47 protein-coding genes and 2 pseudogenes (2 of these 49 cut by a window edge) are annotated in these 57,671 nt (G+C 73.6%); 28 read left to right on the top strand and 21 right to left on the bottom strand.

All coding sequences use genetic code 11. The annotated features are described in order from the left end of the window. The 7 genes from QSK45_RS02410 to panB form a co-directional block, all read right to left on the bottom strand. Nucleotides 1-529: the 5' portion of an aminotransferase class III-fold pyridoxal phosphate-dependent enzyme gene (locus tag QSK45_RS02410; RefSeq protein WP_285552701.1), read on the bottom strand. 818 nt of this gene lie to the left of the window's left edge; 529 of the gene's 1,347 nt are visible here — the first part of the coding sequence; it begins with the start codon at nucleotides 527-529; its stop codon lies off the left edge, out of view. Next, entirely contained in the window at nucleotides 522-1,397 is an 876-nt protein-coding gene (panC, locus tag QSK45_RS02405) for a pantoate--beta-alanine ligase (RefSeq protein WP_285552699.1), read from the bottom strand. Before panC ends, QSK45_RS02410 begins: the two co-directional genes overlap by 8 nt. Continuing rightward, a complete protein-coding gene (locus QSK45_RS02400) occupies nucleotides 1,394-2,011 on the bottom strand; it encodes a dTMP kinase (RefSeq protein WP_285552697.1) in 618 nt (205 codons plus the stop codon). The genes panC and QSK45_RS02400 overlap by 4 nt, the downstream gene beginning before the upstream one ends. Next, entirely contained in the window at nucleotides 2,008-3,141 is a 1,134-nt protein-coding gene (locus QSK45_RS02395) for a serine hydrolase domain-containing protein (protein ID WP_285552695.1), read from the bottom strand. The genes QSK45_RS02400 and QSK45_RS02395 overlap by 4 nt, the downstream gene beginning before the upstream one ends. Continuing rightward, nucleotides 3,141-4,208 (bottom strand): alcohol dehydrogenase catalytic domain-containing protein, encoded by a 1,068-nt coding sequence (locus QSK45_RS02390; protein ID WP_285552693.1) that lies wholly within the window; start codon nucleotides 4,206-4,208, stop codon nucleotides 3,141-3,143. Before QSK45_RS02390 ends, QSK45_RS02395 begins: the two co-directional genes overlap by 1 nt. Beyond that, nucleotides 4,205-5,683: an aldehyde dehydrogenase family protein gene (locus tag QSK45_RS02385; RefSeq protein WP_285552691.1), complete on the bottom strand. Its 1,479-nt coding sequence runs from the start codon at nucleotides 5,681-5,683 to the stop codon at nucleotides 4,205-4,207. The genes QSK45_RS02390 and QSK45_RS02385 overlap by 4 nt, the downstream gene beginning before the upstream one ends. 130 nt (nucleotides 5,684-5,813) lie before the next feature. Further along, nucleotides 5,814-6,662, bottom strand: a complete 849-nt coding sequence (gene panB, locus QSK45_RS02380; RefSeq protein WP_285552689.1) for a 3-methyl-2-oxobutanoate hydroxymethyltransferase — start codon at nucleotides 6,660-6,662, stop codon at nucleotides 5,814-5,816. Between the two features lie 192 nt (nucleotides 6,663-6,854). Here panB and QSK45_RS02375 point away from each other — a divergent pair, with 192 nt between their 5' ends. Next, nucleotides 6,855-8,105, top strand: coding sequence for an MFS transporter (locus tag QSK45_RS02375; protein WP_285552686.1), 1,251 nt, complete (start codon nucleotides 6,855-6,857; stop codon nucleotides 8,103-8,105). A 97-nt stretch (nucleotides 8,106-8,202) separates the two neighbouring features. On the opposite strand, the gene QSK45_RS02370 is transcribed toward QSK45_RS02375, so the two are convergent. Beyond that, nucleotides 8,203-9,411 carry a pyridoxal phosphate-dependent aminotransferase gene (locus QSK45_RS02370; RefSeq protein ID WP_285552684.1) on the bottom strand — a complete coding sequence of 403 codons (1,209 nt, stop codon included), beginning with the start codon at nucleotides 9,409-9,411 and terminating at the stop codon, nucleotides 8,203-8,205. An 81-nt stretch (nucleotides 9,412-9,492) separates the two neighbouring features. Here QSK45_RS02370 and QSK45_RS02365 point away from each other — a divergent pair, with 81 nt between their 5' ends. After that, nucleotides 9,493-10,131 carry a winged helix-turn-helix transcriptional regulator gene (locus tag QSK45_RS02365; RefSeq protein WP_285552682.1) on the top strand — a complete coding sequence of 213 codons (639 nt, stop codon included), beginning with the start codon at nucleotides 9,493-9,495 and terminating at the stop codon, nucleotides 10,129-10,131. 70 nt (nucleotides 10,132-10,201) lie between these two features. Here the strand turns inward: QSK45_RS02365 and QSK45_RS02360 are convergent, their stop codons facing one another. The 3 genes from QSK45_RS02360 to QSK45_RS02350 are packed head-to-tail and all read right to left on the bottom strand — an operon-like array spanning nucleotide 10,202 to nucleotide 13,824. Then, complete coding sequence (locus tag QSK45_RS02360; protein WP_285552679.1) at nucleotides 10,202-10,996, bottom strand: hypothetical protein; 795 nt, start codon at nucleotides 10,994-10,996, stop codon at nucleotides 10,202-10,204. Continuing rightward, nucleotides 10,996-12,258 (bottom strand): VWA domain-containing protein, encoded by a 1,263-nt coding sequence (locus tag QSK45_RS02355; protein WP_285552677.1) that lies wholly within the window; start codon nucleotides 12,256-12,258, stop codon nucleotides 10,996-10,998. The genes QSK45_RS02360 and QSK45_RS02355 overlap by 1 nt, the downstream gene beginning before the upstream one ends. A gap of 9 nt (nucleotides 12,259-12,267) precedes the next feature. Then, the gene (locus tag QSK45_RS02350) at nucleotides 12,268-13,824 is read right to left on the bottom strand and encodes an IucA/IucC family siderophore biosynthesis protein (RefSeq protein WP_285552675.1); all 1,557 of its coding nucleotides are present in this window, start codon (nucleotides 13,822-13,824) and stop codon (nucleotides 12,268-12,270) included. A 126-nt stretch (nucleotides 13,825-13,950) separates the two neighbouring features. Here QSK45_RS02350 and QSK45_RS02345 point away from each other — a divergent pair, with 126 nt between their 5' ends. Continuing rightward, nucleotides 13,951-15,453, top strand: a complete 1,503-nt coding sequence (locus QSK45_RS02345) for an IucA/IucC family protein (protein WP_285552673.1) — start codon at nucleotides 13,951-13,953, stop codon at nucleotides 15,451-15,453. Nucleotides 15,454-15,525: 72 nt separating this feature from the next. Here QSK45_RS02345 and QSK45_RS02340 read toward each other — a convergent pair whose 3' ends face one another. Next, the gene (locus QSK45_RS02340) at nucleotides 15,526-16,377 is read right to left on the bottom strand and encodes a CAP domain-containing protein (protein WP_285552671.1); all 852 of its coding nucleotides are present in this window, start codon (nucleotides 16,375-16,377) and stop codon (nucleotides 15,526-15,528) included. A 514-nt stretch (nucleotides 16,378-16,891) separates the two neighbouring features. Between QSK45_RS02340 and QSK45_RS02335 the strand changes: the two genes are divergently transcribed. The 7 genes and pseudogenes from QSK45_RS02335 (at nucleotide 16,892) to QSK45_RS02305 (ending at nucleotide 26,407) form a co-directional block, all read left to right on the top strand. Then, complete coding sequence (locus tag QSK45_RS02335) at nucleotides 16,892-17,602, top strand: LuxR C-terminal-related transcriptional regulator (protein ID WP_285552669.1); 711 nt, start codon at nucleotides 16,892-16,894, stop codon at nucleotides 17,600-17,602. Nucleotides 17,603-17,844: 242 nt separating this feature from the next. Next, nucleotides 17,845-19,971 (top strand): glycosyltransferase, encoded by a 2,127-nt coding sequence (locus QSK45_RS02330; RefSeq protein WP_285552667.1) that lies wholly within the window; start codon nucleotides 17,845-17,847, stop codon nucleotides 19,969-19,971. A gap of 70 nt (nucleotides 19,972-20,041) precedes the next feature. Next, a complete protein-coding gene (gene malQ, locus QSK45_RS02325) occupies nucleotides 20,042-22,138 on the top strand; it encodes a 4-alpha-glucanotransferase (RefSeq protein ID WP_285552666.1) in 2,097 nt (698 codons plus the stop codon). Then, on the top strand, nucleotides 22,135-23,283 hold the full coding sequence (locus tag QSK45_RS02320; RefSeq protein WP_285552665.1) for a glucose-1-phosphate thymidylyltransferase: 1,149 nt from the start codon (nucleotides 22,135-22,137) through the stop codon (nucleotides 23,281-23,283). Before malQ ends, QSK45_RS02320 begins: the two co-directional genes overlap by 4 nt. Further along, nucleotides 23,280-24,254: pseudogene (gene rfbB / locus QSK45_RS02315) on the top strand (dTDP-glucose 4,6-dehydratase); the annotation flags it as partial. The gene QSK45_RS02320 and the pseudogene rfbB, both read left to right, overlap by 4 nt. Nucleotides 24,255-24,317: 63 nt before the next feature. Then, nucleotides 24,318-25,361, top strand: coding sequence for a galactose-1-phosphate uridylyltransferase (gene galT / locus QSK45_RS02310; protein ID WP_285553378.1), 1,044 nt, complete (start codon nucleotides 24,318-24,320; stop codon nucleotides 25,359-25,361). Beyond that, nucleotides 25,358-26,407 carry a GHMP family kinase ATP-binding protein gene (locus QSK45_RS02305; RefSeq protein ID WP_285552663.1) on the top strand — a complete coding sequence of 350 codons (1,050 nt, stop codon included), beginning with the start codon at nucleotides 25,358-25,360 and terminating at the stop codon, nucleotides 26,405-26,407. The genes galT and QSK45_RS02305 overlap by 4 nt, the downstream gene beginning before the upstream one ends. A 31-nt stretch (nucleotides 26,408-26,438) precedes the next feature. Here QSK45_RS02305 and QSK45_RS02300 read toward each other — a convergent pair whose 3' ends face one another. Next, nucleotides 26,439-27,194 (bottom strand): NAD-dependent epimerase/dehydratase family protein, encoded by a 756-nt coding sequence (locus tag QSK45_RS02300; protein ID WP_285552661.1) that lies wholly within the window; start codon nucleotides 27,192-27,194, stop codon nucleotides 26,439-26,441. A gap of 244 nt (nucleotides 27,195-27,438) precedes the next feature. On the opposite strand from QSK45_RS02300, the gene QSK45_RS02295 reads away from it, so the two are divergent. After that, a complete protein-coding gene (locus QSK45_RS02295; protein ID WP_285552659.1) occupies nucleotides 27,439-28,104 on the top strand; it encodes a D-glycero-alpha-D-manno-heptose-1,7-bisphosphate 7-phosphatase in 666 nt (221 codons plus the stop codon). A gap of 89 nt (nucleotides 28,105-28,193) precedes the next feature. Then, a complete protein-coding gene (locus QSK45_RS02290) occupies nucleotides 28,194-29,108 on the top strand; it encodes a HipA family kinase (protein ID WP_285552657.1) in 915 nt (304 codons plus the stop codon). A 60-nt stretch (nucleotides 29,109-29,168) separates the two neighbouring features. Here the strand turns inward: QSK45_RS02290 and aceB are convergent, their stop codons facing one another. Continuing rightward, entirely contained in the window at nucleotides 29,169-30,794 is a 1,626-nt protein-coding gene (aceB, locus tag QSK45_RS02285; RefSeq protein ID WP_285552655.1) for a malate synthase A, read from the bottom strand. A 272-nt stretch (nucleotides 30,795-31,066) separates the two neighbouring features. Then, nucleotides 31,067-31,675 carry a nucleotidyltransferase family protein gene (locus QSK45_RS02280; RefSeq protein WP_285552653.1) on the bottom strand — a complete coding sequence of 203 codons (609 nt, stop codon included), beginning with the start codon at nucleotides 31,673-31,675 and terminating at the stop codon, nucleotides 31,067-31,069. Nucleotides 31,676-31,821: 146 nt separating this feature from the next. Between QSK45_RS02280 and QSK45_RS02275 the strand changes: the two are divergent. Continuing rightward, nucleotides 31,822-32,106, top strand: a pseudogene (locus tag QSK45_RS02275) (DUF5955 family protein); the annotation flags it as partial. A 126-nt stretch (nucleotides 32,107-32,232) separates the two neighbouring features. Here the strand turns inward: QSK45_RS02275 and QSK45_RS02270 are convergent. After that, the gene (locus QSK45_RS02270) at nucleotides 32,233-33,027 is read right to left on the bottom strand and encodes an IclR family transcriptional regulator (RefSeq protein ID WP_285552651.1); all 795 of its coding nucleotides are present in this window, start codon (nucleotides 33,025-33,027) and stop codon (nucleotides 32,233-32,235) included. Between the two features lie 285 nt (nucleotides 33,028-33,312). On the opposite strand from QSK45_RS02270, the gene allB reads away from it, so the two are divergent. From allB to QSK45_RS02240, 6 genes are all read left to right on the top strand, one after another. Next, nucleotides 33,313-34,650: an allantoinase AllB gene (gene allB / locus QSK45_RS02265; RefSeq protein ID WP_285552649.1), complete on the top strand. Its 1,338-nt coding sequence runs from the start codon at nucleotides 33,313-33,315 to the stop codon at nucleotides 34,648-34,650. 70 nt (nucleotides 34,651-34,720) lie between these two features. Next, nucleotides 34,721-35,836, top strand: a complete 1,116-nt coding sequence (alc, locus tag QSK45_RS02260) for an allantoicase (RefSeq protein WP_285552647.1) — start codon at nucleotides 34,721-34,723, stop codon at nucleotides 35,834-35,836. 425 nt (nucleotides 35,837-36,261) lie between these two features. Continuing rightward, entirely contained in the window at nucleotides 36,262-37,590 is a 1,329-nt protein-coding gene (locus QSK45_RS02255; RefSeq protein WP_285552645.1) for a globin domain-containing protein, read from the top strand. A gap of 94 nt (nucleotides 37,591-37,684) precedes the next feature. Next, nucleotides 37,685-38,497 carry an AIM24 family protein gene (locus tag QSK45_RS02250; protein ID WP_285552643.1) on the top strand — a complete coding sequence of 271 codons (813 nt, stop codon included), beginning with the start codon at nucleotides 37,685-37,687 and terminating at the stop codon, nucleotides 38,495-38,497. 162 nt (nucleotides 38,498-38,659) lie between these two features. Then, on the top strand, nucleotides 38,660-39,064 hold the full coding sequence (locus QSK45_RS02245; RefSeq protein WP_285552641.1) for a ribonuclease: 405 nt from the start codon (nucleotides 38,660-38,662) through the stop codon (nucleotides 39,062-39,064). A gap of 206 nt (nucleotides 39,065-39,270) precedes the next feature. After that, nucleotides 39,271-40,476: a cytochrome P450 family protein gene (locus QSK45_RS02240; protein WP_285552639.1), complete on the top strand. Its 1,206-nt coding sequence runs from the start codon at nucleotides 39,271-39,273 to the stop codon at nucleotides 40,474-40,476. A gap of 81 nt (nucleotides 40,477-40,557) precedes the next feature. On the opposite strand, the gene QSK45_RS02235 is transcribed toward QSK45_RS02240, so the two are convergent. Further along, nucleotides 40,558-41,580 (bottom strand): Gfo/Idh/MocA family protein, encoded by a 1,023-nt coding sequence (locus tag QSK45_RS02235; protein ID WP_285552637.1) that lies wholly within the window; start codon nucleotides 41,578-41,580, stop codon nucleotides 40,558-40,560. Nucleotides 41,581-41,698: 118 nt separating this feature from the next. On the opposite strand from QSK45_RS02235, the gene QSK45_RS02230 reads away from it, so the two are divergent. The 8 genes from QSK45_RS02230 to QSK45_RS02195 all read left to right on the top strand — a co-directional run bounded on the left by QSK45_RS02230 (nucleotide 41,699) and on the right by QSK45_RS02195 (nucleotide 52,867). Further along, a complete protein-coding gene (locus tag QSK45_RS02230; RefSeq protein WP_285553376.1) occupies nucleotides 41,699-42,448 on the top strand; it encodes a GntR family transcriptional regulator in 750 nt (249 codons plus the stop codon). Nucleotides 42,449-42,684: 236 nt separating this feature from the next. Further along, complete coding sequence (locus QSK45_RS02225; protein ID WP_285552635.1) at nucleotides 42,685-43,689, top strand: sugar ABC transporter substrate-binding protein; 1,005 nt, start codon at nucleotides 42,685-42,687, stop codon at nucleotides 43,687-43,689. Beyond that, a complete protein-coding gene (locus tag QSK45_RS02220) occupies nucleotides 43,686-44,756 on the top strand; it encodes an ABC transporter permease (RefSeq protein ID WP_285552633.1) in 1,071 nt (356 codons plus the stop codon). Before QSK45_RS02225 ends, QSK45_RS02220 begins: the two co-directional genes overlap by 4 nt. Before the next feature lie 5 nt (nucleotides 44,757-44,761). Beyond that, nucleotides 44,762-45,562: an ATP-binding cassette domain-containing protein gene (locus tag QSK45_RS02215; protein WP_285553374.1), complete on the top strand. Its 801-nt coding sequence runs from the start codon at nucleotides 44,762-44,764 to the stop codon at nucleotides 45,560-45,562. Between the two features lie 105 nt (nucleotides 45,563-45,667). After that, complete coding sequence (locus QSK45_RS02210; protein ID WP_285552632.1) at nucleotides 45,668-46,813, top strand: ROK family glucokinase; 1,146 nt, start codon at nucleotides 45,668-45,670, stop codon at nucleotides 46,811-46,813. Continuing rightward, nucleotides 46,810-47,382, top strand: a complete 573-nt coding sequence (locus QSK45_RS02205) for a sugar kinase (protein WP_285552631.1) — start codon at nucleotides 46,810-46,812, stop codon at nucleotides 47,380-47,382. The genes QSK45_RS02210 and QSK45_RS02205 overlap by 4 nt, the downstream gene beginning before the upstream one ends. An 83-nt stretch (nucleotides 47,383-47,465) precedes the next feature. Then, a complete protein-coding gene (locus QSK45_RS02200) occupies nucleotides 47,466-50,303 on the top strand; it encodes an SCO1167/SCO6262 family helicase (protein WP_285552629.1) in 2,838 nt (945 codons plus the stop codon). 629 nt (nucleotides 50,304-50,932) lie between these two features. Then, nucleotides 50,933-52,867: an SWIM zinc finger family protein gene (locus QSK45_RS02195; RefSeq protein ID WP_285553373.1), complete on the top strand. Its 1,935-nt coding sequence runs from the start codon at nucleotides 50,933-50,935 to the stop codon at nucleotides 52,865-52,867. Nucleotides 52,868-52,959: 92 nt separating this feature from the next. Here the strand turns inward: QSK45_RS02195 and QSK45_RS02190 are convergent, their stop codons facing one another. Then, nucleotides 52,960-53,466: a transglycosylase SLT domain-containing protein gene (locus QSK45_RS02190; RefSeq protein WP_285552627.1), complete on the bottom strand. Its 507-nt coding sequence runs from the start codon at nucleotides 53,464-53,466 to the stop codon at nucleotides 52,960-52,962. Nucleotides 53,467-54,040: 574 nt separating this feature from the next. On the opposite strand from QSK45_RS02190, the gene QSK45_RS02185 reads away from it, so the two are divergent. Beyond that, nucleotides 54,041-54,970, top strand: a complete 930-nt coding sequence (locus QSK45_RS02185) for a ketopantoate reductase family protein (protein WP_285552625.1) — start codon at nucleotides 54,041-54,043, stop codon at nucleotides 54,968-54,970. Between the two features lie 25 nt (nucleotides 54,971-54,995). Here QSK45_RS02185 and QSK45_RS02180 read toward each other — a convergent pair whose 3' ends face one another. From QSK45_RS02180 to QSK45_RS02170, 3 genes are all read right to left on the bottom strand, one after another. After that, the gene (locus tag QSK45_RS02180; protein WP_285552622.1) at nucleotides 54,996-55,889 is read right to left on the bottom strand and encodes a LysR family transcriptional regulator; all 894 of its coding nucleotides are present in this window, start codon (nucleotides 55,887-55,889) and stop codon (nucleotides 54,996-54,998) included. A gap of 256 nt (nucleotides 55,890-56,145) precedes the next feature. Further along, nucleotides 56,146-57,402 carry a glutamate synthase-related protein gene (locus tag QSK45_RS02175; RefSeq protein ID WP_285552620.1) on the bottom strand — a complete coding sequence of 419 codons (1,257 nt, stop codon included), beginning with the start codon at nucleotides 57,400-57,402 and terminating at the stop codon, nucleotides 56,146-56,148. Then, on the bottom strand, nucleotides 57,399-57,671 hold the final stretch of the coding sequence (locus QSK45_RS02170; RefSeq protein ID WP_285552618.1) for an asparagine synthetase A. 723 nt of this gene lie beyond the right edge of the window; the window shows 273 of its 996 coding nt (coding positions 724-996); its start codon lies beyond the right edge, outside the window; the stop codon is at nucleotides 57,399-57,401. The genes QSK45_RS02175 and QSK45_RS02170 overlap by 4 nt, the downstream gene beginning before the upstream one ends.

The raw sequence follows: 57,671 nt of genomic DNA, 5'->3' as shown, positions 1-57,671 counted from the left end.
CCCGGGGCACCCGGACGGTGAAGGGCAGCGGCAGGTCGAACCCGGCGTGCTGGTTCGGGATGCCGGCCAGCGAGGCGGCGCCGAGGGTGGTGCCGTGGAAGCCGGAGTCCCGGGTGACGACCAGCTTCCTGGACGGCGTCCCCCGCGCGTTGCTCGCCAGCCACAGGAACTTGAGCACCGACTCGACCGCCTCGGACCCCGAGGCCGCGAAGTACACCGAGCTGAAGCGCCCTCCGGCGGCGGCGAGCAACTCGTGCGCCAGCGCCTCCGTCTCGACGCTGCCCCGGCCCAACGCGCAGGGGAACGCCGGGAGCCGCCGGTAGGCCGAGGTGGCGGCCTCGATCAGCTCCGCGTCCGAGAAGCCGAGGTTGGCGTGCCACAGCCCGGACAGCGCGTCGATGTACTCCTTCCCGGCGGTGTCCCGGACGCGGATGCCCTCGCCCTCGGCGATCACCAGCGGTGACTCGTCCCGGTACACACGGTGGTCGGTGAAGGAGTAGACGATCGGTTCGGTCGCCAGCTCAGCCATGGTCCGCCCCGGTCAGCGGGATGTTGTCGAGCAGTCGTACGCCACCGAGCCGCGCGGCCGCGAACAGCCGCACGGGAACCGGCCCGCCCACGGACCCCACCTCGGTCAGCGCCTCCTCCTCGCAGGCCACCAGGTACTCGACGGCGAACCCCAGCGAGGCGAGCAGCTCCCGGCCGGCGGCCAGCACGGCGGGCAGCGGCTCGCCCGACCGCACCCGGGCCCGCGTGTCCTCCAGGACGCCGCGGAGCCGGGGAGCCGTCGCACGCGCCTCGGGGTCGAGGTTCTTGTTGCGGGAGGACATCGCGAGGCCGTCGGGCTCACGCCTCGTGGCGCCCCGGACCACGGTCACCGGCAGCCGCATGTCCCGGACCAGCGTCTCGATGATCCGCAGCTGCTGGAAGTCCTTCTCGCCCCAGTACGTGCGATCGGGCCGCACCAGGTTCAGGAAGAGCAGGCTCTCGGTGACCATGCCGTCGAAATGGCCCTCGCGCGAGCGGCCGCACAGCTGGTGGCTCAGCCGGGGCACGGAGACATGGGTGCCGAAGTCGTCCAGCACGCGCTCGCGCCCGGGGAAGATCTCCGTCCAGCTCGGCAGGAACGCGACGTCGGTGCCGCGGTCCCTCAGGAGTTCCAGATCGCGCTCCACGGGCCTCGGGTACGACTCGAAGTCCTCGTCGAGCCCGAACTGGAGCGGGTTGACGAAGATGCTGCAGACGACCAGGTCGCACTCCTCGCGGGCGAGGCCGACCAGGCTCAGGTGCCCCTCGTGCAGCGCTCCCATGGTGGGCACGTAGCCGATGACGGCGCCCGCCCGGCGCGCGGCCTCCCACTCGGCGGCCAGTTCCCCGGCCGTGGTGACCACCTTCACCGCGGATCACCCAGCTTCGCCTCGACCGCCGCGAGCACGCGCCGGTGCACCTCCTCGAACGTCGCGTCGGCGTCGATCCAGGTCCACCGCGACGCCTGCGGAAGGGCGGCGTAGGCGGCCCGCATGCGCGTGAGGAAGCCGTGGTCGATCCACTCCCGCGGGTCCCGGGCCTTCACCCGGGCCACGGACAGCTCCGGGTCGAGGTCCATGAACAGCGTGAGCGTCGGCTCCGGCAGCCCCCGGAACAGGCCCTCGATCAGCCACCGGTTGCTCGCGCCCAGCGCGTCGGCGGCGGCGATCTGGCAGTACGCGTACCGGTCCGCGATGATCAGGTCCGTGCCCTCGGGCGCGGTGCCCAGCGAGGACATGGCCATCCACTTCACGGCGGCCGTCATGACCTTGTGCGTGTCGGGTCCGAGCATCGCGAACCGGTCGTCGTACCCGTTCTCCACGGCGACCTCGTCCAGCCGGGCCGACAGCCCCTGAAGGCTCGGGTTCGGGTGCACGAACACCGAGAGGCCACGGGCCTCGTAGGCGGTCTTCAGCATCTCGATCTGGGTGCTCTTGCCGGCGCCGTCCAGACCGATGAACGCGACGATGGGGGGTGTGGTCATCGGGCGCTCGCCACCTGCGGCAGATGCCGGTCGGCGAGTTCCGCGAAGGTGGCTTGCAGGATTCTCGTCCGCCCGTACGAGGGCGCGGCGAACAGCAGGATCAACTCATTCTCCAGATCGACGAGGAAACTGGTGCCCGCCCGGCCGAGCCAGGCGGCGCGGCGCGCGGTGCCGGGTCCGCAGTACCGGGGCGAGATCTTGAAATTCAGGCCGAATCCCCAGCCGGGTCCGGGAATGTAGTCGGGGCCGGTGTCGTGCAGCCCGGCTATCTGGTCCGAAAGCAGTTCCACCCGCGCGGACTCGCTGAGGAACGCGGAATCCGGCGCGGGGAAGAACACCGCCTGGAGGAAGGCCAGATAGTCCCGCAGGCTCGCGAGCCCTCCGCTGCCCGCGGACCGGAATCCGCTCGTGCGCCGCAGATCGGCCAGCGATTCCCCGGTCGGCGGATCGGCCAACGGCTGGAGCACCACGTCCGCGGTGAGGTCCGGCGGCAGGAAGAACCCGCTCGACGCCATCCCGAGCGGCTCGAAGAGGTACGCGCGGAACAGCGCGTCGAGCGGGGTGCCGAGGTGGTGCTGGATCAGCAGCCCGGCCACGTCGGCCGAGCGCCCGTACTCCCACTGGGCGCCGGGCGCGGCCGACAGCTCGCAGCCGAGGACACGCCGCAGGAAGTCGGTCTCGTCCGTGCCGTACCCGCGTTCGGTGTAGTCGTACGGCAGGACGCCCGCCGCCCGGTACACCCGCTGCATCCGCTCGTGCTCCTTCGACCCGGCGAGGCCGGAGGACATGGTCAGCAGGTGGCGCAGGGTCATCGTGGGCGGGACCCGGACGCCGTCGACGCCCGCGGCGAGCTCGCTCACGCGCATGTCGAGCCCGGGGAGCAGGCCCGCGTCGATCAGGCGCAGGGCCAGCGTCGCGAGCATCGGCTTGGTCATCGAGTACAGGCGCACGACGCTGTCCAGCGACACCGGGGGCCCGTCGGGGGCGTTGCGGCCCATGAACACCGTGTGCTGCTCGCCGGACGCGACATCGCGCAGACAGGCCGCGCCGCCGCCGACCCGGCCGGCCTCGATCTCGGCCGCCAGGGTGGCCTCGCAGTCGCGGGCGAGGTTCCCGAGTGCCGCGCGCATCATCGCGGTCCCCCGTCCGGTACCAGGCTCACGCGGCCGCTGACGCACCGCTCGGCGGCCGTCAGCGCGTCCGCGACCGCGTCGAGGCCGAACTCCGCGAGCGGGAGCCGGCGCAGCGGGGTGTCACCGCAGAGGAGGTCGACGGCGGCGGCGAGGTGGCGCACGGTGTAGCGGATCGCGCTGGAGACCGTGATCCCCTTGCGGGTCAGCACGCCCGGCCGGATGGACACGGCGTCGGTCTCCCGGGTGTTGATGATGCCCATCATCACGATCTGGCCGCCCGGCCGCACCTGCTCCAGCGCCGTCGCGAACGCCTCCGGCGTGCCCGCCGCGACCACGACGAGGTCGTAGTGTCCGTCGAGCGTCCCGCCCGCCGGGGGCAGCTCCCCGAGCGCGCGGGCGCCGGGGAACAGCTCCGCGTTCGCGCGCCGCGCGGGGACCCGGTCGTACACGTCCCAGGACGTGCCCTCCGGAGCGCCCGCGACGGCCGACAGACCGAGCGCGCCGGCCCCGATCACCAGGCACGGCCCCGCGAGCACGTCGGCGCGGATCCGGTCCACGACCGCGAGCCCCTGCGCCAGCGCGCAGTTGGCGAGGGCCGCGAGCGAACTGGGCAGCGCGTCTGGCACCTTGACGGTGAACTGCTCGGGGTGCAGCTGGTAGTGGCTCGCGAACGCGCCCCGGAAATACGGCTGTTCGAGGCTGGAGCGGCCCCAGGAGGCGTAGGCGACCTCGCACAGGTTGGTCCGGCCGAGCCGGCACATCTCGCAGGTTCCGCACACCCGGAAGTACGAGCACACGAGCCGGTCGCCCTCGGTCAGCGGCTCGCCCCGCGCGTCGTGCAGCTTCGTGCCCGCCGTGTCCACGATCCGGCCCGCGAACTCGTGCCCGAGCACACAGTCGTGCAGCGTCGGATGCCCGCCACGCCACAGGTGGACGTCGCTGCCGCACACGTTCGCCCGCTCGATCGCGAGCAGCGCCCCGCCCCGGCGCGGGGGCAGCAGGGGGTGTTCGCGCCGCTCCAGGCCGCCGTCGGCGCGCAGGTTGATGGTGACACCGGTGGTCATCGAGGTCCTTCGGTCGGGGCGGGGAAGACGATCGTCTTGGCGAAGCACATGTTGCGCGCGGACGACAGCACGCTCTCCCGGCCGTGCCCGCTGTGGCCCACCCCGCCGAAGGGGGCCAGCGGATGGTCGTACTGGGGGCCGTCGTCGAGGACGACCGTGCCGACCGGCAGCCGCTGCGCGAGGTTCATGGCACGGTCGAGGTCACGGGTGAAGACGCCGACCTGGAGGCCGCCCGGGTAGCTGTCGGGAAGGTCGTCCAGAGCGCGGTCCGTCAGGGTGACGACGGGGGCCAGCGGGGCGAGGAACTCCTCGGTGACCAACCGGGCGCCCGGGTCGACCCTGCCGATGACGGTGGGCCAGCACTGGGCCCCCCGGTACTCGCCGCCGGCCACGACCTCGGCGCCGTCGCGGACCGCCGCCTCCACCGCCGTCCGCACCCGCTCCACCGCGCCCGGGTCGATGAGCGTGCCGATCCGGGTGGTGCGCTCGGCGGGGTCGCCCACCCGCCAGGCGGCGCTCTCCTCGGCCAGCAGCCGGCCGAACTCCTCGGCCACGTCCTCGGCGACCAGGACGCGCTTGACCCCGCGGCAGGACTGGCCCGCGTTGCCGAAGGCCCCCTGGGCGGCCGCGCGGGCGGCGGCCGGCAGATCGGCGTCGGCGCACACGACCAGCGCGCCCACATCGCCCAACTCGTAGCAGCCGGGCCGCGGCCCGGCCGTCGCGGCCACGGCCCCCGCGCCGCGCGCGCTGCCGGTGAACGCCACGAAGTCCACCGCGGGATCGGCCAGCAGCGCCTGGGCCACCTCCGGCCCGCCGGTCCACAGCGAGAGGTACTCGGGCGGATACCCGCAGTCGAGCAGGATCTCCACCGCCGACACCGCGCTGGCACTGGCCCGTTCGGACGGCTTGAGGGTGATCGGCGCGCCCGCCAGCATCGCCGGGGCCACCTTGACGATCAGCTGGGCCAGCGGACGGTTGTACGGCGTGATCGCCAGGACCCGCCGGTACGGCTGCGGGGTCGTCACCGCGAGCCGGTCGCCGCCGGGTCCGGACAGCCGGGTCGAGGTGCCGTCGAGGTGGTGCACGGCCTCCGCCGCCAGCTGGAGCCAGCGGACCGAGCGGTCGACCTCCTTCTCGGCATCGGTCACCGGCATGCCGATCTCGGCGCAGATGGACGCGGCGACCTCCGCCCTGCGGGTCTCGAACCCCTCGGCGCAGGCACGCAGGACCCGGGCGCGGTCGGCGGCGGCAAGCCTCTTCGCGGACCTAGGTCCGCGCGACACCTCCTTGGCCGAGGCATGGCTGACGACGGCGACCAGCCGGCCGTCGTAGGGGCTGCGCACCTCGTGGGTCAGCTCGCCGTGCCGCCAGGTCCCGTTCTCGAAGACACCGGCGCGGACCGGTGGGGACTCCTGTGCCGGACCGCTCGGGCGGGCCGGGTTCGGCTCGTCGGTGGGATGGGCGACTACGGACATGATGTTCCTCGAATCATCTGTGCGTCGCACGGTCGGCCGAACCCGTCGGTGGACGGGGCCCGGTGGGCGAGTCGGCCGTGCCGTGCCCTCCCTCGGCGGTCGTTCGCTCCTCGTCGGGCGAACCCGCCGGTCAGTCGAACGAGTGCTCCGGTCCCGGGAACGCGCCGCCGTGGACATCGGCGGCGAACTCTCTCACGGCGCGGTCCAGTTCGCCCGCGACATCGGCGTAACGCCGCACGAATCTCAGGGACCGTCCCGTGCGCAGTCCGGCCAAGTCCTGCCAGATCGCCACCTGCGCGTCGCAGGAGGGGCCGGCGCCGATGCCGATGGTGGGGACGGACAGCTCGGCGGTGAGCCGCTCGGCCAGCCGCGCCGGGACCATCTCCAGGACGACCGCGAACGCGCCCGCCTCCACGACGGCTCGTGCGTCCGCGAGCACGGCTTCGCCACCCTCCTCGCGCCCCTGGACCCGGTAACCCCCCAACTGGTGCTCGCTCTGCGGGGTGAACCCGATGTGCGCCATCACCGGGATGCCGGCGCGCACGAGTCGGGCGACCTGCGGCGCCGTGTCGCGTCCGCCCTCCAGCTTCACGGCCTGGCAGCCGCCCTCCTTGAGGAAGCGGACCGCCGTGCGCAGGGCCTGCTTCCCGTCCTCCTCGTAGGAGCCGAACGGCAGGTCGGCGACGACCAGGGAGCGGGGGGCGGAGCGCGTCACCGCCCGTACCAGGGGCAGCATCTCGTCGACGGTGACCGGGATCGTGGTGTCGTGGCCGAGCACGTTGTCGGCCGCGGAGTCGCCCACCAGGAGCACGGGGATGCCCGCGGCGTCGAAGAGGGCGGCGGTGTACTGGTCGTAGCTGGTGAGCATGGCCCAGCGGTGGCCCGCCGCCTTGGCCGCGAGCAGGTGGGCCGTCCGGACCCGGCTGCGGGTCGGCCACGCGAACGCGGCGCGGGATTCGCTTGCCGGCTCTTCAGCCATGACATTCCCCCCTGAGGACGTCGTCCCAGCCCGAACCAAGCAGCGCGCCAGACCAAGATCGATCAGTGGGTGATCGTAACGTCACAATTCTTGGCCTACAACGGTCTGGTGCTCTGCCGGAGAGTGTGACGCCCGTTACTGCGGGGGGAGGGGGGATCTGGTCCACTGCGGGCTTTCGGGGGAGAGGTGGCCATGGCTCGTGCCGAGCTGAGCAGTGAGACGAAAGCCCGCAAGTCCGGTACGGCGGGCCTGTTCTGGCGCTACTGGTCCGCATCGACGGCCAGTGGTGTCGGTGACGCCGTGACCACGGTGGCGCTGCCGCTGGTGGCCATCGAGACGCTGCACGCCGGCGCGTTCGAGGTGAGTCTGCTGCCGGCCGCGCGCTTCGCCGCCTGGCTGGCGATCGGGCTGCCCGCCGGAGTCCTCGTGCAGCGGCTGCCGTTGCGCGGCACGCAGATCGCCATGGACCTGGTCCGCGCGGTGGCGATGGCGTGGATACCGCTCGCCGCGGCGTTCGGGGTCCTGCGGCTGTGGCAGCTCGTGGTGGTCACCCTGGTCACCGGTCTGGCCGGTGTCGTCTTCGACGTCGGGAACTCCAGCTTCCTGCCCAGCATCGTGAGCAAGGAGGAACTCACCGCGCGCAACAGCCTGTTGCAGGGCTCCAGTGCGGCCACCCAGCTCGGCGCGCCCTCGCTCGGCGGCGTGCTGGTGCAGTTCTGCGGCGCCGCGACCAGCCTTCTGGTCGACGCCGTCAGCTACGTCGTCTCGGCGGCCGTCCTGTGCACCGTGCCGCGCCCGGGGAACAAGCGTGCCGCGACGGCGGGCGGCTCGCCCTGGAGCCAGATCTCGGAGGGCTGGCGCTACGTCACCCGGCACCCCGTGATCCGGCCCTGCGTCACCGCCGCGACCCTGGTGAACTTCGTGTGCGGCACGCTGATCGCGCTGACGCCCCTGTACCTGGTGCGCACGCTGGGCACGCCCGTCGGCCTGGTCGGCGTGGTGATGGCGACCGACGGGGTGGGCAGCCTGGTCGGCGCCGCGCTGACGCCGAGGCTGTCCCGCCGGTTCGGCAGCGCGCGGGCGATCTGCTGGGCGACGCTCGTCGCGGCGGTCGCGCTGGTGCTGCTCCCGCTGAGTTCAGGCGGGTGGGGGCTGCTCGTCTTCGGTCTCGGGAACGCCGTCTTCACCGTGGGCGTCGTGGTACTGAGCATCCTGACGCGCACCCACCGCCAGACCGTGACACCGCCGGAGCTGCTGCCCCGGGTGATGGCCACCGTGCGGTTCGTGTCCTGGGGCGCGGTGCCGGTCGGCTCTCTGCTCGCCGGCGCGGCGGCCGCCGGGCTGGGCACGCGCGGTGCCCTGTGGCTGGTCGCCGTGGTCGCCCTGGCGGCGCCGCTGGCGCTGTGGGCGGGACCGGTGCGGCGGATGCGGGTGCTGGCCTAGGAGCGGATGCGGCCGCCGGCTGGGAGCGGGGCGGCGGGGCGCGGTCGCCGGTGCCGCGGCGACGGCCGGTGCCGGCGACCGCGCCCCCCTGCCCGCGTCACTGCCGGTACCCGCCGAGGAACCGCCCGATCCTGCCGATCGCCGCCTCCAGGTCGTCGGCCTGGGGCAGGGTGAGGATGCGGAAGTGGTCGGGGGAGGGCCAGTTGAAGCCGGTGCCCTGGACGACCTGGATCTTCTCGCGCAGCAGCAGGTCCAGGACGAACTTCTCGTCGTCGTGGATGCGGTGCACCTTGGGGTCGAGGCGGGGGAAGGCGTACAGGGCGCCCTTGGGCTTGACGCAGGAGACGCCGGGGATCTCGTTGAGTTTCTCCCAGGCCACGCCGCGCTGCTCGTACAGCCGCCCGCCGGGGCGGGTGAGTTCGTGGATGGACTGGCGGCCGCCCAGCGCGGCCTGGATGGCGTACTGGGCGGGCGCGTTGGCGCACAGCCGCATGGAGGCGAGCATGGTCAGCCCCTCCAGGTAGTCCTTCGCGTGCCCGCGGGGACCGGTGACGACCAGCCAGCCGGAGCGGAAGCCCGCGACGCGGTAGGTCTTGGACAGCCCGCAGAAGGTGAGGACGACCAGGTCGGGGGCGAGCGCGGCGGCCGAGTGGTGCACGGCGTCGTCGTACAGGATCTGGTCGTAGATCTCGTCGGCGAAGACCATCAGGCCGTGGCGGCGGGCGAGGTCCAGGATGCCCTCGACGACCTCCTTCGGGTAGACCGCGCCGGTGGGGTTGTTGGGGTTGATGATGACCAGGGCCTTGGTGCGGTCGGTGATCTTCGAGGCCATGTCCTGGAGGTCCGGGTTCCAGTCGGAGCCCTCGTCGCACAGGTAGTGCACGGCCTTGCCGCCGGCCAGCGTGGTCACCGCGGTCCACAGCGGGAAGTCCGGCGCGGGGATGAGGATCTCGTCGCCGTCCTCGACGAGGGCCTGCACGGCCATGGAGACCAGCTCCGAGACGCCGTTGCCCAGGAAGACGTCGTCCACGTCGACTTCGAGGCCGAGGTTCTGGTAGCGCTGGGCGACGGCGCGGCGGGCGGAGAGGACGCCGCGGGAGTCCGTGTAGCCGTGGGCCCGCGGCAGCATCCGGATCATGTCCTGGAGGATCTCCTCCGGTGCCTCGAACCCGAAGGCCGCCGGGTTGCCGGTGTTCAGGCGCAGCACGCTGTGGCCCGCCTCCTCCAGCGCGTTGGCGTGCTCGATCACCGGGCCGCGGATCTCGTAACAGACCTCGCTGAGCTTGTTCGACTGCCGGAACTCCATGCGTCCCTCCGGGAACTCGTGTTACTTGGTTTTACCAAGCTGGAGCTTGGAAAGTCCAACAACGCGTCTAGACTGAGGCGCATGCCACCTCGCCGAAGCTACGACCAGTACTGCTCCGCAGCCCGCGCGCTCGACCTCGTCGGCGACCGCTGGACCCTGCTGATCGTCCGGGAGCTGCTCGCCGGCCCGCGCCGCTACACGGATCTGCACGCGGACCTGCCCGGCGTGAGCACCGACGTCCTCGCCTCCCGGCTGAAGGACATGGAACGCGACGGCCTCACCACCCGCCGCCGCCTGCCCCCGCCGGGCGCGGCCACGGTCTACGAACTGACCCCCCGCGGAAGCGCGTTGCTCCCCGTGCTCCAGGCCCTGGGCGCGTGGGGCGAACCGGAACTGGCCGTCCGCCGCCCCACGGACGCCGTCCGCGCCCACTGGTTCGCCCTCCCGCTGCTGCGCGCGCTGGCGCCCTTCTCGGTCCCGGGCCTCCTCCAAGTCCACCTGGACGAGGGCGTCTTCCACCTCCGCACGGACCCCGAACCCGCCACCCCGGCCTATGGCGACGGGCCCTCCCCGACCACCCCGGACGCCCACCTCACCCTGGACACCGGGACCTGCGAGGCCATCGCCCAGGGTCGCCTGTCCCTTCCGGACGCGTTGCGCGCGGGCCGCGTGACGGTCGCGGGCGAGGGCCCGGTGGCGAAGGCGCTGCGGGAGGTGTGACAGGGGGCGCGGCAGGGCGAAGAGAAGAAAAGGGCCCGCCACGACGGCGGGCCCTTTCGCTACGGCGGAGTCACACGCCCGGCGGTCGACCGGACCCCCGGGTCAGCGCGTACCCCCCGATCCCGGCCAGTGCCGCGAGCACCGCGCCGATGCCGGTCCACACCCAGCGGTCGGACCACCAGCCGGAGGACCAGCCGTCGCGGGAGCCGAAACTGGAGAGGACGGCGGTCTTGGAGTCGTCGCCCTGGGCGGCGGAGCCGACGGCGATGCCGGGGACGAGCGGCTTGCCCAGGGAACCGTCGACGGCGGCGGGGCCGCCGATGTCCTTGGAGTCCACCCGGACCTCGGCGTTCACCGGCTGACCGAGATCCGCCGCGGCGAGGTCCACGACCGTCAGCCGGACGTAGTACGTGCCGGGCAGCGGATCGTTGGCCCACGGCTCCGCCCACCCGCGGACGGTGCGCATCACGCACGCCAACTCGACCGAGGACGCGCCCTGGTCGGCGGTGCGCGTGGCGGAGCCGTACTGGCAGGACTGCCGGCGCCGCAGGCCGTCGTACACGTCGAGCTGCCAGGTCTGCGTCCCGTGCGTCCGCGGCAGCGTCACCGACGCCTCGACCGTCGGGCGCTGACCCGTGTCCGCCGGGAACGACCAGTACAGGTAGTCACCCGTGGACCCGGACGCCGTCGCCTGCTGCCCCTGCTGGATCTCCGTCGCCGTACGGAAGGACGTGCCCGCCTGCGTGGGCGCCGAGGAGCCGGTGCCGTCGGAGGCACCGGGGGACGGCGAGGAGTCCGCGGCGGCCGGCCCCGCGGCCAGCCCGAGCACGAGCAGCGCCGCGCCCCATACCCGTATCGCCCGCATCAGTTCGTCCTCCAGACCGCGATCCGCCAGCGCGACAGCCAGCCCCACAGCACACCCGCGACGAAGCCGACGAGCACCAGCGTGCCCAGCAGCCACCAGCCGCGCCCGAGCCCGAACGCGGCCACGTCGTGCGCCTGGTCGGGACCCTTCACCACGTCCACGGTCAGCTCCAGCGGCAGACCGGGCGTGCTCTTCACGCCCGCGGGCGCCGAGAAGGAGTGCGCGACCTCCAGGCACACGGTCTCCCCCGGGGCGTTGTCGTCGTCGCTCGGCGGCTTCGGGTAGCGCAGCCCGGTGGAGATCACATCGGTGCGCCCGGTGCCGGCCGCCTCACCGCGGACGATCTCGCGCCCCTTGAAGGTCACCGCCCGCACCAGCAGTCCGTACGAGGGGTTCACCGCCCGGTCGTCCGCCACGCTCACCGAGGCCCGCAGCTCCTGGCCCGGGTCGACGTCGACCTTGTACCAGCGCTGCTGCCCGAACTCCGCCCGGTCGGTGTACAGACCCGACTTCAGCGTCGGCGCCTTCTCGCACTGCGCCGCGCCCGAGACGGCCACCGGCGTCACCACCGGATCGGCCGCCCGGTGCACCAACTGCCCGACGCGGTCGGTCAGCTGCTCCTTGTGCTGCACGGAGGTGTAGGTGCCGCCGGTCGCGTCCGCGATGCAGCTGAGCTGGTCGCGGGTCTTGGCGTCCGGCACCAGGCCGAGCGTGTCGATGGTCAGCCCGATGCCCTTGGCGGCTATCTCGCGGGCCACCTCGCACGGGTCCAGCGGCTGGCAGGTGTCCTCGCCGTCGCTGATCAGCACGATACGGCGGGTGCCGGAGCCACCGTCGAGATCGCCCGCCGCCTTCAGCAGCGCGGGCCCGATCGGCGTCCAGCCGGTCGGCTGGAGCGTCGCCACCGCCGTCTTCGCGTCGGTCCGGTCCAGCGGGCCGACCGGGTACAGCTGCGCGGTGTCCTTGCAGCCCTCCTGCCGGTCGTTCCCGTGGTAGTTGGCGCCGAGCGTGCGGATGCCCAGGTCCACGTCCTGCGGCGTCGCGTCGAGCACGTCGTCGAAGGCCTGCTTCGCCGCCGCCATCCGGGTGCCGCCGTCGATGTCCCGGGTCCGCATGGATCCGCTGACGTCCAGCACCAGTTCGACCTTCGGAGCGGACTGCTCCGTCTCGTCGGCGGCCGCCGCGGTCGGGAACGCGAGCCCGGCCGTCAGTGCGGCGAGCAGAGCGCACACCCCGGCCGCCAGCCGTTGTCTTCTGATCATCGACGGATCCTATTGATCAACCGTGCCGGGCTCCAAAACGAGCGGGTGGGGCAGGTCCGTCCACTGGTCGCCCGGCGTCCCGGGTGACAGCCGCATCAGCGTCAGCGCCTTCGCGGGCACCGGGCCTCGGCGCAGCGCCGGGAGATCGGAGGTGTCCGGCAACTCCGGTACGACCGCTCCCAGCGCCGCCCCGAGCACGGGCCCGGAGCCCGCCGTCGCGGCCAGCGCGCCCGCCACCAGGGAGCCGAACAGCTTGCGGCGCAGGGCGGTTTCGTCGTCCGTGACCAGCCGTCCGGTGAGCGCGGGCGGCGCGATCCCGTGCCGGGCGAGCCGGGTGGGACTGATCCGGATGTCGGCCAGGTCGCGGTAGACCAGCCGTCGCGGGCCGCCGTCGGCCGCGAGCACCACCAGGAGGTTCTGACCGTGCGCCTCCAGGGCCACCCCGAGGTCGAGCAGCCGCAGCCCCACCGTGAGCGCCAGCCGCGTGAACGCGGCGAGCCAGCCGGGGTCCCGGGGCAGCCGGGTGGTGGCGAGCGCGGCCACCGGGAGGACCTGCTCGCCCGGACCCGCGTACGCCTCGGGCGACTCCCGCAGCAGCGCGGCCAGTTCGGGCCCCCGGGCGGTGACCGCTCCCAGGGTGCGGGTGATGTGCAGCAACCCGTCGGTGCGGCCGGCGAGTTCCGCCGCGAAGTCGGACAGGACCGCCGCCGCCTCCACCGAGTACGGCGAGATGTCCCGCACCGAGGACGTCAGCCGTGCGCTCAACGCCGTCTTCACGTGCGGCCCCCCGGGCAGGGCCAGCGTCCGCAGCGACATCAGCGGACGGGCCGCGCGCCAGTCGTCGCAGGACCGCTTCAGCACATGTGCCGCCTGCCACGGGTGCACCGGCACCGACAGCCTCTCCCCGTCGCGCAGTTCCTCCGGCCAGACGCCGGTCACCAGGCACTCCGCGGCCGGTACGGGCAGCGTCCCGAGCCGTACCACGGGCCGGTGCTCGGGCGCGTACGCCAGCTGGTCCGCCACCGAGAACCCCGGCCGGGAACGGCAGTTGGGGTGGAACGGGTGCCCGTCGACCACCCGCTGCTCCCACTCCCAGTCCTCCCCCCGCCCTTCTGCCGGGGGGATCCCCACCGGCCACTCCTTCGGTTGATCAACGGCTGCCCGGGACAGCGCCAGGGACGCCACGCTGTGCCCCAGCTCCGCCGCGAACCCCCCGGCCCCCGGCCCTGGGCCGGCACCGGCCGCGAGGGACGCCATCAGCCGGGCCGGATCGTCGTACCGTTCCCGGCCCAGGCGTACGGCGGTGACGTAAGCGCTCGTGGCGTACGGGTCCGCGTGCGGGCCGTGCAGCGCGCGTCCGTCGGCCAGCCGGAGCGTCAGGCCGTACGACCCCCGCTCCCGGCCCGCGACCCACGGCAGCGGCTCGTGCGCGAGCCCCCGCCACAGCCGGGTCAGCACGGCGGCGCGGGCACCGGGCAGCTCCGCGTGGTAACGGGGCAGCAGAGCGGGTCGTACGGCCTTCAGCTCCGCGGCGACCTCGGCCTCGGCGGTGGGGGAGTGGGACACGGTCGGCTCCTCGGTCGCGGCCGGTACGGGGCACGATGGACGGGTACGGAAGACAGCACCATGGTCGGATACGGCGCCATACTGATCGCTTCCTGGCCCCTTGCGAAGAACGCCACCGAAGAACGAATGGACCGCGTGGACCTCAAGCCTCCCGCAGACCCCGTCGGCCGGCGCGCCGACGCCTATGCGGCCGCCCCCCTGCTCAACTGCCTGCTCCGGGAGGTGGCCGAGCCGGCTCCCGGCGCCCCCGGGGAGAGGCCGGCCCACCGGCTGCCCGGCACCGGGCGGCTGCTGCGCGTGCGCCTCGGCCGCCGCCCCGCCGACCCCGAGGTGTACGCGGCCGGCGCCTGGCACCGGATCGGCCACCCCGAACTGGTCAAACTGGTCGCCGAGGAACTGCGCCGGCACACCGGGCTGCCCGGCGGCGACCTGCCCGCCGAGATGATCGACAGCAGGGACGCCGTCGCCGCGCTGCTCGCCGCCCGCGCCCGCACGACCCCGCCCGCGGACCCCTATCTGCGCTCCGAGCAGTCGTTGATCACCGGCCACCCCCACCACCCGGCGCCCAAGGCCCGCGGCGGCGGACCGGTCGCGTCCTGGCTGCCGTACGCCCCCGAGGCGCACGCCCGCTTCCCGCTCGTGCTGCTCGGCGTGCGCGAGGACCAGGTGGCCGAGGAGGGCGACACCCGTGCCCTGGACGCGCTGGGCAGCGCGCCGCCCGGCTACCGGCTGCTGCCCGCCCATCCCTGGCAGCTCGACCTGGTCGCCGACACCCTCGCCCCCGCCTTCGCCGACGGCCGCCTTCTCCGGCTCGGCCCGACCGGGTTCGACACCTGGCCGACGGCCGCGGTCCGCACGGTGTACGAGCCGCGGCGCGACCTGTTCCTGAAGTTCAGCCTGGACGTGCGCATCACCAACGACATCCGCCGGCTCTGGCGCCACGACCTGCGCCGGCTGCGCCGCACCGACACCGCCACCGGGCGCGCCTTCGCCGCGCTGGGGCCGTCCGCCGCGTGGCTCGCCGACCGGGGCCACCGTACGGCGTCCTTCGCGTACGAGGAACTGGCCGTGGTGGTCCGCGACGGACTGCGCGCGCACCTCGTGCCGGGCGCCGTGCCGCTGCTCGCGGCGGGGCTGGCCGAGGGCTTCGACGGCAGCCCGCTGCCCGCCGCGGCCGACCCGGACGCCTGGTGGGAGGCGTATCTGGGGCAGGTCGTGCCGCCCGCGCTGACCGCGTTCGACGCGCACGGGGTCGTGCTGGAGGCACATCTGCAGAACACCCTGGTCGCCGTGGACGCGGCCGGTACGCCGGTGCAGGCGCTGTTCCGGGACGCCGAGGGCGTCAAGCTGCTCGCGGACGTGCCGCGCGCGGCGGGCTGGGAGCGGCTGGTGTACTGCCTGGTCGTCAACCACCTCATGGAGATCGCCGGCGCCCTGGCCGAACGGCATCCCGGGTACGACCCCTGGCCGGCCGTCCGCCGGTCACTGGCCCGGCACGACCTGCCCGAGATCCCCGCCCTGCTCGCCTCGCCGACCCTGCCGGGCAAGACGAACCTGCTGCTGCGGTGGACGGGCGCGGACGGGGCGGACGCGCGGTACCTGCCGCTGCCCAACCCGCTCGCGGCCTGAACCCTCCCACCGGGCGCCGCGCGGCCGGGCGAACGGCCGGCCGACGGCTCCGCGTACCGTCCGGCGTCGGGCCTACCGGGCCGTGCCGAAGTCCTGTGTCCAGTAGCTGCCGGGCTGCGCGAGCCCGACGCCGATCTGCTGGAAGCCGCAGTCGAGGATGTTCGCCCGGTGACCGGGGCTGGACATCCAGCCCGCCATGACCTCGGCGGCGGTCGAGTAGCCGTACGCGACGTTCTCGCCGTACGCGCTCCAGGTGTACCCCGCCCGCGTGATCCGGGTGCCGGGGTCCGAGCCGTCGGAGCCGGTGTGCGACATGTTCTGGTGCGCCGCCATGTCCGCGCTGTGCTCCTGCGCGGCCGCGGTCAGCTTCGCGTCGAGGGTGAGCGGCCGGCAACCGGCCTTCGCGCGCTCGGCGTTGACGAGCTGCACGATCTGCGCGGTGACGCCGGACGCGGCGGTGGCCGCCGTGGCCGGGGTGCTCGACGCGGTGGGGGCGGGCGCCGGGGCCGCGGTCGTCCCGGGCCGGGCGGCCGCGGTCGGACGCGCGCTGCTCGGGGTGGTGGCCGCCTGGGGCGCGGACGGCGCGGTGCGCGGTGCGCCGGCGGCGTGGGCCTTGTGGAGGTGGCGGGGGTGCGGGTGGTGCGCCCGATGCCGGAGCGTCTCCTGCGGTAGGGCCGGCTGCCGGGGTATCCCCTGCGGTGTGCCCGCCTGCCGGGGTACGGCCGTCCCCAGCGGCGCGCCCGTGGGCGTGGGCGTGCCCGTCCACGCGAGTGTGGCCGCTACGGTGGCGGGGGTGCCCTGGTCCGTCGTGCCGGACGGCCAGTCGGTGCAGGCCAGTGCGACGGACGGCACGCCCACGGCGCCGGCCGCGACCGCGCCGATGACCACGCGCCGGAAGTGCTGCGTCTTGCGGTGCTTGCCCATGTGTGAACCTCGCTCGGTGATCGCCGAGCGCCCAGTCTTCGCACGGGTTCCCGAGGACCGCAAAGGACCCCGCTACTAGGCAGCCTCGTAGCACTGCGGGGCTCTTGCCAGACACGCCCGGAGATGCCGACTTCGCGAACGCGACGTTTGCAATTGTTCGGCGCACCGTCAGGAGGACGGGGGTGCGGGGGAGTAGGGGCGGATGTCGCGCGCGGCGAAGGCGGTCACTCCCGGTGCGATCCGCGCCCTCACCAAGACGGACAAATCCCATATGTCATCGGCGGGCAGCCTACTATCCGGCATCCCTAGTGGCCGATTTCCGTGTGAGGGATATCACGCGAGCGCCCGGATTCGGTCTGACGCCAATGGTTCACGGACTCATTCCCGGTATTTCCGGGGGCCTACTGCAATTTTCTGCAAGGTCTTGCATCTAGATCACCTCGATGCTTGACTCGGGGACCGCCGAAAGCGTGCCGTTCAGGGACGGCGGGACATCGGAACAGGGGGCAGGGACATGGTGGTCGCCGAGACGGGAATCGCCGCGGAGGAAGGACCCGGAGCGACTCTCGATGTGGCCCTTCTTGTCGGGAGCGAAGTCGTCTGCGCGGGACTCGACGCTTTGCTGAGAAGAGTTCCGGCGGTCGGCGCGGTGCGGATCGTCGTACCGGCGGTCGACGACCTGCCGGAGCGGATCGGGCCCGCCGACGTGCTGATCGTGGCCGCGGAGCAGTGGGCGCTGCTGGACGGCTGCAAGGAGGTCCCGGGCCTGCCCCCGACCCTGGTACTGGGTGACGATCTGTACGAATGGTGGAACGGGGATCTCTCCACACTGCCGGTGGACGGATTCCTCTCGCTCAAGGAACTGTCGGCGCAGACGCTCGACGACGCGTTGAAGCGGGTGATCGCGGGAGAAATGCCGATTCCGGCGTCGCTCGCCAAACGCCTGCTGACCGGCGGACGCAGCCGCGGAACAGCCGCCACCCAGGGCGTCATTCCGCTGACTTCCCGTGAGAACCAGGCCTTCGCACTGCTCGCCGACGGCATGAGCAACAAGCAGATCGCCCGATGCCTCGGCATATCCGTGCACGGAGCGAAGCGACTGGTCGGCTCCATTCTGCTCAAACTGGGCGCCTCCAACAGAACGTCGGCCGTGATCACCGGAATCAAATCCGGTCTTCTGGGCCCGCCTTCTCCCACGCCCTCGGACGCCGTGGGTGACCTCTAGGGACGCGCGGGACCGCACCGGGGGCGGGCGCGATGCCCTGCCGGTCATCGTGCCCGCCCCCGCCTGGGGCCGACAAGGCTCGTTGATCGCGCTCCCGGCGCCCTGGTCAGGCATGCTCCAAAGGGGAGGTCTACATCGGCGGCGCCGCGCCCCAGAATGTGAGGGCCCCGCCGGCCGCGGTGCCTGACGGCCCGCGGTCCCGGATCACCAGGACACGTGAGGCTGCGTAGACGATGCATGTGGTGACCTTCGCCTTCGAGTGCGGGGCCTTCGATCCGCGACTGATGCGGAGCGGTACGGCCACCCTGGTGTGGAACACCGCCACCGGACTGGCGGCACGCGGCCACACCGTCTCGATCGTCACCCCGGCCCACGGCCGCGGCGGCTATCTGTGCGAACGCTACGGAGCCAAGAGCACCGGATTCCTGGACGAGTTCCGGATGCCGCTGCTCCTCGACGCGTCCCGCTGGCCCGGATTCCCGGCCCGCGCCGACCTCCCCCTGCGCACCACGGCGCTGCACGTGCGACGCCAGGGGGTGGACCTCTACTTCCTCTCCAACAGCCAACTCGACCTGCTGGAGCGCACGTTCGTGCCGGAGGCCGGAATGGAGGGGCGGGACCTCGCGTACTTCAAGGAGCAGGTGTTCCAGGTCGCGGGAGTCAGGTTCATCCGGCGGGCGCTGGCGAACGCCGACCTCGTCCAGGCGTACGAGCCCCACCAGCACTACCTGCTGCCCGCCGCCCTGCGCGCCGCGCCGGGCATCCCGGTGGTGAGCACGGTCGCCACCAACGTACCGATCAATCTCAAGGTCCACCGCCCCCAGCTGGAGGAGCTGCTGACCTTCCTCGGCGCGCGGACCGACCTCGACGGGTACGCGGACCCGCCCGAGGAACCCGGCGCGCTGCACGAGGTCCTGCGCCGCTACCTGCCCTCCACCCTGCTGGACCCGCCCGAACGCCCCGGCGACGTCGGCTGCCACTCCCTCGCCTTCGCGCACGCGGCGGCCGTCGACTTCCTGTCGCCGGGTCAGCTCGACCACTGCACCACCTTCGCGGACACCCCGTTCGAGGAGCGGTTCGGGCGGCTGACGGTCTCCCGGGTGCTCCGGCGGGACGCGGACAAGCTGTTCGTCGGCGGCTGCGGCATCTCCGACAGCTGGCTGCGCCGCGAGGTTCCGCAGGGACACCGCCGGGAGTTCCTGACGGGCCTCGGGCTCGACCCCGAGCTGCCGACCTTCTACCACGGCGCGCGCTACGCCCCGGACCACAAGGGCCAGTCGGAGCTGTTCCAGGCCCTCGCCCAGGTGCTCGGCGAGGGCCTGGAGGCCAACTTCCTGATCCGCTGCGCCCGCCCCGACGGCATGGAACTCCCGCCCGACCTCGCGGAACTCGCGGACAAGTACCACGACCGGCTGCGCGCGGACACGGAGCTGGTGGACGAGTCCACCCTGTTCGCCTACGCCGCCGCGGCCGACTTCTGTGTCTTCCCGTCCAAGTTCGAGATGGACACCTTCCTGATCGCCCAGGGCGAGGCGATGGCGGTCGGGGCGGTGCCGATCGCCACCGAGCAGGCCGGCACCCGCCACTTCGGGCACGCCTTCGACTGGCGCGAGCGGGCGGACGCCACCGGCTTCGCCCTGCCCCGCTCGTTCCGGCCCGACGACGACCTCCTCCGGGACCGGCTCGCGGGGCGACTCCGCGCGGCCGCCGACCTGTTCCGGCGCGACGCCGGTGCCTACGCGCGGTTGTCCGACCGCGCCCGCCGTACCGCGCGGAGCTTCACCTGGGCGGCCAGCGCCCGGCTGCGCGAGGACCGGTTCCGCCGCGTCCTGTCCGGCACGGTCGTCCCCACCGATGCCGAGACCCTGATCCACCGGGGCTGGTACGACGGCCTCGACGACGCGGCATGGGCGGAGCATCGCGAACCGATCGCCCTCACCGCCGCGGCGCGGGGCCGGCCGCGCGAGTGCGTGCGTGCCTGCGCCGGCCGCCCGGACCTCGCGGCGGCCGCCTTCGACACGGCGTACCGCGCCGCGCGGTTCCGGGTCTGCGAGGCACTGGACGGCGAACTCGCGCCGGGTGCCCCGGACTTCCGGCGCAGGCTCCGCGTCCGGAACCTGCGGGACCGGACCGAGGTCACCTACCACTTCCCGCACGCCGAGCGGGTCGAACTGTTCGTCCCCGGGGCCGACGGCCCCGCGGACGGCTTCGGACGACCGCTGCGCCGCTCCGGCGACACGTTCCGGGGCAGCGTTCCCGGCCCGCTCCGCGGCGAGCGTCCCGCCCGCCCGCTGGTGCTGCTGATCACCCTGCCCCGCGGACGCTTCGTCTGGGACGAGGTCCGCCCCTTCCCGGAGCACCGAGCCTGAGCCCCCTGCGCGCGTGGCTCCCCACGAGTGAGCCCGCCGCGCCGCGCGGGACCGAGAGGAGAAGACTCCCGTGACAGCAACCGACCGGCCGGAGCCCGCACCGGAAGCGCTCGCCGAACTCGCCCGAGCCAAAGGGGTGGACACCTGGTACCGCGCCGCGGACGGCACGGTCACACCCGTCTCCCGGACCACGCTCATCCGAGTGCTGGCCGCCCTCGACGTCGACGCCTCGACCCCCGGACAGGCCCGGACCGCGCTCGAAGAGCACCGGCGGGACCAGGCCGCGCGCCCGCTGCCGCCCTGTGTGGTCACCCGCGCGGGCCGCCCGGTCAGGCTGGACGCGGCGGCGGGCACCCGGCTCGTCGTGGACCTGGAGGACGGCGGCACCCGCGACATCCCCGCGGGTCAGGAGCTGCCCGCCGACCTCCCCCTCGGCTACCACACCCTGCGCGCCGCCACGGCCGACGGCTGGGCGAGCGCCCCGCTGATCGTCGCCCCGGACCGCGTCCCCGCACCGGAGCGCCGGGGCTGGGGCTTCGCCGCCCAGCTGTACTCGGTCCTCTCCGACGACTCCTGGGGCATGGGCGACCTGGGCGACCTGACCACCCTCGTCCGGTGGTCCGGCCGGACACTCGGCGCCGACTTCGCCCTGATCAACCCCCTGCACGCGATGCTCCCGGCCGCCCACGCCGACCACTCCCCGTACTGGCCCTCCAGCCGGCACTTCCCCGACCCGGTGCACCTGAGGGTCGACGCCCTGCCCGAGTACGCGGCGCTGGCGGACACGGACCGGGCCACCGTCCGCGGACTGCGCGAACGGGCCGACCGGTTGCGCGCCCGGGTCCTGGACGGCGAGGCGCTGATCGACCGCGACACCGTATGGGCACTCAAACGCGTGGCCCTCGAACTCCTCCACCGGGTACCGCCGTCCCCCGAACGCCTGCGCTCCTACCGGGACTTCACCGCCCGAGAGGGCCAGGAACTGACCGACTTCGCGACCGCGCGCGCCCTCGCCGAGGCCCATGGCCCCGACTGGCGCACCTGGCCCGCCGGACTGCGCCACCCCGCGTCGCCCGCCGTCCGCGAGGAGCGCGAACGGCTGGCCGCGGACGTCGAGTTCCACCGCTGGCTCGCCTGGCTGGTCGACGGCCAGCTCGCGGACGCCCAGGCGGCGGCCGAGGAGGCCGGGATGGCGATCGGCGTCGTACACGATCTCGCGGTCGGGGTGCACCCGGGCGGCGCGGAGGCGTGGGCCCTCCAGGACTGCCTGGCGACCGGGGTCGCCGCGGGCGCCCCGCCGGACGCGTTCAGCGCCCAGGGGCAGAACTGGCGGATACCCCCGTGGCGGCCGGACGCGCTGGCCCGGACCGGGTACGCGCCGTACGCCGCACTCCTGCGCCGCCTCTTCCGGCACGCGGGCGCCGTACGCCTCGACCACGTCATGGGCCTCTTCCGGCTGTGGTGGATCCCCGAGGGCTCGGGCATCGGGGAGGGGACCTACGTCCGTTACGACCGTGAGGCGATGCTCGGCGTGCTCGCCCTGGAGGCCCTGCGGGCCGGCGTGTACGTGATCGGCGAGGATCTCGGCACCGTCGAGTCCGGCGTGCGCGACGAACTCGCCGGCCGGGGCGTCCTCGGCACCTCCGTCCTCTGGCTCACCCGGGAGACCACGCCCTTCGGCGAGGAGGACCCGGGCGGCGCGATCGTGCCCGCCCACCGCTGGCGGCGCCCGTGCCTGGCCACCCTCACCACCCACGACCTGCCCAGCACCGCCTCCTGGCTCACCGGCGACCACGTCGAGACGCGCCACCGGCACGGCCTGTTGCCCGGGTCCCTCGCCGAGGAGCGGAAGGGGGCGGACGAGCTGCGCGCCGCCTGGCTGGCCGAGGTCGCCCGCGCCGGGTGCGCCACCGGCGACGACCTGTCCGCCCGACTGGTCGGCCTGCACCGCTACTTGGCGCGCACCCCGGCCCTGCTGCTCGCGGCCTGGCTGCCGGACCTCGTCGGCGACCTGCGCTCCCCGAACCTGCCCGGCACCTCGGACGCCCAGCCGAACTGGCAGCTCCCCGTCGCGGACGCCGACGGCAGGCCCGTCACCCTCGCCCGGTTGAGCACGGCACCTCTGGCCCGCGAAGTGGCCACCGCCCTCACCGGCGGTCCCCGGTGAAGGCGCTCGTCCTGGCGGGCGGCACCGGCAGCCGGCTGCGCCCCCTCACCCACACCCTCCCCAAGCAGCTGATCCCGCTGGCGAACAAGCCCGTGGTCCGCTACGGCATCGAGGCGATCGCCGCCGCCGGCATCGGCGAGATCGGCGTGGTGGTCGGGGGAGCGGCCCGCGAACTCAGGGACGCCCTCGGCGACGGCTCGGGGCTCGGCGCCCGGCTCACCTACCTCGTCCAGGAACAGCCGCTGGGCCTCGCGCACGCCGTACGGGTGGCGCGCGACTGGCTCGCAGACGAGGACTTCCTGATGTACCTCGGGGACAACTACCTGTCGAACGGCGTCACGGACCTCATGGCCCGCTACCGCGCCGAGCGCCCCGACCGGCTCGCCGACGCCTGGCTGCTGCTGGCCAAGGTCGCCGACCCCACGGCGTTCGGCATCGCCGAAGTCGCCCCGGACGGCACGGTCCTACGGCTGGCGGAGAAACCGGCGAGGCCCCGCAGCGACCTGGCCGTGGCCGGCGCCTACCTGTTCACGCCCGCCGTGCACGAGGCCGTCGCGGCCATCGGGGCGTCCGCGCGCGGCGAACTGGAGATCACCGACGCCGTGCAGCATCTGATCGACTCCGGCCGGACGGTGCGCGGCTCGCTCCTCACCGGCTACTGGAAGGACACCGGCACCCCCGACGACCTCCTGGAGGCCAACAACGCCGTCCTGGAGGACATCGGGCGCTCGGTGCGCGGCGAGGTGGACGCGGACAGCGAGGTCATCGGGTCCGTGCGGATCGCCGAGGGCGCCTCGGTCGTACGGTCACGGCTCGTGGGCCCCGCCGTCATCGGCGCCGGCGCCCTCGTACAGGACTCGGTCGTCGGCCCGTTCGCCTCGGTGGCCGACGGCTGCCGGATCACCGGCAGCACCGTACGCTCCTCCATCCTGCTGGACGGGGTACGACTCGACGGCGCGGGCCCGGTGGAGGGCTCGCTGCTCGGGCGGCACGCGAGCGTGACGGGGCCGGGCCCCGACGCGCGGGCGCGGCGGCTGGTGCTGGGCGACCACAGCAGTGTCACCGAGGCGCCCCGCCCGCCGGTCGACCGCACCCCTCCCTCCCCCAAGGACCGACCTCAGGAAGGCCCGGTGGGCACCTCATGAGAATCCTCGTCACGGGCGGAGCCGGTTTCATCGGCTCGCACTTCGTCCGTTCCCTGCTGGCCCCGGACGACGACACGCACATACCGCCGGACAAGGTCACGGTCCTGGACGCCCTGACCTACGCGGGCAACCGGGCCAACCTCCGCCCGGTGGCGGACGATTCGCGTCTCACGTTCGTCCACGGGGACATCCTCGACGCGGACCTCGCCGACCGGCTCGTGGCCGACCACGACGCCGTGGTGCACTTCGCCGCCGAGTCGCACGTGGACCGCTCGATCGCCGCGGGCCACGCCTTCGTCGCCACCAACGTCCTCGGCCCGCAGACCCTGTTGCAGGCCGCGGTGCGGCACGGGCCGCGCACCTTCGTGCACGTCTCGACCGACGAGGTGTACGGATCGATCCCCGCCGGTTCCTGGACGGAGGAGCAGCCCCTCGCCCCCAACTCGCCTTATTCCGCGTCGAAGGCGGGCGCCGACCTGCTCGCGCTGTCGTACCACCGCACCCACGGCCTCGACGTGCGGATCACCCGCTGCTCCAACAACTACGGGACCCACCAGTACCCGGAGAAGCTGATCCCCCGCTTCATCACCCGCCTCCTCGACGGACGGAAGGTCCCGCTCTACGGCGACGGCCGCCATGTGCGCGACTGGCTGCACGTCGAGGACCACTGCCGTGCCATCCGCCTCGTCCTGGAGGGCGGACGTCCGGGCGGCGTCTACAACGTCGGCGGCGGCCTCGAACTCACCAACAGGCAGCTCACCGAGAGGCTGTTGGAGCTGTGCGGCGCCGACTGGGACAGCGTGGAGCACGTGGCCGACCGCCTGGGCCACGACGCCCGCTACAGCGTCGACTGGTCGCTGATCCGGAACGAACTGGGGTACGCGCCACGGCGTTCCTTCGCCGAGGGGCTGGCCGAGACGGTGACCTGGTACCGGGAGAACCGCGACTGGTGGGAGCGGCCGCGCCCCCGGCGGAAGACCGCGCCGCCGACCGCCGTCCACCGCACCAGCGCCACCCTCGGGGACGGACGGCGCGTGCACTACTACGACGAACGCCCCGGGCGCGTCCGAGCGGACGTACCGGCGAGGCCCGCACCGGTGGCCCCGGCCCCCGTGTCGTCGCTGCGCCGGGAGCCGACCACGGGGGAGTGGGTCCTGATGGCCCCGCACCGTCGCCGCCGCTCCGCCACCGGCCCGCACTGCCCCCTGTGCCCCGACGCGCCCCACGAGGCGGCGGAGATCCCCGGCGGCGCCTACGACGTGGCGGTCTTCGACAACCGGTACCCCGCGCTGGGCGGTCCGGCCGGACCCGGGCCGGCGCAGGTCCTCGGGACCCTCGCCGACGCCCCGGCGCCCGGACGCTGCGAGGTGATCGCGTACAGCGGCGACCACCACACCCCGCTGGCCCGGCTGCCGCGCTCCCGGGTGCGCACCGTGATCGAGGCATGGGCGGACCGCACCCGGGAACTCAACCGGCTCGACGGCGTGGCACAGGTGGTGTGCTTCGAGAACGGCGGCGCGGAGGCCGGCGCCAGCCTCGACCACCCGCACGGGCAGATCTACGCCTACCCGTGGATCCCCGACCGGTTCGCCCGCATGCAGGAGACGGCCCGCCAGGCCCGGCTGCGCGGGGTGGACTGCCTGTTCTGCGCGGTCCTGGACACCGAGGAGAGCGCCGGGAGCCGGATCGTCACGCGCTCGGCGCACTGGTCGGCGTTCGTGCCGTTCGCCGCGCGCTGGCCGTTCGAGGTGCACCTGTACGCACGGCGGCACGTCCCGGACCTCGCCGCGCTCACCGAGGAGGAGCGCGAGGATCTCGCCGGGGTCTACCGGTCGGTGCTGCGGCGCTTCGAGACGGTGGCCGACCGGCCGTTGCCCTACATGGCGGTGTGGGTGCAGGCACCGGCCCGCGACGGCCGCGAACTCGCCCATCTGCGGGCCCAGGTGTTCTCCGACCACTGGGGCTCGGGCGCGGTCAAGCGGATGGCCGCGGGTGAGCTGGGCGCGGGCGCGTTCGTCAGCGAGACGGAGCCCGAGCGGGCGGCCGAGGCGCTGCGAGGGGCGGCGGTGCGGATATGAGCGAGGGGATCGGGACGGTGGTGGAGACCCGCACGGAGCCGGGCACCGGCACGGGGACGAGCGGCGGCATGTGGGTGAGCAGCGCCCCGCTGCGCGTCTCCCTCGCCGGCGGCGGCACCGACCTGCCCGGATACGCCGCCCGCTTCGGCGGGTCGGTGTTCGGGGCCGGCACGGACCTGCGCGTCACGGTCGTCGGCCGGCGCGCCCGCAGGGCGACCGGGATACGGGTGTGCCTGGACTCCTGCGGGCACGCCGAGTCGGCCGAGGAACTGGCCAACCCGTTCGCACGGGAGGCGATGCGCCGCCACTGGGACGGCACCCCGCTGGACCTCTTCTCCTCCGGGGACGTGCCGGGGGCCACCGGCATGGGCAGCTCGGCCGCGTTCTGCGTCTCCCTCGTCGCCGGGCTGTCCGGAGAGCCGCTGGACGCCCGCTCGCTGGCGTGGGCGGCGAGCGACATCGAGATCGAGGGCCTCGGACGGCCCGTCGGCCGGCAGGACCACTACCTCTCCGCCCTGGGCGGCTTCCGGCTGCTCCACTTCCACCGGGACGGGAGCGTGGAGGTGGAGGACGTCGACGTGCCGGCCGAGCACGCCCGCGGCCTCGGCGCGGAACTCCTGCTCTTCCACACCGGCACGAGCCGCGACGCGGGCTCCGTCCTCAGCGACCAGGCCGACGGCACCGAGCGCGGCGACCGGGACACCACCCGGCGGCTGCACGAGATCAAGGACCTCACCGCACCCCTCAAAGAGGCCGTCGTCCAGGGACGGTTCGGCGAGGTGGGGCGGCTGCTCGGCCGCCACTGGGAACTCAAACGCGGCCTCGGCGCCCGCGTCTCGCTGCCCCGGATCGACCGGGCCTACGACGACGCCCTCGCGGCCGGGGCCACCGGCGGCAAGCTGCTCGGCGCGGGGGGCGGCGGGTTCCTGCTGCTGCACGTCCCGCTCGCGGGGCAGGCTCGGGTGCGCGAGGTCCTGGCGGCCCACGGCATGCGGGAGCAGCCGTTCGCCTTCGACACGCGGGGGGCCGTACTGCACACGCTCTGACCAGGGGGGAGGGCGCGGAACCCGCTGCGGGTCAGCGGGCCGCCCGCACCCGCAGCAGGTCGCCGACGGACCGGTCCAGCACGCCCTGGTAGTAGTCCTCGCCGAACGTCCAGGGCCGGGACGACAAGCAGCGCAGCCGCTCGATCGAGACCGTGTGCCTGCTGCTCTCCTCGACGTAGTGCCGTACCGGATCCGTCCCGGTCAGCGCGGCGACATGGTCGACGATCGCGTCCACCTCCGTGGACCGGCCGGACGCCACATTGACCGTCTCGCCCTCGACCCCGGCCCCGAGCAGCAGGTCCGTCATCGTCACGAAGTCGGCCACGTCGAGCAGATCGCGGCTCGCCGGGCGCAGGACCCGCACCCGCCCGCCGAGCGCCTGCGCCACCAGGGCCGGCACCAGTTGGTGGGGCCGCTGCCCCGGGCCCACGAGATGGGCGAGCCGCAGGATCAGCCAGCGGCAGCCGGACCGCTTCACCAACCGCTCCATGGCCAGTTTGTGCCGGCCGTACGGCGTGCGCGCGGCGTGCCGGCACTCTTCCGTGCCCGAACAACCGGGGGTGCCGTACAGCGCGGCGGAAGCCGTCGAGAAGTAGAGGAGCGTGGCGCCCCGGGACGCGCAGCGGCGCGCCTGCTCGGTCACCAGGGCGGCCTCGCGGGCCAGATCCTGGTGCGCGTACTCGGGACGGATCCGGGACACCCCGGCCGCCAGCGCGACGACGCCGGGATGGCGCGGGGCGATGGTCCGCAAGGCGCCGGCGACGAAGCCGCTTCCCACGATCTCCACGACACGACTCCTCCGCTGAACCGGCCGCCCGCCGACCGGCCGTGCCCCGGGGCCCGACGCTAGGCGGGCGGAGGGCGCGCGGGAGGCGTCATCGGCGCGGACATGGCGCCGGACCTGTTGACATACCCGACTGGCTCGCTTGTGACGGCCGTCGGACAGGGGTTATTCCTTGGCTGCCACGTGATGCCCCGCCGGTTCCCGGCCACCACGTCGTCCGTCCCTCCTGCCGGAAGTGGAGCGCGCCATGACATCCGTCCGCCCGCCGCGGGCCGGCCGCGAAAGCCCCGTTCCGCGGCCGGCGGTCTTCCTCGACCGCGACGGGACGCTCACCGAGGCCCGGCACTACCCGACCCGCCCCTCGGACCTCGTCCTCCAGCCCGGGATCGGCCCCTGGCTGCGGACCCTGCGGGAGGTGCACGGCGCCGCCCTGGTCGTCGTCACCAATCAGTCCGGCCTGGCCCGCGCCCTGTTCACCGACCGGGACCTGGAAGCGATGCACCGCCGTCTGCGGGACGAACTCGCCTCCGTGGGCGTGGAGCTGGACGGAATCTACACCTGTCCGCACCACGTCGACGGCGTCGTGCCGGAGCTGGCGCGGCGCTGCCCCTGCCGCAAGCCCGAGCCCGGCATGCTCCTGCGCGCGGCGACGGAGCTGCGCCTGGACCTCGCCCGGTCCTGGATGATCGGCGACTTCGCCACGGACGTCGAGGCGGGCCACCGGGCCGGCTGCCGCACCGCCTGGGTCGGCCCCCGCGCGACCGCCGCGCCGACGGCCCGCACCGCCACGACGACCGGCGGCGCCGCCACCACCGCGACGGCCACACCACCCGCGCCCGCCCCGGCCGCCCCCACCGTGCGCGCCGCCACCACCGCCGAAGCCCTCCGGGAGATCTGCCGGCGCGGGGCATAATCGACCGGACCGGGGGAGCCTCCCCGCCGACGCACCGCCTCGGAGCCGACCGTGCAAAGCAAGACAGACAACCTGTGGGGCCTCGGAAGATGCTGAGAGAGGTCACCGCGACCCGCTATGTCGAACCCCTGCGCTCCGGCGGCTCGGTCCCCGGGATCGTCGAGGCCGACGACCTCGGCACGTACGTCGTCAAGTTCACCGCTTCGGCGCAGGGGCACAAGGCGCTGGTCGCGGAGGTGATCGTCGGGGAGCTGGCCCGCGCGCTCGGGCTGCGGTTCCCCGAGCTGGTCCTGGTGCACTTCGACCCGGCCGTCGCCGACGCCGAGCCGCACCAGGAGGTGCGCGACCTGCACAGCGCGAGCGCGGGGGTGAACCTCGGCATGGACTATCTGCCGGGCGCCCGCGACCTCACCCCGGAGATCGCCCGCGTCTTCCCGGTGGACCCGCTGGAGGCGGGCCGCGTCGTCTGGCTGGACGCGCTGACCGTCAACGTCGACCGGACCGTGCACAGCTCCAACCTGATGGTCTGGCCCACGCGCGGCACCGTGCCGCCGCGGCTGTGGCTCATCGACCACGGCGCCGCCCTCGTCTTCCACCACCGCTGGGACACCACGACCCCGGGCAAGCGGTACGACTTCCGCCACCACGCCCTCGGCCAGTACGGCCCCGACGTCCGCGCCGCCGACGCCGAACTCGCCCCGCGCGTCACGGAGGAGCTGCTGCGCGCGATCGTCGCCGAGGTGCCGGACGCCTGGCTGGCCGAGGACGCCGGCTTCGCGCGCCCCGACGACGTACGGGACGCCTACGTCGCCTACCTCCTGGCCCGCGTCCGGCTGTCGGCCGAGTGGCTGCCCACCGACTTCCCGAGCCGCGAGCAGGTCGCCGCGGAGGAGGCGGCCCGCGCGGCGCGGACCCGGGCGGGCCGCCCGGACTGGCTCAAAGAGGTCCCCGACCTGCACGGGAAGCCGGCGGTGGAGCACGACGGGGCGGTCCACCTGCGCTGAGCCGGCCCGCCCCGGGCCAGGGTCGGCCCGGGGCGGACACCCCGGGCCGGCCCTTCGGTGTCAGCCCCTGAGCTGCTCGTACGCCGGGAGCGTCAGGAAGTCGGCGTAGTCCTCGTCGAGGGACACCCGCAGCAACAGGTCGTGCGCCTCCTGCCAGTGCCCGGCGGCGAAGGCCTCCTCGCCGATCTCCTCGCGGATTCCGGCGAGTTCCTCGGCGGCCACCTTGCGGGCCAGCTCGGGCGTCGCCCGGTCGCCGTTCTCGAACACGACGCCCGCGTTGATCCACTGCCAGATCTGGGAGCGCGAGATCTCGGCGGTGGCCGCGTCCTCCATCAGGTTGAAGATGGCGACCGCGCCGAGCCCGCGCAGCCAGGCCTCGATGTAACGGATGCCCACCTGAACGGCGTTGACCAGACCCGCGTACGTCGGCTTCGCCTCCAGCGAGTCGACGGCGATCAGGTCGGCGGCCGCAACGTGCACGTCCTCGCGCAGCCGGTCCTTCTGGTTCGGCTTGTCGCCGAGGACCTGGTCGAAGGACTCCATGGCGATCGGCACCAGGTCGGGGTGGGCGACCCAGGAGCCGTCGAAACCGTCGTTCGCCTCGCGGTCCTTGTCGGCGCGGACCTTCTCGAAGGCCACCTTGTTGACCTCCGCGTCCCGGCGCGAGGGGATGAAGGCCGCCATGCCGCCGATCGCGTGGGCGCCGCGCTTGTGGCAGGTGCGCACGAGGAGTTCGGTGTACGCCCGCATGAACGGGGCGGTCATCGTGACCGCGTTGCGGTCCGGCAGCACGAACCTGGGCCCGCCGTCCCGGAAGTTCTTGACGATGGAGAAAAGGTAGTCCCAGCGGCCGGCGTTCAACCCCGACGCGTGGTCGCGCAGTTCGTAGAGGATCTCCTCCATCTCGTACGCCGCCGTGATGGTCTCGATCAGCACGGTGGCGCGGATGGTGCCCCGCGGGACGCCCACGTAGTCCTGGGCGAACACGAACACGTCGTTCCACAGCCGGGCTTCGAGGTGCGACTCGGTCTTCGGCAGATAGAAGTACGGGCCCTTGCCGAGATCCAGCAGTCGCTGGGCGTTGTGGAAGAAGTACAGGCCGAAGTCCACGAGGGCGCCCGGGACCTGGCGGCCCTCGGCGTCCACGAGGTGCCGCTCGTTCAGGTGCCAGCCGCGCGGGCGCATGACGACGGTCGCCAGTTCCTCGTCCGGCCGCAGCGCGTACGACTTCCCGGACCCGGGGTCGGTGAAGTCGATGTCCCGGGTGTAGGCGGCGATCAGGTTGAGCTGGCCGAGGACGACGTTCTCCCAGGTGGGCGCGGAGGCGTCCTCGAAGTCGGCGAGCCAGACCTTCGCGCCCGAGTTGAGCGCGTTGATGGTCATCTTGCGGTCGGTGGGGCCGGTGATCTCGACGCGCCGGTCGTTCAGCGCGGCCGGGGCCGGGGCGACCTTCCAGGAGTCGTCCGCGCGGATCGCGGCGGTCTCCGGCAGGAAGTCGAGCGTGGAGGTGCGGGCGATCTCGGCGCGGCGCTCGGCCCGGCGGGCCAGGAGTGCGTCACGGCGCGGGGTGAACCGCCGGTGCAGCTCCGCCACGAAGGCGAGTGCCGCATCCGTGAGGACCTCCTCCTGCCGGGGCAGGGGCTCGGCGTCGACGATGGCCAGCGGGGACGGCGCTGGTGCGGACATGAGCTGTCACTTCCTTCAGCGGACTTCAACGGACTTCAGCGGACTTCGGCGAACTTCGGAGGATTCTGAGGATTCCGGGCGGACTTCAGCGGTGGCACCACGTGCCGAGCGGAAGGGAAGGGGCGGACCGCGCCCCCGGTGCGGCTGGACGCTTCTGAATAATGGATACTAGTTTTCTCATTGTGGAACCTCAATCGTTTGTTGATGTCGAGATGCTCCGGGCCGAGGAAAGTCGGCGCCCGGTGTCACCCCGCCCGCCCGGCGCCGCCCGCTCATTCGAGGTGGCTCAGGTCGGCCTCGGTGTCGATGTCGTACGGCTCCGCCACGTCCGCGCACTCCACCAGCCGGATCTCCGCCTCATGGGCCTTCAGGTAGGCGCGGGCGCCCCGGTCCCCGGTGGCGGCGGCCTCGATCCCCGCCCAGTGGGCCGCCCCGAACAGCACGGGATGGCCGCGCGTACCGTCGTACGCCGCCGAGACCAGCGTGTTCCCGCCGCCGTACGCCTTGAGTACCCGCACCACCGCCTCGGGTCCGATGCCCGGCTGGTCGACCAGTGAGACCAGCGCCGCCCGTGCGTCCGTCCGGGCGAGCGAGGCGAGCCCCGCGCGCAGCGAGGAGCCCATGCCCTCGGCCCAGTCCGGGTTGTCCACGAGCACGCAGCCGCCGAGCTCGGCCCGCGCGCGCACCTGGTCGGCCCCCGCGCCCAGCACGACATGGATCCGCCCGACCCCGGCCGTCCGCAGCACCCCCACCGCGTGCTCGACCAGCGGCCGTCCCCGGTGTGCCAGCAGTGCCTTGGGCCGCCCGCCGAGCCGTCTGCCGCCCCCGGCGGCCAGCACGAGGCCGGCGATCTCTGCGCCGGGGTCCTGGATGTCCGTCATGGGTCCTGCATACCCGACGCCGGACCGGCTTCCAGGATTCCGTGGGCTGAATTTCGGCATGCCCTGTGGCGCTCGCCGGGCCCGGTGGCGTTTACTGACCCGCGCACGACGGCGTGGCATGCCTGGGGAGGGCTGCTTTGCGGAGCTTGGGGCAGAGGCCGGTGACCGGCAGCGACGAGGACCCGAGAGTGGCGGGGCTGCGCGTGGCGGTGGCCCGCTTACGCCGCGAACTGGCCGCCCTGCGCACGGACTTCCCCGATCGCGTGATAGCGGAGGACGAACTGGCGACGCTGGCCGCGATGGCCTCCGGCGGGGTCCCGGAGACCGCTCGCCTGCGCGGCTCGCTGCTGCTGATAGCCGGCGCGCTGGGCTCGATGAGCGCGTTGGCGAGGCCCCTGCGGGAGGTCAGGGAGGCGGTGGACCTGTTCGGGGGAACCCGTGCGGGAGGGCTCGGGGCCGCCGACCCCATGGGCGCGGGAAGCCGTGCGAGCGGCCACCACGCGCCCGCACGCGCCGAACCGCGACCGGACCCGCCCTCTCAGGCGCCCGCGGAACCCTCAGGCACCTGAACTCGCGAGGGCCTGCGACAGCTCGGCGGCGACCTGCCGCAACACCGGCACGATCTTCTCCGTCGCGGCCTCGGTGACCCGTCCGGCCGGCCCGGAGATGGAGATCGCCGCGGCCGTCGGGGAGTCGGGAACGCAGACGGCGAGGCAGCGCACCCCCACCTCCTGCTCGTTGTCGTCCATGGCGTACCCGTGCCGGCGCACCTCCTCCAGCGCCGCGAGGAACCCCTCCGGCGTGGTGATGGTCCTGTCCGTCGCCGCGGGCATCCCCGTGCGGGACAGCAGGGCCCGCACCTCGTCGTCCGGCACCGCCGAGAGCAGCGCCTTGCCCACCCCGGTGGAGTGCGGCAGCACCCGCCGGCCGACCTCCGTGAACATCCGCATCGAGTGCTTGGACGGCACCTGCGCCACGTACACGACCTCGTCGCCGTCCAGCAGCGCCATGTTCGCCGTCTCGCCCGTCTCCTCGACCAGGCGGGCCAGGTACGGCCGCGCCCACGTGCCGAGCAGCCGGGACGCGGACTCGCCGAGCCGGATGAGCCGGGGGCCGAGCGCGTACCGCCGGTTGGACTGCTGGCGCACATAGCCGCAGGCGACCAGCGTGCGCATCAGCCGGTGGATGGTGGGCAGCGGCAGCCCGCTGGTCGCGGACACCTCGCTGAGGCCGACCTCACCGCCCGCGTCCGCCATCCGTTCCAGCAGGTCGAAGGCGCGCTCAAGGGACTGGACCCCGCCGCCGCCGGAGGACTTGGCGGGGTCGGGGGTGCTGGCGCTCGACGTCGGCACGGCGCGTTCCTTTCGGGGCGAACGGAGGGCAGCAGCCTACCCGGCGGATGGTTGACTCCCCGCTTGTGCGGAGCTACGTTCTGCCTATTGGAATTCTAATTCTGCTTTATGGAAACATGGGGCGCGACTGCCCCTGCCCCTCGCCGGTCCGGACACCCCTTGACGGCGGGGAACCGGGAGTGAAGACTCCTTCAACAGAACGTTGAAATCCGTTTCGTGGCTGTACATCCCGTTTTCCGGGCGCGAACGCCCTGGCGTCCGACGGCGGTACGGAAAGGGGTTCGGGTGTCCGACGCTGAACTGGTGCTGCGCTCGACGCGCGTCATCACCCCGGAGGGGACACGGGCCGCCGCGGTCGCCGTGTCCGCCGGGACGATCACGGCCGTACTGCCGTACGACACCGAGGTCCCGGCCGGTGCGCGCCTGGAGGACGTCGGCGACCACGCGGTGCTGCCCGGTCTGGTCGACACCCACGTGCACGTCAACGATCCCGGCCGCACCGAGTGGGAGGGCTTCTGGACCGCCACCCGCGCCGCGGCCGCCGGCGGCGTCACCACCCTGGTCGACATGCCGCTCAACTCCCTCCCGCCCACCACCACCGTCGAGCACCTGCGGACCAAGCGGGACGTGGCGCGGGACAAGGCGCACGTCGACGTCGGCTTCTGGGGCGGTGCCCTGCCGGGCAACGTCGAGGACCTGCGCCCCCTGCACGACGCCGGTGTCTTCGGCTTCAAGGCGTTCCTGTCCCCGTCCGGCGTGGACGAGTTCCCGCACCTCGGACAGGAGCAACTCGCCCGCTCCCTCGCGGAGATCGCCGGCTTCGGCGGCCTGCTGATCGTGCACGCCGAGGACCCGCGCCACCTGGCCGCCGCCCCGCAGCACGGCGGCCCCCGCTACGCCGACTTCCTCGCCTCGCGCCCCGGCCACGCCGAGGCCACCGCCATCGCCGCGCTGATCGCGCAGGCCCGGCGCCTGGACGCCCGGGTGCACGTGCTGCACCTGTCCTCCGGCGACGCCCTGCCGCTGATCCGCGCCGCCCGCGCCGACGGCGTCCGGATCACCGTGGAGACCTGCCCGCACTACCTCACCCTCACCGCCGAGGAGGTCCCGGACGGCGCCAGCGAGTTCAAGTGCTGCCCGCCCATCCGCGAGGCCGCCAACCAGGACCTGCTGTGGGAGGCGCTCGCCGACGGCACCGTCGACTGTGTCGTCACCGACCACTCGCCCTCCACGGCCGACCTGAAGACCGACGACTTCGCCACCGCCTGGGGCGGCATCTCCGGCCTCCAGCTCAGCCTGTCCGCCGTGTGGACCGCGGCCCGCGGGCGCGGTCACACCCTGGAGGACGTCGTGCGGTGGATGTCCGCGCGCACCGCCGCCCTCGTCGGCCTCGACGCCCGCAAGGGCGCCATCGCACCCGGCCGCGACGCCGACTTCGCGGTCCTCGCCCCCGAGGAGGGCTTCACCGTCGACCCGGCCGGCCTCCAGCACCGCAACCGGGTCACCGCGTACGCCGGCCGTGCCCTGCGCGGTGTCGTGAAGTCCACCTGGCTGCGCGGCGAACGCGTCTACGCCGACGGCCAGTTCACCTCGCCGAAGGGCACGCTGCTCGACCGCCCGTGAGCCGCCCCCGCCCGCGAGCCACTGCGGAGAGACCCACCCGGCCGACTCCCGAAAGGAACCACTGATCACCGTGACGGCGACACCAGCTTTCACCGGCGACGCGAACCCGTACCAGGGCGGCGACCCGTACGCGGACTACCGCACAGCCGACTTCCCCTTCACCCGGTACGCGAACCTCGCCGACCGCCGCCTCGGCGCCGGTGTCGTCGCCGCCAACGACGAGTTCTTCGCCCAGCGCGAGAACCTGCTGGTACCCGAGCGCGCCGAGTTCGACCCCGGGCACTTCGGGCACAAGGGCAAGATCATGGACGGCTGGGAGACCCGCCGCCGGCGCGGCGACCGCGCCGAGCACCCCTGGCCCACCGCCGAGGACCACGACTGGGCCCTGATCCGCCTCGGCGTCCCCGGCGTCGTCCGCGGCGTCGTCGTGGACACCGCCCACTTCCGCGGCAACCACCCGCAGGCCGTCTCCGTCGAGGCGGCCTCGGTCCCCGGCTCGCCCTCGCCCGAGGAACTGCTCGGCGACGACGTGAAGTGGACGACCCTGGTCCCGCGCACCCCTGTCGGCGGTCACGCGGCCAACGGGTTCCCGGTCTCCCTGGAGCGGCGCTTCACCCACCTGCGCGTCAACCAGCACCCCGACGGCGGCATCGCCCGCCTGCGCGTGTACGGCGAAGTCGCCCCGGACCCCGCGTGGTTGACGGCGCTCGGCACCTTCGACGTCGTCGCCCTGGAGAACGGCGGCAGCGTCGAGGACGCCTCCGACCTCTTCTACTCCCCGGCCACCAACACCATCCAGCCCGGCCGTTCCCGCACGATGGACGACGGCTGGGAGACCCGGCGGCGCCGCGACCAGGGCCACGACTGGATCCGCTACCGGCTCGTCGCGCAGTCGTGGATCCGCGCCGTCGAGATCGACACGGCCTGTCTCAAGGGGAACAGCGCCGGCTGGGCCTCGGTCTCCGTGCGCGACGGCGAGGACGGCGACTGGCGGGAGATCCTGCCCCGCACCCGCCTCCAGCCCGACACCAACCATCGGTTCGTCCTGCCGGAGCCGGCCGTCGGCACCCACGCGCGGATCGACATCTTCCCCGACGGCGGCATCTCCCGGCTGCGGCTGCACGGCTCCCCGACCGAGTCGGGAGCGGCCCGACTGGCGGCGCGCCACACGGAACCGGGCGGCTGACGTGCCGTCGGGCGACAGCCGGCCTCCGTCGTCCGGATCGAGGGGCGGGCACCGCGGGGAGGCGGGCGCCCGCCCCTCGTGCTGTCCGCGGTGCGTGCCGCGGACACAGTGAATCAGCAGGTGGCGGGGGGTGGGCAGGGCCGAACGGCCCCCTCGGGCAGGGCCGGACGGCACCGGGACCGCGGTGCAATACTGGCTCGTCTTCCGGCCGGATCTCCGGCGCCGTGGGGCACGGGTCCACCGCCACCGTCTTCTGCCGGCGGTGAACCCGCCCACGGCGCCGGTGTGGTGCGAGGCGACCGTGACCACGGCGCACCGCGCGGCGCACGCGAAGACCGCGCCGAAAGAGCGCGCCGACGACCGCCGGGTACGGGGCCGGGCACGGGAAGGCGGCGCGCGACGTACCGCAGGGAGAGAGCGAGCCGGTGAACACCACCCGAAACGACGGCCACGACGATTACCACGCGCTCCTCGCCCGGCGGGACGCGATGCGGCTGCGCCAGCAGCTCCTGTCCCCCTCCGGCCGTCCGGAGACGGGCACGGGAGGCCCGTGGGCCGACGCGCGGAGGGGCCGTGAGCAGCCGTACGACGGCGCCGCCGACCAGCTGGTCATCACCCGCCATCTGCCGCTGGTCACGCCCTTCGCCGGGCTCATCGAGCACCTCTACGACGCCATGTTCGAGCGCCACCCCTACCTGCGCTCGCTCTTCCCCGACTCCATGGAGTTCCAGCGGGTCCATCTGGAGCGGGCCTTCTGGTACCTGATCGAACACCTCGACCGGCCGCAGGAGGTGGCCGACTTCTGCGCCCGGCTCGGCCGCGACCACCGCAAGCTCGGCGTCCAGCCCGTGCACTTCGAGGTCTTCGAGCACGCTCTCGCCGAGGCGCTGCGGCGCAGCGCGGGTGCCCGGTGGACCGAGGAGATGGAGCAGGCGTGGCTGCGCATGCTCCGGTTCGCGGTCGGGGCCATGGTGGACGGCGCCGCCGACGCGCTGGCCGAACCGCCGTACTGGAACGGCACGGTGACCGCCCACGAACTGCGCGGACCCGACCTCGCGGTGCTCCGCGTCCGCACCGCAGAACCGTTTCCTTATGCGGCCGGGCAGTACACCCGCCTCCAGTCCCCGCTGCTGCCGCTGACCTGGCGGCCGTACTCGATCGCCTGCGCGCCCCGCCCGGACGGCGAACTGGAGTTCCACGTCCGCCGCACCGGTCCCGGCGGAGTCAGCGACGCGCTGGTCACCCGGACCCGCGTCGGCGACCCGCTCCGCCTCGGACCGGCCCAGGGCTCCATGACCCTGGACGGCGACCCCTCCCGCGACGTGCTGATCGTGGCCGGCGGCACCGGCTGGGCCACCGCCCGCGCCCTGATCGAGGAACTGTCCCGGCGTCCCCTGCGCCGCAGCACCCATCTGTTCATCGGCGCCCGCACCCTGGACGAGCTGTACGACACCGCCGCCCTCTCCCGCCTGGAGAAGAACTGCTCCTGGCTGCGCGTCGTGCCGGTGATCGGCGAGGGCCCCGGCGCCGCGGACGACGCCTCGGTGGCCGACGCGGTGTGCCGGGCCGCCGACTGGTCCGGACACACCGCCTACGTCAGCGGGCCGCCCATGATGGTCACCGCCACGGTGTACGGCCTGACCGCGCTGGCCCTGCCGCCCGACCGCATCCACCACGACCCGGTCGACGGCACCTTGCCCCCGGCAGCGCGGCCGGCCCCGGCCGGGGCTCCGGTGGCGATCACCGGAGGGTGACCCGCGCCACGGCCGGCTGTCCGCCGACGGCGAACGGGGGTCGGTTCCGGTCGCGGCCGGAACTCTTCGCCCCGCCTCCCGCGTTCTCCGGTACGTGACCCTTCAGCAAGAGATCGTCGGCAACGCCATGCAGATGGCGGTCGTCAACCTGAACCCGGGCCAGACCGTGTACTGCGAGGCCGGGAAGTTCCTGTTCAAGACCACCAACGTCACCATGGAGACGCGGCTGTCCGGCCCGTCCGGGGGCGGCGGGCAGCAGGGCGGCGGGAGCGGGGGCATGGGCGGCCTGCTGCGCCAGGCCATGGGCACCGCCATGCAGGTGGGCCAGCGGATGCTCGCCGGGGAGTCGCTGGCCTTCCAGTACTTCACCGCCCAGGGCGGCCAGGGCACGGTCGGCTTCGCGGGCGTGCTCCCCGGCGAGATGCGTGCGCTGGAACTCGACGGCCACCGCGCCTGGTTCGCCGAGAAGGACGCCTTCGTGGCGGCGGAGTCCTCGGTGGAGTTCGGCATCGCCTTCGCGGGCGGCCGCACCGGGATGAGCGGCGGCGAGGGTTTCGTCCTGGAGAAGTTCACCGGGCACGGCACCGTGATCATCGCGGGCGCGGGCAACTTCATCGACCTCGATCCGGCCGACTTCGGCGGCCGGATCGAGGTGGACACCGGCTGCGTCGTCGCCTTCGAGGAGGGCATCCGGTACGGCGTCCAGCGCGTGGGCGGCCTGAACCGGCAGGGCATCATGAACGCCGTCTTCGGCGGCGAGGGCCTGTCGCTGGCCACCCTGGAGGGCAGCGGCCGGGTCATCCTCCAGTCCCTGACCATCGAGAGCCTGGCCAACGCCCTGAGGAAGGCCCAGGGCGGCGACAAGCAGGGCCCGACGGGCGGTCTGTTCTCCACCCACGCCGGCTGACCCCCGCGGGGGCGCCCCGCGACCCCGCGGTGACCGCCGTGTGACCCTCCTGTGGGTGTTCCGAGGAGGAAGGTGAACTCGTTGAAAAACAGGGTTACTTGAGGGGGAATTCTGGGGCGCTGTCGTTGACATGTTCTTGTCTACGCGCGTCATCATGGCGTCATGCGAATCCCCCCACGCGCCGCTCGGATCGGCGCCGCAGCAGCAGTCCTGTCCGCCCTCCTCGTCGGCGGCACCGTCTCCGCCACCACGGCGGACGCGTCCACCGTCTCCGCCGCGTCCGTCGGCAGCATCTGCCACAGCGACCTGCCGCCGCAGGCCGACGACACCCTCGACCTCATCGCCCAGGGCGGCCCCTACCCCTACTCGCAGGACGGCACGGTCTTCTCCAACCGTGAGGGCGTCCTGCCCAGCCAGTCCTCCGGCTACTACCACGAGTACACCGTGGTGACCCCCGGCTCCCCCACCCGCGGCGCCCGCCGCATCGTCACCGGCGAGCGGGCTCAGGAGGACTACTACACCTCCGACCACTACGCGACGTTCGACCTGATCGACTTCGACTGCTGACCCACCGAGCCTCGCCCCGCGGCCCCCTACCCCACCCGCCGGCCGCGGGGCGAGTCACGTCCGGCGCTCCCGGCGTCGGCTCCGCGCTCCGCCGGCCGAGTCCCGCGCGCGATCGCCGCCCGGCGGGCACCAAACGGGCGTCGCGCGCGTTCTCCAGGTGCCGGGACACGCCCGGTCGGCCTCGGGGGGAGTCCGGAAGGGGAGCCATGGACAGGCGACAGCGACAGGTCGTGGATCTGGGGGAGTTCGGGGACGCGTTCCGCCGCGACCCGCATCCCGTGTACGCCGAGCTTCGCGCGCGGGGGCCGGTGCACCGGATCCGGCTGCCCGAGGCGGACGAGGACTACGAGACCTGGCTCGTCGTGGGATACGAGGAGGCGCGTGCCGCCCTCGCCGACCCACGGCTCGCCAAGGACGGCGCCAAGATCGGCGTGACCTTCGTCGACCAGGCGCTCGTCGGCCGGTACCTGCTGGTCACCGACCCGCCCCAGCACACCCGGCTGCGCAGCCTGGTCACCCGCGCCTTCACCATGCGCCGGGTCGAGCGACTGCGCCCGCGCGTCCGGCGGATCACCGACGGACTGCTGGACGAGATGCTGTCGCCCGGCCACGCGGGCCGCGCCGACCTCATCTCCTCCCTCGCCTACCCGCTGCCCCTCACCGTCATCTGCGAACTGCTCGGCGTCCCCGAGATGGACCGCACCGAGTTCCGCGAGATCTCCACCCAGGTGGTCGCCCCGACCGACCCGGAATCCGAGCGCGAGGCCACCGCCCGCCTCGGCGGATACCTCACCGAACTGATCGAGGACAAGCGCCGCTCCGGGGCCACCGGCGACCTCCTCGGCGACCTGGTCCGCACCACCGCCGAGGACGGCGACCGCCTCTCGCCCGAGGAACTGCGCGGCATGGCCTTCCTGCTGCTCATCGCCGGCCACGAGACCACGGTCAACCTCATCGGCAACGGCGTCCTCGCCCTGCTCACCCACCCCGACCAACTCGCCGCCCTGCGTGCCGACATGAGCCTGATCGACGGCGTGGTGGAGGAGACCCTGCGCTGGGAGGGCCCGGTGGAGAACGCCACTTTCCGGTACGCGGCCGAGCCGCTGGAGATCGGGGGAGTCCGCATCGAGAAGGGCGAGCACGTGATGATCGGCCTCACCGCCGCCCAGCGCGACGGCGCCCGCTTCCCCGTCCCCGACCGCTTCGACATCCGCCGTGACACCCGCGGCCACCTCGCCTTCGGCCACGGCCTCCACTACTGCCTGGGCGCGCCCCTGGCCCGCCTGGAGGGCCGGACGGCCATCTCCGCCCTGCTGGAGCGCGCCCCCGGCCTCACCCTGGACGGACCGCACGACGACTGGCTGCCGGGCATGCTCATGCGCGGACTGCGGGAGCTGCCGGTCCGCTGGTAGACAGGGCGTTGGGCGGTCGTGCGGCCAAGGCCGGCGGCGGGCGCCGCGCCGGCTCGCGCGTGACCGCCGTACGACCCGCTCTCAGTCGATCCCCGGCAGGGCCGCCGCCGGGATCTCCGCCATGGCCACCGCCCGCCGCTCCCGTCGCGAGACCTCGCACGCCTCCGCGATCCGCAGGGCCTGGAGGGCCTCGTGACCGTCGCAGGGGTTGGCGCGCCGGCCCAGCAGCACCTCCACGAAGGCGCACAGCTCGGCCTCGTAGGCGGGGGCGAAGCGTTCCAGGAAGCCGGTCCACGGCTTGTCCGCGGGCGGCGGTCCGGTCGGTTCGGTGGAGGCGAGCGGCGTACGGTCGTCCAGCCCGACGACGACCGTGTCGCGCTCCCCGGCCAGTTCCATGCGGACGTCGTAACCGGCGCCGTTCACCCGGGTCGCGGACGCGGTGGCGAGGGTGCCGTCGTCCAGCGTGAGCAGCGCCGCGCCCGTGCCCACGTCGCCGGCCTCGCGGAACATCGCGGGGCCCGCGTCCGAACCGGCGGCGTAGACGTCGCGCACCTCATGGCCGGTCACCCAGCGCAGGATGTCGAAGTCATGGATGAGCGTGTCCCGGAACAGGCCCCCGGACAGCGGCAGCCAGTCGGCCGGGGGAGGGGACTGGTCGCAGGTCAGGGCGCGCACGGTGTGCAGCCGGCCGAGCCGTCCGGCGCGCACGGCCTCGCGGGCCCCCGCGTACCCCGCGTCGAACCGGCGCTGGAAACCCATCTGGAGCACCGTCCGGGCGGCCGCCACCTCGCCGAGCGCCTGGAGCGTGCCCGGCAGGTCCAGGGCGATCGGCTTCTCGCAGAAGACCGGCAGGCCCGAGCGGGCCGCCCGGCCGATCAGCTCGGCGTGGGCGGGGGTCGCCGTGGTGATCACCACCGCGTCCACGCCCCACCGGAAGATCTCGTCCACCCCGGGCGCCGCCGTCTCGCCGAGCCGGTGCGCGAGCCGCTGTGCCCGCGCGGGATCGGCGTCCGTCAGGATCAGCGATCCGACCTCGCGGTGACGGCTGAGCGTGTTCGCATGGACGGTGCCGATGCGGCCCGTACCGATGACCCCGATGCGCATGGAGACAAAGTGGCGGCGCGTCCCCGCCCCTGTCAATTCACATGTCAGGACAACCGGACTTCACGACTTCCCGTCAACCCCTCACACGGCTACGCTCAAGCCCGTGCCGAAACCAGTCGTGGACCCGACCGTCGCGCTCGAACTCCGCGTGGACCGCAGTTCGCCGGTGCCGTTGTACTTCCAGCTGGCCCAGCAGCTGGAGGCAGCGATCGAGCGCGGGAGCCTCACCCCCGGGAGCCTGCTGGGCAACGAGATCGACCTGGCGGCCCGGCTCGGCCTGTCCCGTCCCACCGTCCGCCAGGCCATCCAGTCCCTGGTCGACAAGGGCCTCCTGGTGCGCCGCAGGGGCGTCGGCACCCAGGTCGTGCACAGCCGGGTCAAGCGCCCGCTGGAGCTGAGCAGCCTCTACGACGACCTGGAGGCGGCGGGCCGGCGCCCCGCGACCAAGGTCCTGGTCAACACGGTCGTCCCGGCCTCCGCGGAGATCGCCGTCGCGCTGGGGGTCGCCGAGGGCGGTGACGTCCACCGCGTCGAACGGCTCCGGCTCGCGCACGGCGAACCGATGGCCTACCTGATCAACCACCTGCCGCCCGGCCTGTTCGACCTGGACACCGCCCGACTGGAGGCGACCGGCCTCTACCGGCTGATGCGCGGTGCCGGGATCACCCTGCACAGCGCCCGCCAGTCGATCGGCGCCCGCGGGGCCACCGCCACCGAGGCGGAGCGGCTCGGCGAGGCCGACGGCGCCCCGCTGCTCACCATGCGGCGCACCACCTACGACGACACGGGCCGCGCGGTCGAGCACGGCGACCACGCCTACCGGCCGAGCCGCTACTCCTTCGAGTTCCAGCTGCTCGTCCGGCCCTGACGGCGGTTCCGCGCGCCGCCGCAGGCCACCGTCGGGAACGTCCCATTGTCCGGACAAGGTGGCCGGGATCTCCGCCCCGGCCGTCCTCCGCCGCCGCCGGTGACCGATACTGAAGTGTTTGGGGCTGGTGAGGCCGCCACCGGGACACACCGGCGGTGAGGTCGCCCGCCCCTCACGCACGTCGGAGCAAGGACAGCTGAGAGTCAGCTGGAGACAGCGAGAAGGGCATTGGCCTCGTGGCACGGTTTCGGACCTGGGCAGTCATGGCGCTCGCGGGGGCACTCTCGGTGTGCCTCGCGGGGTGCAGCAGCACCGGCGGGAAGCGGGCAGAGGACGCCCGCAAGGCCGCCGTCGCCCAGGGCAGGGCCGGGGTGAACACCCCCCGCTGGACCTTCGCGATGATCACGCACTCGGGAGACGGCGACACCTTCTGGGACATCGTGCAGAGCGGCGCCAAGCAGGCCGCCGTCAAGGACAACATCAACTTCCTGTACTCGCACGACGACGACGCCCAGCAGCAGGCGCAGCTGGTGGACGCGGCGGTCGACAAGAAGGTCGACGGCATCATCGTCACCCTGGCCAAGCCGGACGCCATGAAGGCCGCCGTCCGGCGTGCCGAGAAGGCCGGCATCCCCGTGATCACGGTGAACTCCGGATCGGAGGAGTCCAAGGCCTTCGGCGCGCTCACCCACATCGGCCAGGACGAGACCGTCGCCGGCGAGGCCGTCGGCGACGAGCTGAACAAGCGGGGCAGGAAGAAGGCCCTGTGCGTGCTGCACGAGCAGGGCAACGTCGGCCACGAGCAGCGCTGCGACGGCGTCGCCAAGACCTTCCACGGCACCCTGCGGAAGCTCTACGTCAACGGCACCAACATGCCCGACGTGCAGTCCGCGATCGAGGCCAAGCTCCAGGCCGACAAGTCCGTGGACAGCGTCGTCACCCTCGGCGCGCCCTACGCCGACACCGCCGTGAAGGCGAAGGACGACGCGGGCAGCAAGGCCGAGGTGGACACCTTCGACCTCAACGCGCAGGTCGCGGCCTCGCTGCGGAACGGCACCCTCGGCTTCGCGGTGGACCAGCAGCCCTACCTCCAGGGCTACGAGGCGGTCGACCTGCTGTGGGCCTACAGGTACAACGGCGACGTCCTCGGCGGTGGCAAGCCGGTGCTGACCGGACCGCAGATCATCACCAGGGACCAGGCGGCCACGCTCGCGGCGTACACCGAGCGGGGCACCCGATGAGCGCGACCGCCGAACGCGGGACCGGCGAACAGCCCGCCGGCGGTCAGGCCGTCGACGAAAGGCTCCTGCGGACCTCCCCGCTGAAGAAGCTCCTCGCCCGCCCGGAACTGGGCTCGGTCGTCGGCGCCCTCGCCGTCTTCCTCTTCTTCGCCTTCGTCGCCGACGGCTTCCTGCGCGCCTCCAGCCTCAGCACGGTCCTGTACGCGTCCTCGACGATCGGGATCATGGCCGTACCGGTCGCCCTGCTGATGATCGGCGGCGAGTTCGACCTGTCGGCCGGCGTCCTCGTGACCTCCTCGGCGCTGATCTCCTCGATGTTCAGCTACCAGATGACGGCGAACACCTGGGTCGGCGTCGGGGTGTCCCTCCTGGTCACCCTCGCCATCGGCGCCTTCAACGGCTTCATGCTCACCCGCACGAAGCTGCCCAGCTTCATCATCACGCTGGGCACCTTCCTGATGCTGTGCGGCATGAACCTCGGCTTCACCAAGCTGATCGACGGCACGGTCTCCACCAAGACCATCGCCGACATGGAGGGTTTCTCCAGCGCCCGCGCCGTGTTCGCGTCCACCGTGACCGTCGGCGGCGTCGACTTCAAGATCACCATCGTGTGGTGGCTCGCCCTGGTCGCCCTCGGCTCCTGGATCCTGCTGCGCACCCGTGCCGGCAACTGGATCTTCGCGGTCGGCGGCAACGAGGACGCGGCCCGCGCGGTCGGCGTGCCGGTGGCGAAGACCAAGACCGCCCTCTACATGGGCGTCGCGTTCGGCGCCTGGATCTCCGGCCAGCACCTGCTCTTCTCCTTCGACGCCGTCCAGTCCGGCGAGGGCGTCGGCAACGAGCTGATCTACATCATCGCGGCCGTCATCGGCGGCTGCCTGATCACCGGCGGCTACGGCAGCGCGGTCGGCTCCGCCGTCGGCGCCCTGATCTTCGGCATGACCAGCAAGGGCATCGTGTTCGCCGAGTGGAACCCCGACTGGTTCAAGTTCTTCCTCGGAGCGATGCTGCTCCTCGCGACCCTGCTCAACGCCTGGGTCCGCAAGCGCGCGGAGGCGACCACGTGACCGACATGACCGACGACACGACGCGGACGACGACGCCCGCCCTGGTCGAGCTCAGCGGCGTCGGCAAGCGCTACGGCAACGTCCGCGCCCTGGACGGCGTCTCCCTGGAGGTGCGCGCCGGCGAGATCACCTGCGTCCTCGGCGACAACGGCGCGGGCAAGTCCACGCTGATCAAGATGATCGCCGGACTGCACCAGCACGACGTCGGCACGCTGCGCGTCGAGGGCGAGGAGACCCGCCTCGCGTCGCCGCGCGACGCCCTGGACCGGGGCATCGCCACCGTCTACCAGGACCTCGCCGTCGTGCCCCTGATGCCGGTCTGGCGGAACTTCTTCCTCGGCTCCGAGCCCCGCAGGGGCACCGGGCCCTTCAAGCGCCTCGACACCGCCCTGATGCGCCGCACCACCCGCGAGGCGCTGCTGCGCATGGGCATCGACCTCCGGGACGTCGACCAGCCCATCGGCACCCTCTCCGGTGGCGAACGCCAGTGCGTGGCCATCGCCCGCGCCGTCCACTTCGGCGCCAAGGTCCTCGTCCTGGACGAGCCGACCGCGGCCCTCGGCGTCAAGCAGTCCGGAGTGGTCCTCAAGTACGTCGCCGCGGCCCGCGACGAGGGCCTGGGCGTCGTCCTGATCACCCACAACCCGCACCACGCCTACCTCGTGGGGGACCGGTTCGTGCTGCTGCGCCGTGGCACGATGGTGGGCAACCACACACGGGACGGGATCACCCTGGACGAGCTGACCCGGCAGATGGCCGGCGGCTCCGACCTGGACGTCCTGCGCCACGAACTCCAGCGCGACTGAGGGCCCCGAGGGGCGCCGCGGTCAACCGGACGCCCTCCGGGACCGCCCGCCCCCACCCACGGCCGTACCGCACCCTTACCGTCGTTGAGGCACAATCGACCAACGATGAGCACCTATCGCGACCTCACGGCCCCCATCGGCTCCCGCCGGGCCCCCGTCCTGCGCACGGTCGGCACCCGGGAGCGCCGGTCCCACCTGACGGCCCCCCGTGTCCCCACCGTCGGCATCGACATCGGCGGCACCAAGGTGATGGCGGGCGTCGTGGACGCCGACGGCAACATCCTGGAGAAGCTCCGCACGGAGACCCCGGACAAGTCCAAGAGCCCCAAGGTCGTCGAGGACACCATCGTCGAACTGGTCCTGGACCTCTCCGACCGGCACGACGTGCACGCGGTCGGCATCGGCGCCGCGGGCTGGGTCGACGCCGACCGCAACCGCGTCCTGTTCGCCCCCCACCTGTCCTGGCGCAACGAACCCCTGCGCGACCGGCTCAGCGGCCGCCTCTCGGTGCCCGTCCTCGTGGACAACGACGCCAACACCGCCGCCTGGGCCGAGTGGCGCTTCGGCGCGGGGCGCGGCGAGGACCACCTGGTCATGATCACGCTTGGTACCGGCATCGGCGGCGCGATCCTGGAGGACGGCCAGGTCAAGCGCGGCAAGTACGGCGTCGCCGGCGAGTTCGGCCATATGCAGGTCGTGCCCGGTGGCCACCGCTGCCCGTGCGGCAACCGCGGCTGCTGGGAGCAGTACAGCTCCGGCAACGCACTCGTCCGCGAGGCGCGCGAGCTGGCCGTGGCCGACTCGCCGGTCGCCTACGGGATCATCGAGCACGTCAAGGGCAACGTCGGCGACATCACCGGGCCGATGATCACCGAGCTGGCCCGCGAGGGCGACGCGATGTGCGTGGAGCTGCTCCAGGACATCGGCCAGTGGCTCGGCGTCGGCATCGCCAACCTGGCCGCCGCCCTCGACCCCTCCTGCTTCGTCATCGGCGGCGGCGTGTCGGCCGCCGACGATCTGCTCATCGGCCCCGCCAGGGACGCCTTCAAGCGCCATCTCACCGGCCGCGGCTACCGCCCCGAGGCCCGTATCACCCGCGCCCAGCTCGGTCCCGAGGCCGGCATGGTGGGCGCGGCCGACCTGGCCCGCCTGGTCGCCCGCCGGTTCCGGCGTGCCAAGCGCCGCCGGGTGGAGCGGTACGAGCGCTACGAGCGGTACGCCCAGGCCCGCCGCGAACGGGACACCGCATGACCACCTCCCTGCCCCGCCAGGCCGCCCCGCCGGAGCGGCCCGCCGAGGACCCGCGCCACAAGGCCAGGCGCCGGGCGATCACCCTGCTGATCATCGTCCTGCTCATCGGCGTACCGGCCGGTTATCTGGTGATCTCGGCCAACCAGAGCCGCAACAGCGGCAAGGACAAGGAGGCGAAGTACTCCGCGACCGGCCTCACCCCGGGCTGGCCGTCGAAGGTGCAACGCCGCCTCTACCAGGTGAACGTGCCCCGCCCGGCCGACCGCATCGCCTCGTACGAGACCAACAACTGGAAGACCAGCCGCCTGTACGTGCAGTTCCGCACCAACCCGGCCGGCCTCGACACGTTCCTGCAGTCCATGGGCACCCGCCGCGACGAGCTGAAGAAGGGCGACATCGCCGTCGGCTCCCGCGACCGCGAGGTCAGCGGGTGGACCTTCGGCGGCTCCGGCTCCTGGTACGGCCTCACGCACACGCAGAAGAACCCGGCCCCCACCCAGGACGTGGTCGTCAACCTGGCCGACCCGGATTTCCCGATGGTGTACGTGGTGTCGCGGACGGTGCCGTAGCGGCCGGCGGGGCCGGTTGTCAGACCCCGCCCGTAGAGTCGGAGACGACTGGTCCGATGCGCGGGCGGGAGGTGACGGAACGTATGAGCGGTGTGGTGGTGACGGCCGGGCGGACGGCGGTCGACGTGGACGCGGTGCCGGTGCGCCTCGCCGCCGTCTACCTGCCCGCGCCGCTCCCGCGCCGAGGCCGTGTCGCCTTCTGGGACCCCACCGGTGAGCCCCTGCCCGCCGAGGTCGGTGATCCCGAGGAGATCACGGTCGTACGACGGCACGGTGCCGGAGCGCGCCGTCGGCGGGTGCCCGCGCTGGGACTGCCCCTCGCGGACGCCCTGCCCCTGCTGGTCCGCGCCCGCCGGGACCCGGCCGCGCATCCGGCCACGGCCTGCTGGGGCGCCGCCGCGCTGCACGCGCTGCGGCTCGTCACGCGGGGGCGGCTGCTGCCCGGCCTCACCCCGAGCGGCCACGACGCCTGGCGGGCCGGTCCGCTGGAGCCCGGCGACGTCGCCCACCTGCGCGCGATCGCCGCCGCCCTGCCCCCGGAGGGCCACGCCGTGCCGCTGCCGGACCCCGGGCCGCTGCGGCTGCCCGAGCCGGAGGCGCTGGTCCGCGCCTTCCTGGACGCGGTCGCCGACACCCTGCCCCGCACCCCCGCGGCCCCCCACGCCTGCGGCCGCCCCTTCGCCGCGCACGAGCCCCAGGCCCTGCCGGGGGCGCACGAGTGGGCGGCCGAGGTCGCCGCCGGGATGGACGCGGGCGTACGCGTCTCGCTGCGCCTGGACCTGTCGGCGTACGACGCCTTCGACGCAGGCGCGAGCGCGGGCGCCCGCGCCGCCGGAGCGGCGATCGTGCAGGTCCACAGCCTTGCCGACCCCACCCTCGTGACCGACGCGGCCGCCCTGTGGGCCGGCGGGGCCGACACCGCCTTCGGGCCCCGCGCCCGCGTGGACGCGGCCCTCGCCGTGCGCCGCGCCGGGCGCGTGTGGCCGCCCCTGGACCGGCTCGCCGAACAGGACGTGCCCGACGTCCTCGCCCTGTCCGAGGAGGAACTGGGCGACCTGCTCGGTGTCGCGGCCACCAGGCTGGCCGCCGCCGGGGTCGCCGTGCATTGGCCCCGGGACCTCGCCCGCGACCTCACCGCCACCGCGGAGGTCCGGCCCGCACCCGGCTCCGCGACCGACGGCACCGGCTTCTTCGAGAGCGAGGACCTGCTGCGTTTTCGCTGGCAGCTCGCCCTCGGCGGGGACCCGCTGGACGAGGCCGAGATGGACGCCCTCGCCGAGGCCCACCGCCCCGTCGTGCGCCTGAGGGACCGCTGGGTCCTGGTCGACCCCGCCCTCGTCCGCAAGGCCCGCAAGCGGGAACTGGGCCTGCTGGACCCGGTCGACGCGCTGTCCGTGGCGCTCACCGGCACCGCCGAGATCGACGGTGAGACGGTCGAGGCGGTGCCCGTCGGCGCCCTCGCCACCCTGCGCGACCGGCTCACCGCGGGCGTGCGCCCCGCCGAGGCGCCCGCCGGGCTCGCCGCCACCCTGCGCGACTACCAGCTGCGCGGTCTCGCCTGGCTCGACCTGATGACCTCCCTCGGCCTCGGCGGCTGCCTCGCCGACGACATGGGCCTCGGCAAGACCGTCACCCTCATCGCCCTGCACCTGAAACGGGGGCGCGGCGAACCCACCCTCGTCGTCTGCCCCGCCTCCCTGCTGGGCAACTGGCAGCGGGAGATCACCCGGTTCGCGCCCGGCGTCCCCGTCCGCCGCTTCCACGGCACGGAGCGCACCCTGGCCGGCCTCGACGGCGGCTTCGTCCTGACCACGTACGGCACCATGCGCTCCGCCGCCGCCGAACTCGCCGACCAGGACTGGGGGATGGTCGTCGCGGACGAGGCCCAGCATGTGAAGAACCCCTACTCGGCCACCGCCAAGGCGCTGCGCACCATCCCGGCCCCCGCGCGCGTGGCGCTCACCGGCACCCCGGTGGAGAACAACCTCTCCGAGCTGTGGGCCCTGCTCGACTGGACCACCCCCGGACTCCTCGGTCCCCTGAAGTCCTTCCGCGCCCGGCACGCCCGCGCGGTGGAGAACGGCGAGGACCAGGAGGCCGTGGACCGGCTCGCCCGCCTCGTCCGGCCCTTCCTGCTGCGGCGCAAGAAGTCCGACCCCGGCATCGTGCCCGAGCTGCCGCCGAAGACCGAGACCGACCACCCGGTGCCGCTCACCCGCGAACAGGCCGCGCTGTACGAGGCGGTGGTGCGCGAGTCGATGCTGGCCATCGAGACCGCGGAGGGCATCGCCCGCAGGGGACTGGTCCTGAAGCTGCTCGGCGCGCTGAAGCAGATCTGCGACCACCCCGCGCTCTACCTCAAGGAGGACGGCGCCACCGACCGTCTGGTCCACCGCTCGGGCAAACTCGCCCTGCTGGACGAGCTGGTGGACACGGTCCTCGCCGAGGACGGCTCGGTGCTCGTCTTCACCCAGTACGTCGGCATGGCCCGCCTCATCACCGCGCATCTGTCCGCCCGCGCGGTCCCCGTGGACCTGCTGCACGGCGGCACCCCGGTGCCGGAGCGCGAGCGCATGGTCGACCGGTTCCAGGACGGCGTGACGCCGGTCCTCGTCCTGTCCCTGAAGGCCGCGGGCACCGGCCTCAACCTCACCCGCGCCGGGCATGTCGTGCACTTCGACCGCTGGTGGAACCCGGCCGTCGAGGAACAGGCCACCGACCGCGCCTACCGCATCGGCCAGACCCAGCCCGTCCAGGTCCACCGGCTGGTCACCGAGGGTACGGTCGAGGACCGGATCGCCGAGATGCTCGCCGCCAAGCGCGCGCTGGCCGACGCCGTCCTCGGCTCCGGCGAGGCCGCCCTCACCGAACTCACCGACCGCGAACTGACCGACCTCGTCTCCCTGCGGAGCACGCCATGACCCCGGCCGACCCCGCCCGCCCGGCCGACCAGGCCCGCCAGGCCCTGCGGGAGGCACGGCGACGGGCGCAGTCCCTGCCGGGGGCGCGGCCGGAGCCGGAGCCGGCGACGTCGGAGGGCGTGGCCGGCGGGGCCGAGGAGGTCCAGGGGGCGGACGTGGGCCTCGATGCGGAGCGGGAGGCAGGGGAACGGTCCTGTCCGGCGCCGTCGGCAGCGCGGACCGGGTACGGCGCGGCAGGAGCCGGGCCGACCGGAGCCGCGCCGGTCGAGGACGTGCCGGCCGGAGACGTGCCGGCCGGAGACGTGCCGGCCGGAGACGTGCCCGGCCGCCGGTCCGCGCACGAGGGGCCGGCCGTCGTGGGCGGCGCGGTCGGCCTGCGCGCGCGGGCGGGGCGCGGCGGCGGGGCGGACCGCGCGGGTGAGCCGGGGCTCGATGGTGCCGCGAGGCCCGACGGCGGTGAGCGGTCCGACGACGCGGAGGACCTCGTCGGCGGCAAGGGGCCCGAGGGCGCCGAGGGCCCCGCTGGTGTCGGGGGCCTGGAAGGCGCCGGGAGTCCCGCTCGCGCCGAGGGCCTCGAAGGCCGTACCGCCCGGCCCGCGCCGAGGCCCGGGGACGCCGCGAGGGCGGCTCTGCGGGCGGCTGTCGCCGGCGGTGACCGCGTCCAGCGCTCCGGACACCGGGAAGAGGGACGCGCGCCGGAAGCCGATCCCCGCCCACGCCGTGCCCTTGATCCCGATCGTGATCCGAACCCGGGTCGTGACCTCGGCCCCCGCAGTGCGTCCCGCTCTCGACCTGCCCCTGCCCCTGCCCCTGCCTCTGCCTCTGCCCCTGCCTCTGTCACTGCCTCTGCCTCTGCCTCTGCCCCTACCTCTGCCCCTGCCACCGCTCCCGACGCCGGGCCGCCTCCCGATCCCGGCCTCGCCCCCGTTCCCCGCCCCGGCGACATCGCCCGGGAGGCACTGCGGGCCGCGCGGCGGGAGGCGTCGCGGGGGGAGGCGGAGGCCGAGCGCGGTGGGCCTCGTCACCCCGGCCGTTCCCCGGGGACCGGCACCGAGGCGAGGGCCACGGGCATGCCCTCCTCCGCGCGTCCCTCCGACGCCGCCGCGCGTGCCGCGCGGCTCAAGGCCGCCGGTGAGATGCGGCAGTTCCTCGGGAACGCCTTCCGGATGCCGCCGGAGACCGCTCCCGCGCCGGAGACCGCTCCCGCACCGAAGACCGGTCCCTCGCCGGAGCGGTCCGAGGCCACCGGAGCCGCTCCCGTCCTCCCCGCGCCCGAGCCCGCCGTCCCGCACGCGCCGCCGACCATGGCCACGCCTCACCGCGACGGTGAACTCCGGCGCACGTTCCCGGCGTTCGCGCCCCGCGCCGCGGACGGACCGTTCGCCGGGACCTGGTGGGGCGACGCCTGGGTGCGGGCGCTGGAGCGGGGCGCGCTGGACGCCAGGCGGGTGGCGCGCGGGCGGGGGTACGCCGACCAGGGGCACGTGGACGCGATCACCGTGACCCCCGGGCTGGTCCTCGCCTATGTGCGGGGGAGCAGGCCCCGTCCGTACCGGGTCCAGGTGCGGGTGCGGACGCTGGAGGACGCGGAGTGGGAGCGCTTCCTGGAGGCGGCCGTCGACCGGCCCGGCCATATCGCCGCGCTGCTCGACAAGGAGCTGCCCCAGTCCCTCGCCGACTGCGGGGTCCCCCTGCTGCCCGGCCCCGGCGACCTCGTCCCGCGGTGCAGCTGCCCCGACTCCGGCCACCCCTGCAAGCACGCGGCCGCCCTGTGCTACCAGACGGCGCGGCTGCTCGACGCCGACCCCTTCGTCCTGCTGCTCCTGCGCGGCCGGGGCGAGAGGGAACTGCTCGACGAACTCTCCCGGCGCAGCGCCGCCCGCGCGGCCCGCGACGGACGGGAACGGCGGCCCTCGTCCCTGCCCGGCATACGCGCCACCGAGGCCCTGGCCCCGCGCCGACTCCCGCCCCTGCCCCCGCCGTTGCCGGTCCCGGCGCACCCCGAGCAGCCCCCCGCGTATCCCGCCGCGCCCGGCGGCCCGGACCCGTTCGCGCTGGACCAGCTGGCGACGGACGCCGCGGCCCGCGCGCACGCGCTGCTCGGCACCGGGCGCGACCCGGTCGGCGAACTGTCCCTGTGGCAGGACGCGGTCCGGCTCGCCGCGGCCCGCCCCGGCGCCGGCCTGACCGTGACCACCCGCGCTCTCTACGCGACGCTCGCCCGGACCACCGACCGTACCCCCGGCGACCTCGCGCGGGCCGTCGCCGCCTGGCGGCAGGGCGGGGTGGAGGGGCTGGCCGTCCTGGAGGAGCCGTGGGACCCGCCCGCCGGCCGCTTCGACCGGGCCAGGCCGCTGCTGCTCGCCGCCGACCTGCCCGCGTTCCGGCCCTGGCGCAACCGGCTCACCCATCCGCTCGGCCACGTCCAGCTCCGCCTCGGGCGCGACGGCCTCTGGTACGTCTACGAGTCCGAGCCCGGCGAGGACGACTGGTGGCCCCGGGGGACCCCCGACCCGGACCCGGTCGGCGCGCTCACCGGACTCGGCGCCCTGGACGACACCTGACCGACGCCCCACGGGCGCAGGGGAATTGAAAAGGCCGGTACCGGCAGCGTGGAAGCTGCCGGCACCGGCCTTCGGTGCGGGGGCCGCGTCGATCAGTACGCGGAGTTCACGTTGTCGATCGAACCGTAGCGGTGGGCGGCGTAGTTGGCGGCCGCGGTGATGTTCGCCACCGGGTCGGTGATGTTGTGGGCGGTGCCGGCCACGTGGTACGCGTTGAACGTGGGGGAGATCACCTGGAGCAGGCCCTTGGACGGGACGCCGTTCTTGGCGTTGATGTCCCAGTTGTTCTGGGCGTTGGGGTTACCGCCGGACTCACGCATGATGTTGCGCTTCAGCCCGTCGTAGCTGCCGGGGATGCCCTTGGCCTTCATGATGGCCAGCGACTGCTTGATCCAGCCGTCCAGGTTGTTGCCGGAACCGGCCTTGGTGGCGCTGGTGTTCGAGGCCTTGACCACAGAGGCGTGCACCTGCGGCATCTCGGCGGCCTGCGCGCTGCTCGGCATCAGGGTCAGGGCCGCGGCCGCGGCCCCGGTGGTGGCGAGACCGGTGACGGCGAGGGTGCGCAGGCGGGCGATGCGGGTGCGGGTGGCCATGGTCATGCGATAGGACTCTTCCTCTGGGGGACAAGGTCGTGCCGGCCGCGAGGTTCGCGGTGGCGGTGGGGCGGTGTGCCCCGTGCTGCGGGTGGGACCGGGCGGTTGGTTCCGGCGGAGATCCGCTCGGTCCGGCCCGTTGCTTCCCGGCAACGACAGCAATGGTTAGCCGGGCCCGAAGAGCCTGGCAAGGATGTGACGTACTACCTGACTTCGGAGCAATGCCCGATATGGGTCGATATAGAGATTTCTGGGCAGCTCAGGGCGTTCTGCTCCTACGGTCCGTCCTAGGACGTGATCTGGCTCCTATGGGTGGCGTCACAGGAAGGGCCCCCGAAACGGCCTGGAAAGGGCCCGATCCGGGGGCGGCGAGAGCGTCGGGAGGGGAGTTCCGAGGGGCCGCTTTCGCGGACCGGGTGTGAGGGGGCGGTGACGCGCTGTGGGAGGGACCAAGGCTTCGCTTCGGCCTTCCCAGAGATCGCTGGGGTTGACGGAGCCCCCGGCGCGAACTGATGATCTTGCCGGACATCATGACGATCCCCCTGTCGCTGTCGCGACCCAAGGAGAGGGCACCCCTTCTATGGACACCGCGCCGGACACCGCACCCGTATCGCCCTGGACCGTCGCCGTACTGGGGCCCGGAGGCGTCGGCGGCCTTCTCGCGGCCCTGCTCTCCCGTGCCGGACACCGCGTGATCTGCCTGGCGGGCGAGGACACCGCGCGGACCCTGTCCCGGGACGGCATCCGGGTCTCCAGCGGCAGGCACGGTGACTTCACCGCCCGGGTGGAGGCCGACACCGAACTGCGCGAGCCGGTGGACCTGTGCCTGGTCACGGTCAAGCACACCGCGCTCGACGCGGCCCTGGAGCGGGTACCGCCCCGGTTCGTCCGGGGATTCGTGCTGCCGCTGCTCAACGGCGTCGAGCACGTCGCCGCGCTGCGGGCGCGCTACGGCACGGAGCAGGTCGTACCGGCCGTGATCCGTGTCGAGTCCACCCGCACGTCCGCGGGCGTCATCGAGCACGGCAGCCCCTTCACCGAGATCGACGTGGCGGGCGCGGACGCGGACCGGCTCGCGCCGCTGGCCGCCGTGCTCGACGCCGCCGGGGTGAAGACCCGCACCGTCGCGGACGAGAACGCCGCGCTCTGGGCGAAGCTGGCCTTCCTGGCGCCCTTCGCCCTGCTCACGACGCGTTACCGGCTGCCGATCGGCGGCATCCGGGAGGAGTACCCGAAGGAGCTGGCGGCGCTGGTCGAGGAGACCACCGCGGTGAGCCGGGCCTGCGGGGGACCGGGTGACGCCGCCCAGGTCCTCGCGCGCTACGACGCCTTCCCGGCGCAGAGCAAGTCCTCGATGCTGCGGGACGCGGAGGCCGGCCGGCCGCTGGAACTGGACGCGATCGGCGGCGCCGTGCTGCGGGCGGCCGGGCGGCACGGCATGGATGTGCCGCTCGCCACCCGACTGGTCGCGGAACTGGGGGACGGGGCGACGGCGGCCTCCGCCGGCTGACCGCCGACGCGCGGGGCGGCACCGCTCAGGACACTTCCCCGGCGGTGCCGCCCCGCGCGTCGAGGTGGGCGATCACGGTGTCGGCGAAGGCGTTCGCCGCCGGGGACAGCGCCGACCACTGACGGGCCGCCCAGCCCACCTTGAGCGGCACCAGCCCGCGCACCGGGACCAGACACAGCGGGTCCGGGTGCGAGGTCACCCCGGGTATGGCGGGCACGAGCGCGTGCCCCAGGCCCAGCTCGGCCAGCAGCAGGGCCGTGTCCCAGTCGGTGGCGCCGGTGGGGCCGTGCCCCAGCCGTTCGTCCACCTGCCGGCCGGAGCTGGTACCGGCCGGCGGGCGGATCAGCTGGGTGCGGGAGAGGTCCGCGAGGGACAGGACGTGCTCCGCGGCCAGGGGATCGTCGCGGTGCACGGCGAGCACCCAGTCCAGGTCGATCACCGGTCGCTGCTCCAGGCCGTGGACGTCCGGGGTGATGGTGACCCAGGCCAGCTCCACGAGGCCCTTGCGCAGCGCGTCCAGACAGCGCTCGCTGGAGCGTTCGGTGTGGAACTCCAGCCGGACGTCGGGAAAGGCGAGCCGGAACTCCTTGACCGAGGCACCCATGAAGTGGCGGATCGTGGTGCTGCCCGTGGCGATCGCCACATCCCCGTGCCGGCCCGTGCGCAGCTCGTCCAGCAGCCGCAGGGCGTCGTTCAGCGCCGTGAGCCCGTCCCGCACGGCCCGGTGCAGGATCACCCCCGCCCGCGTCGGCACCACACCGCGCGGCCGGCGCTCGACCAGCGGCAGGCCGGTCTCCTTCTCCAGCCGTCTGATGTGCTGGCTCACGGCGGACTGGGTGCACTTCATCTCGCGGGCCACCGTGCTGAGGTTGTGCGCCTCGCACACGGCCGCGAACACCTTCAGGTCTTCCAGGGTCACCACGGCATCGTAGGGATCAGATCCAAGGGATCGCTTGGGCTTTTGACAGAAAACTCCAGGATTGACTGGACTCCCCGGCCTCTGAGATCTTGATCGGGCGCGGCGGCAACCTGCCTGTGGCAGTACGGGCTCTGAGCATGCGGGGCCTCGGACGGCTGGCGTCCCAGGCGGGTGTCGACCGTCTCCTCGTGAGGAGCCGTCCGGTCCGGGGGATACGATCACCCGTCGCGGGCGGCGCCCTCACGTCCCGCCCCCGTCAGCGGAGCCCCGGCCGCTCCTCGGACCAGAGGTCCTCCCGGCTCAACTCCGAGACCTCGTACTTGCCGAGCGAGCTGAGCAGCATCCGCAGCTCCAGCGCCAGGCACTCGACCAGGTTCACCAGGCCGTTCTCGGCGTCCTCGTCCACCGCCGCGAGCGCGGCGCGGCCCAGCCCGACGGCCCGTGCGCCGAGCGCGAGGCACTTGGTCGCGCGCGCCCCCTCCCAGATCCGCCCGGTCACGAGCAGACAGTGGTCCTGGGGGTCGACCCGCTCCAGGCACTCCGCGAGCGGCAGGCCGACATGGCCGAGGAACGCCTCGGGCGCCCAGCCGGTGCCGCCCTCGGCGCCGTCCACGCCGACCGCGTCCGCCCCGGCCGCCCAGGCGACCGCAGCCGCCTCGCCGACATCGCGGGCCGGCGGCAGCTTCACCCACACCCGGCAGCGCGGGTAGTTGTTGCGCATCAGCCGGATCTGGTGCCGCAGGATCTCGTCGGTGAAGGTGCCCGGACTGCTGCACCGCAGCACCGCGTCGCTGTCCGTGCCGAACACGTCCATGAGGTCGTACTGCGCGGACAGCGCGGTGGCCTTCTCCCGCGGTACGAGCGTCATGCCGCCCATGCCCGGCTTGGCGCCCTGACCCACCTTCAACTCGAAGGCCAGGCGCCCCGATTCGAGCAGGGGCTGCACCGCGGGATCGCTGTAGACGAGGTTCCACACCTCGGCGTCGGCGTCCTCGGTGCTCTGCTGGACGACGACACCGCCCTGTCCGTCCGGGACGGCGGCGGCGTACTCCGTGATCCTTTGCAGCAGCGAGCTGGGGGCCGTCTCCGCCATGCGGCCGTAACCGGCGACGGGGACGATGTTCTCGCCGATGATCATCGGGATGCCGAGCCGGCCCGCCTGCCGTGCCACGGCCTGGCCGAGGTCACCGCTGGCGACCCGGGTCGACCCGAACGCGGAGACGTAGACCGGCAGGGGGGAGCTGAACCCCCCGATGACGGTGGCGAGTTCGGCGTCCCCGACCACGGGCTCGCGACCCAGGTCGATCAGCCGTTCCAGGCGTCGGGGCACGAAGACCGGGGGCACCAGCCGGGTCCGGTCGATCGCGTCCCGGGGCGCGCCGGGGTCCGGGGCCTGTTGCCCGAACATGGTCGTGCCGTAGCCGGCGGCGTCGGGGAACGCCATCGCGGTGCCGCGCCGGGCGCGCTCCGCCACCTGCGACCGCGGGAATCCGGGGGCGTGGAGATCGGTCATGGCCGCGGGTCCCCCGGAAGCTTCGGGTAGCCGGACGCCTGCCAGGCCGCGTCCAGCCCGCACAGGAAGCGCGTGAAGCGCTCCACGCCCAGACCGAAGCCGGCGCTGGACGGAAGGCCCTCGCGGGCGAGGGTCAGGTACCAGTCGTACTTGGCGGGGTTCTCACCGGTTTCCCGGATGCGCATGACGAGATTGCGGTAGTCGGATTCGCGTTCGCTTCCGCTCATCATCTCGCCGAAACCGCCCGGGAAGATGAGGTCGAAGTTGCG

This window comes from Streptomyces hygroscopicus subsp. hygroscopicus, assembly GCF_030269125.1.
Lineage (GTDB): Bacteria > Actinomycetota > Actinomycetes > Streptomycetales > Streptomycetaceae > Streptomyces > Streptomyces hygroscopicus_C.
This window is presented reverse-complemented; position numbering and strand designations above follow the sequence as displayed.

Coding starts and splice junctions, on each gene's coding strand:
- QSK45_RS02400 (WP_285552697.1), bottom strand. CDS start 2,011: ATGACCACACCCCCCATCGTCGCGTTCATCGGTCTGGACGGCGCCGGC.
- QSK45_RS02395 (WP_285552695.1), bottom strand. CDS start 3,141: ATGCGCGCGGCACTCGGGAACCTCGCCCGCGACTGCGAGGCCACCCTG.
- QSK45_RS02390 (WP_285552693.1), bottom strand. CDS start 4,208: ATGACCACCGGTGTCACCATCAACCTGCGCGCCGACGGCGGCCTGGAG.
- QSK45_RS02385 (WP_285552691.1), bottom strand. CDS start 5,683: ATGTCCGTAGTCGCCCATCCCACCGACGAGCCGAACCCGGCCCGCCCG.
- panB (WP_285552689.1), bottom strand. CDS start 6,662: ATGGCTGAAGAGCCGGCAAGCGAATCCCGCGCCGCGTTCGCGTGGCCG.
- QSK45_RS02375 (WP_285552686.1), top strand. CDS start 6,855: ATGGCTCGTGCCGAGCTGAGCAGTGAGACGAAAGCCCGCAAGTCCGGT.
- QSK45_RS02370 (WP_285552684.1), bottom strand. CDS start 9,411: ATGGAGTTCCGGCAGTCGAACAAGCTCAGCGAGGTCTGTTACGAGATC.
- QSK45_RS02365 (WP_285552682.1), top strand. CDS start 9,493: ATGCCACCTCGCCGAAGCTACGACCAGTACTGCTCCGCAGCCCGCGCG.
- QSK45_RS02360 (WP_285552679.1), bottom strand. CDS start 10,996: ATGCGGGCGATACGGGTATGGGGCGCGGCGCTGCTCGTGCTCGGGCTG.
- QSK45_RS02355 (WP_285552677.1), bottom strand. CDS start 12,258: ATGATCAGAAGACAACGGCTGGCGGCCGGGGTGTGCGCTCTGCTCGCC.
- QSK45_RS02345 (WP_285552673.1), top strand. CDS start 13,951: ATGGACCGCGTGGACCTCAAGCCTCCCGCAGACCCCGTCGGCCGGCGC.
- QSK45_RS02340 (WP_285552671.1), bottom strand. CDS start 16,377: ATGGGCAAGCACCGCAAGACGCAGCACTTCCGGCGCGTGGTCATCGGC.
- QSK45_RS02335 (WP_285552669.1), top strand. CDS start 16,892: ATGGTGGTCGCCGAGACGGGAATCGCCGCGGAGGAAGGACCCGGAGCG.
- QSK45_RS02305 (WP_285552663.1), top strand. CDS start 25,358: ATGAGCGAGGGGATCGGGACGGTGGTGGAGACCCGCACGGAGCCGGGC.
- QSK45_RS02295 (WP_285552659.1), top strand. CDS start 27,439: ATGACATCCGTCCGCCCGCCGCGGGCCGGCCGCGAAAGCCCCGTTCCG.
- QSK45_RS02290 (WP_285552657.1), top strand. CDS start 28,194: ATGCTGAGAGAGGTCACCGCGACCCGCTATGTCGAACCCCTGCGCTCC.
- aceB (WP_285552655.1), bottom strand. CDS start 30,794: ATGTCCGCACCAGCGCCGTCCCCGCTGGCCATCGTCGACGCCGAGCCC.
- QSK45_RS02280 (WP_285552653.1), bottom strand. CDS start 31,675: ATGACGGACATCCAGGACCCCGGCGCAGAGATCGCCGGCCTCGTGCTG.
- QSK45_RS02245 (WP_285552641.1), top strand. CDS start 38,660: ATGCGAATCCCCCCACGCGCCGCTCGGATCGGCGCCGCAGCAGCAGTC.
- QSK45_RS02240 (WP_285552639.1), top strand. CDS start 39,271: ATGGACAGGCGACAGCGACAGGTCGTGGATCTGGGGGAGTTCGGGGAC.
- QSK45_RS02235 (WP_285552637.1), bottom strand. CDS start 41,580: ATGCGCATCGGGGTCATCGGTACGGGCCGCATCGGCACCGTCCATGCG.
- QSK45_RS02220 (WP_285552633.1), top strand. CDS start 43,686: ATGAGCGCGACCGCCGAACGCGGGACCGGCGAACAGCCCGCCGGCGGT.
- QSK45_RS02215 (WP_285553374.1), top strand. CDS start 44,762: ATGACCGACGACACGACGCGGACGACGACGCCCGCCCTGGTCGAGCTC.
- QSK45_RS02210 (WP_285552632.1), top strand. CDS start 45,668: ATGAGCACCTATCGCGACCTCACGGCCCCCATCGGCTCCCGCCGGGCC.
- QSK45_RS02205 (WP_285552631.1), top strand. CDS start 46,810: ATGACCACCTCCCTGCCCCGCCAGGCCGCCCCGCCGGAGCGGCCCGCC.
- QSK45_RS02200 (WP_285552629.1), top strand. CDS start 47,466: ATGAGCGGTGTGGTGGTGACGGCCGGGCGGACGGCGGTCGACGTGGAC.
- QSK45_RS02190 (WP_285552627.1), bottom strand. CDS start 53,466: ATGACCATGGCCACCCGCACCCGCATCGCCCGCCTGCGCACCCTCGCC.
- QSK45_RS02185 (WP_285552625.1), top strand. CDS start 54,041: ATGGACACCGCGCCGGACACCGCACCCGTATCGCCCTGGACCGTCGCC.
- QSK45_RS02175 (WP_285552620.1), bottom strand. CDS start 57,402: ATGACCGATCTCCACGCCCCCGGATTCCCGCGGTCGCAGGTGGCGGAG.